The sequence below is a fragment of the Ruegeria sp. TM1040 genome, from assembly GCF_000014065.1.
GTDB lineage: Bacteria > Pseudomonadota > Alphaproteobacteria > Rhodobacterales > Rhodobacteraceae > Epibacterium.
Map to the genome: position 1 here is coordinate 1,902,026 of NC_008044.1, position 57,671 is coordinate 1,959,696.

Here is a 57,671-nt window from a genome sequence, read left to right on the forward strand (position 1 = left end):
GGGCCGAGCAACCGTCTGCTGGCGCCAAATCGGGCAAGTCCCGTGGTCGTGGACGCCGCGATGATCGTCGCGACGACAAAGTAGTGGGCATGGGCGACCATATGCCAAGCTTCATCGCGCTGAGCTTTGACGAGCGCCGCGCCAGCTGACCGCTGACCGCAGACCTGACGTGAATGGAAACCGCCCAGCCTCGGCTTGGGCGGTTTTTATATACGACAAGGCCGCCAATGCGCCCTACATCACAGCCTGCATCATAGCCTGCATCACAGTCACATGACGCGGCATTGCAGCAGCGGCATAGCGGCAATGCCAAGCTATGCGATGTCGCGCCCGCAGCGATGGTCTAGATCAGCCCCATCAATGAAACACCCCAAGGTGAAGCAATGGACCTGAATGAAACCACCCCGCTGGATATTGACGAGCTGAGAGCAATCGAACTGCGCGCGCGCAAACTGCGTGCCGAAATGATGAGCCTCATCCTCTCCAGCATTGGCACCGCGCTCCTTCGCGCGATCAAAGCCCCGGCTCTGCTGCTGTCGCGCCCGCGCACAGCCTGAGGCCGCGCCGCCAGCCAGACGTGGTGCCCGCGACGGCACCGCTAGGCGGCGCAGACACGCCGCTTGACGAAAACGCCCGGCCACACAGGCCCGGGCGTTTCTCTTTTTCCACGTCGCACGTCCCCCACCTTCTTCTAACGAAAAATATCCTGGGGTGAATGCGCATCCGCGCAGAGGGGCAAAGCCCCTGCCCTGCCAACGTAAAAGCGCCCGGAAGATCTCTCCTCCGGGCGCTTTTTGGGTTTCATGTCCAGTCAGATCAGTTGGTTATGATCTCAGGCCCCATGATCATATTGGGCAGGAAGGTCGAGATCGCCGGGATGTAGGTGACCATGATGAGGAACACAAAGAGCACCGCAAGGAAAGGCAGCGCAGCCTTCACGACCGCCATCATCGGCATCCCCGCAACCCCGGAGGTCACAAAGAGGTTGAGCCCCACCGGCGGTGTGATCATCCCGATCTCCATGTTCACAACCATGATGATCCCGAGGTGAATGGGGTCGATCCCCAGCTCGATTGCAATCGGGAACACCAGGGGCGCCACGATCACCAGGAGGCCCGAGGGCTCCATGAACTGACCGCCAATCAGCAGGATCACGTTCACCACGATCAGGAACATCACTGGGCCAAAACCTGCCGAGAGCATCGCGTTTGCAATATGCTGCGGCACCTGCTCGTCGGTCAGAACATGCTTCAGGATCAGCGCGTTGGCGATCACAAACAACAGCGTCACGGTGAGTTTGCCAGCCTCAAACAGCGTGTGTTTGGTGTCGCTGTGGAAAAACGCGGTGATCAGCGCATAGGGTTTCTTCAGAAGCGAGTCCTTGGGCTGCCCCTCTCCATTGGAAAGCGGCCCCATGTCCTTATAGACAAAACACGCGATGAAGAAGGCATAGACAGCCGCAACCGCTGCCGCTTCGGTCGGGGTGAAGATCCCGCCATAAATGCCGCCCAGGATGATCACGATCAGGAACAGACCCCAGCCAGCTTCACGCGCAGAGGCAAAGACCTCTCCCCAGCCGTTCCACTCGCCTTTGGGCAGGTTCTTGACCTTGGCCATCACATAAATCGTGACCATCAGCATGATGCCCGCCATCAGGCCCGGAATGACACCAGCAAGGAACATCCGCCCGACCGAGACCTCAACCGCTGCGGCGTAGACCACCATCACGATGGACGGCGGGATCAGGATACCGAGCGTGCCCGCGTTACAGATCACACCTGCGGCGAACTCCTTGGAATAGCCCACCTGGCGCATGCCCGCGATCACGATTGTCCCGATCGCAACCACGGTTGCTGGCGACGAGCCGGACAGCGCAGCAAAGAGCATACAGGCAAAGACCCCCGCAATCGCCAGACCACCCGGCAGGTGGCCCACACAGGCAATCGAGAAACGGATGATCCGGCGTGCAACACCACCCGTGGTCATAAAGCTCGACGCAAGGATGAAGAACGGGATCGCCAAGAGGGTGAAATGCCCTTCAAAGGCCTGAAACAACGTCCCTGCAACCGAGCCGAGCGAGCTGTCGGAATAGATCAGCAGGAAAATGGTGGACGACAGACCCAGAGAAACCGCAATCGGCACCCCGATCAGCAAAAGGCCAATGACCAGTGTAAAAAGAAGAACCACTTCCATCAGTCATGCTCTCCCCGTTGAGCGCGAACCGCTTCGAGTTCGTCTTCGACTTCGTGACTTGCAACCAGACGGTCCGTCTGCCCGCGCAGGATTTGAACAGCCGCCTGAACAAAGCGGATCACCAGCAACAGCATCGACAGCGGCAACACGAGATAGGGCACCACCTTGGGCATCTTCTCGTAGGAATCGCCGTAATTGATGAGATCCTCAAGGAAACGCAGCGCCCCGATCATGGGCACGTCCTGCACCTCATAAAAGCTCTGGCTGCGCGCCTTCACGTCGAAACCGGTGGGAAACCAGCGTCCCGAGGTGGGCGGCAGATCCGCAAAGACGGCCCAATAGTCATAGGCGCCCTTGAGCATCAGCAACGAGAAAATGATGCAGGCAGCCGCCGCAATGAGGCCGAGGATACGCCGCGCGCCCTGGGGCAGCATATTGATGATCGCATCAACGCCCAGATGTGCGTGTACCTTCACCGCATAAGCCGCGCCCAAAAGCACCAGCCATGCAAACAGGAACACCGTGACTTCGAGCGCCCAGAGGATGTTGGAATTGAAGACATAGCGCGCGATCACATTGGCAAAGGTGAGCAAGGTCATTGCTCCCAGGATCAGCGCGATCAGCGATTCCTCAAGTGTGTGGATGAACCCCGACGGGCCGGTTCTTGCCCCCGACATTATGATCTCCAGTTTTTTGGGAAATGGGTGCGGTGAGCGTATCTCGACCGCTTGGGTGTCAGAGCGCAGCGCGCCGCGCTCTGATCAATTTGGTGTCTGATGCGGCCAGAAGGCGACCGCAGGTTGGTCTTAGAAGCCGGCGTTGATCGACTGTGCAGCGTCGATCATGTCCTGACCCACGTCACCGGAGAACTGCTCCCAGACGGGCTTCATCACGTCGACCCAAGCCTGACGCTGCTCAGCGGTAAGCTGGCGCACTTCGCCACCTGCCGCAACGATGGCCTCTTTGGCTTCGTTGTTGACGCGGGTGGATTCGGCGTTCCGGGTTGCGGTCACTTCGGTCATGATGGTCATGAACTGGTCACGCACCTCAGGCTCAAGGCTGTCGAGCCAGTCCACCGAAGCCACAACCAGATAGTCGAGCACGCCGTGGTTGGTTTCTGTGATACCGTCCTGAACTTCAAAGAACTTCTTGCCGTAGATGTTGGACCAGGTGTTCTCCTGGCCATCCACAACGCCCTGCTGCAGCGCGCCATAGACTTCGGAGAAGGCCATTTTCTGCGGGCTGCCACCGATCGCTTCCATCTGCGCCACCAGCACGTCCGAAGACTGCACGCGGAACTTCAGGCCATTGGCGTCTTCGGGCATCACGAGCGGCTTGTTGGCAGACATCTGCTTCATGCCGTTGTGCCAGTAGCCAAGACCCTGCAGGCCGCGGCGCTGCATGCTGTCGAGCATGGCCTGACCATTTTCAGAAGCCTGGAATGCGTCCACGGCGTCGATGTTCTTGAACATGAACGGCAGGTCAAACAGGCGGAACTGCTTGGTGAACTTCTCGAATTTCGACAGCGAAGGCGCCGCCAGCTGCACGTCGCCCTGCAGCATCGCTTCGAGAACCTTGTTGTCGTCATACAGCGTGGAGTTCGGATAGACGACCATGCACATGGTGCCGTTCATCTCTTCGTTTACACGCTTTTCCAGCAAGGACGCCGCGATCCCCTTGGGGTGCTTGTCGGTGTTGGTAACGTGGCTGAACTTGACGACGATTTCGCCATCATCACAGGCATCGGCCTGCGCCACACCTGCGGTCACGCTCAGAGCCAGTGCGGTTGCGGCAGCGGTCAAAAACTTCATTGTGATCCTCCCTAGGATACGATGTCTTTCCTCCGACCCCGGATCACACCCGAGGCTTGGCGCCTAGAATTGGCAAAGGCGGAGTTTCGCTCAAGCCGCGATTCGAGAACCACCTGATTTTTGTGATTTTTTATAAAATTCAGAACCCTAGAGAGAGGACTTGTGCTGTCGGGGGCGGCTCTCCCCTGGCCCTGTGCGGGATTTCACACACGCACCCTGCGGCTTGTGCGAAAATCCGCACAGCCGTTAGCGCCGATAGTCCTCGGGGCGAATCCCATAGCGGGCCAGCTTGTCATAGAAGGTCTTGCGCGGCAGTTTCAGCGCTTCGGCGGCGGCTGCCGCCTTGCCGTTCTGCCGCCCGAGGGCCGCAATCAGCAGCGAGCGCTCGACCTGCGCCATCTGTTCCGCGAGCCCCAGATCGGTCGCCTGCGCGACTTCTTCGGGCATGCCAAGCACAAAGCGCATCGCCGCCGACATCAAGGAGCGCGCATTTCCGGGCCAGTCCTGCGCCATCAGGCTTGCCAGCGTATCGGGGCTGATCTCCGGGGCGTCGATCCCCGCCTGCTCGGCGGCCTGGCTCACATAATGGCGAAAGAGCACCGGAATATCCTCGCGCCGCTCGGCAAGCGAGGGCACCCGCACCCGCATCACGTCGAGGCGATAGTAAAGCTCGGCGTTGAAACTGCCGCCCGCCACACGTTCCGACAGATCCACGGTCGAACCGCCGATGATGCGCGCACCGCCCCCCTGCTCGAGCCGCGCAAGCACCGCATATTGCGTCTCTTGCGGCATGGCCGACAGCTCATCGAGGAACAGGGATCCGCCCTCGGCGGTCTGGCAAAGCTCCTCGAAGGTCTGAGGGGTCAGCCCCGCCGCCGGACGTTTGACAAACGCCCCCTGCCCGCGCCGCGACATCAGATGCACGACCTCGGCGATCTTGGGAATGCCACTGCCGGGCGCGCCACTCACCAGCACTTCGGCGTCGGTCGCCGCCGCAGCCCGCACCCGCGCGCGCAGCTCCTGGATCTGGGGCGAGACGCCAAAGATCATCCGCGCCGCCGGGTCCCCCCGCTCCAGCTGGCGTTGCAGGCGGCGGTTTTCCAGCACAAGCGCGCGCGTCTTCAGCGCACGTTCCAGCACCGTCATCAGCGTGGCCGCCTCGCAGGGTTTTTCGAGAAAATCAAAAGCCCCCTCGGACATCGCCCGCACCGCCATGGGAATGTCGCCCTCGCCCGTCAGCAGCACCACCGGCAGCTCCGCATCCACCTCTTGTGCGTAGGACAACAGATGGAACCCATCACGCCCCGGCATCCGCATATCCGACAGGATCACCCCCTCGAAATCCGGGGTGATGTGGTCCTTTGCGGCCACAAACGACCCCGCCGTCACCGCGTTGAGATCGGCAAGCTCGAGCGTCTGGCCCAGCGCCTCGCGAACGGCCGCATCATCATCAACCAACAGCACCTTGCGCGTCATGCGGCGGTTTCCTCTTTCCAGTAGTCCAGTTCGACCGTGAACAGGGCGCCGTGCTCTGTGTTGGTGCCCCGGATATTGCCGCCAAAGCTTTGCACCAGTCCGTAGGAAATGGACAGCCCCAGCCCCATGCCTTCCGAACTCCCCACCGCCTTGGTGGAGTAGAACGGCTCAAAGACCTTTTCGGGCTGTTTCAGACCGGGGCCAATGTCGCGCACGCCCACCGTGAGCCGCGCGCCATCGTTGATGACGATCCGCACGCGGCGCTCCTCCTGTCCCATCATCGCATCCACGGCGTTGTTGATGAGGTTCACAAACACCTGCGTCAGCCGCACCTCGCCACCGCGCACCCAGACGGACTGCGCCTCCGGGCGTTGCCAGTCCAGCGTCACGTCATGGTCGCGCAGGCGGGTCTCTGTCAGTTCCACCGCCGCCTCGATGACCTGCACCAGATCCACGCGCCCCACCGGCTCGCTCTCGTTGCGGGCAAAGGCGCGCAGATTCTTGATGATGCGCGCCATCCGGGCCGACATCTGCGCAATCCGGGTGAGGTTCTCGCCCGCGCGTTCCGATTTGCCACGCTCCAGAAAGGCCTGACCGTTCTCGGCAAACTGCTGGATCGCCATCAAGGGCTGGTTGAGCTCATGACTGATGCCAGCCGACATCTGCCCCAGCGCCGAGAGCTTGTCGGCCTGCACCAGTTCGGCCTGCGCCTGTTTCAATGCGGCCTCCGCCTCCTTGCGTTCGCGCACCTCGCGGCGCAGCTGCAGGTTGGTGTCCGACAGCGCCCGGGTGCGCGTCTCGACACGCTCTTCCAGTTCCGCATTGGCCTTTGCCAGCGTGCGGCGCCGCTCTGCCAGCCAGAACAGGATGGTGCCAAACGCAAGACAGACCGCAGCCATCGCCATGGTCTGCAGCGCCGCGATCCGCTGCGCTGGGGTCACATCCACGAGGATCTCTCCGCGCATCCCGATGGCGGGCAGACCGATCCCGAGATGAAGCGCCTCATCGGGCAAATACGGGCTCCAACGCTGTTGCCAGATCTCGTGTTCGCCCACTTTTTTCACCTCGAGCGGCAAATCGCCCCCATCTGCGGTCATCAGCCCGGTCTTGTCGTCATCCAGTCGCCAGAACAGCAGCTCAAACCGGTTGGAGATAAAGACGCGTCCGTCCTCGATGGTGAAATAGACCGGCGGCAGGGTGCCGCGCCACGTCTGCTCCACCAGCTCGATGTCCGCAACAACCACCAATGTGCCCCGCACGCGCCCATCCGGGCCGAAATCCGGCGCGGCAAAGAAATAGGCCCGTCGCTTGCTCTCGGGTAGCACCATGGGCTCCGTGCCCATCGCCCCCTGCATCGCGCGCCGAAAATACCGCCGACCCGAGACGTTTGAACCAGCCACGCCTTCGGCGGCGGCCAGCACGCGCCCCGAGTCATCGGCGTAAAACACATCAAGTGCGCCGGATTTATCCGCGATCCGGCGCAAGAGCGCTGTGGCGCGTGCCGGTCCCTCGCGGGTTTCGAGCGCCTGCAACGCCGGGTGCTCTACAACCAGAACCGCCTGCTCGCGGAAAATCTGCAACTGCGTGCTCACCCGATCCGAGGCCAGCGCGAGATCAGAGGCGCTGCGTTCGGCCAGCGCCGTCAGCGCCTGTCGATAGGCCGAAGACCAGACCACCGCAGAGAGCACGACAATGAAGAGCACAACACTGGCGACCAGCGCGAGACGGGGGTGTCGAGGATTTAACATTGCGCCACATTACAAAGCCCCCCTTGCCAAGACCAGAGACCTCGGCAAAAACCGATTTTATGAAAACACTGACCCAATCCCCGACCGACCCGGACTTTGTCCAGAACCCCTACCCGTTTTACGACGCGGCCCGCGCGGCCGGCAAACTTGGGTATTGGGAAGAGTACAAAATGATGGCGGCCTTTGGTCATGACGTGGTGCACATGCTGCTGCGCGACCGCCGCTTTGGGCGCGAAATCCCCGCCGAGATGGCCACCGAAGGCCCGGCGCATCTGGCGCCCTTCCTGCAAGTAGAGGCACATTCGCTTCTGGATGCGGAACCGCCCCGCCATACGCGGCTGCGCAAACTGGTGCTGCGCGCCTTCACCAGCCGCGAGATAAAGGCGCTTGCGCCGGGGCTAGAGACGCTCTGCCACGAATTGATCAATGCGTTCCCCAAGGATGCGCCCTTTGATCTGCTCAGCAGCTATTGCACGCAGGTGCCGGTGATCGCGATCTGTCGCCTGCTGGGCGTACCCGAGGCCATGGCGCCGCAACTTCTCGACTGGTCGCACAAGATGGTGGCGATGTATCAGGCCTCCAAGACCACCGAGACCGAACATGCCGCAGCACAGGCCAGCGCCGAGTTCATCGCCTTTTTGACCGACTACGTAGACGAGCGCCGCAAGACCCCGGGCGAGGATCTCATCACCCGGCTCATTCAGGCCGAGGAAGATGGCGAAAGCCTCTCGACGGACGAGCTCATCGGCACCTGCATCCTGCTCCTAAATGCTGGTCACGAGGCCACGGTGCATTCGCTCGGCAACGGGGTGAAAACCATGCTCGAACAGGGCTGGTCTTCCGAGTGGCTTCAGCCCGATGGCATCAGCGGGCTCGTCGAGGAAATCCTGCGCTATGACCCACCGCTCCATATGTTCACACGCTACGCCTATGAGGAGATCGAGATCATGGGCCACCGTTTCCGGCGGGGCGATCAGGTGGCTCTGATGCTGGCGGCTGCCAACCGAGATCCGGAGGCGCTGGAGCGCGCCGATCAGTTTGATCCCACGCGCCCGCCCAAGGTGAACAAGAGCTTTGGCGGCGGGCTGCATTTCTGTGTCGGCGCACCGCTTGCGCGGATGGAGATGGAGATCGCGCTGCCGATCCTTTTTGAGCGCTGCCCGGAGTTGAAACTGGCCGAGCCGCCCCAGTATTCCAACACCTACCATTTCCATGGGCTGACCCGGCTTTGGGTGCAAACCCGCTAAGGCGCTCTGACCAGGGGTCGTCTCCTTTGGGGGCGGCCCGCGTTGCTCTCTCTTCTGGCTGAGTTTGCGGGGAAACTGCGCGTCTCCTCTGCAAAAACGCGCCTTTGGGCGGGCTGCCTCTGGTTTCGGCCCCGGTGGGTTGCTACATCTTGCAAAACAGCCGTGGGAGGGCACAGCTTGGGCATTTTTGATTTTCTCAAAGGCGAATTCATCGACGTCATCCATTGGACCGATGATACCCGCGACACCATGGTCATGCGTTTCGAGCGCGAGGGCCATGCGATCAAATACGGGGCCAAGCTGACGGTCCGCGAGGGTCAGGCGGCCGTGTTTGTGCATGAAGGCCAGCTGGCGGATGTGTTCACGCCCGGGCTTTATATGCTTGAAACCAACAACATGCCGGTGCTGACCACGCTTCAGCATTGGGATCACGGGTTTCAGTCGCCGTTCAAATCCGAGATCTATTTTGTCGCCACCACGCGGTTCAATGACCTCAAATGGGGCACCAAGAACCCGATCATGTGTCGCGACCCGGAGTTCGGCCCGGTGCGCCTGCGCGCCTTTGGCACCTATTCGGTGCGGGTGGTGGACCCGGCCCGCTTCCTGACGGAAATCGTCGGCACCGATGGTGAGTTCACCATGGATGAGATCTCTTACCAGATCCGCAATATCATTGTGCAGGAGTTCTCGCGCGCGATTGCCGCTTCTGGCATCCCGGTGCTTGATATGGCCGCCAATACCGCCGATCTGGGCAAGCTGGTCGCCGCCGAGATCGGCCCCGTGGTGGCTGAATACGGCCTCGCGATCCCCGAGCTTTATGTCGAGAATATCTCCCTGCCGCCCGCGGTCGAGCAGGCGATGGACAAGCGCACCCAGATGGGCATCATCGGCGATCTCGGCCGCTATACGCAATTCAAGGCTGCCGAAGCCATGGAAGCGGCTGCCAAAACGCCCAACAGCGGCATGGGCGCCGGGCTTGGGATGGGAATGGGCATGGCAATGGCACAGCAGATGGGCCACGCGATGCAAGGAGGCGCGACACCTCAGGCAGCGGGTCAACCGACCGGGCCATGGGGCGCACGGCCCGCACCCGCTGCGCCGCAACCTGCGGCTCAGGCCGCACCGATGGCACCGCCGCCCCCGCCGGTGGAGCATGTCTGGCACATCGCGGAAAACGGTCAGACCTCGGGTCCATACTCCAAGGCGCGCATGGGGCGCATGGCGCAAGAAGGCCAGCTGACGCGCGACACCCATGTATGGACCCCCGGTCAGGACGGCTGGATGCGCGCGGGCGATGTGACCGAGCTGGCACAGCTCTTCACCATCCTGCCGCCGCCCCCACCGCCGCCCCCGCCCGCAGGCGGCTAACGCCCGCAGGATAGATCAATGGCAGCCGGGCGCCGTGAGTGTGCCCGGCCCTCTTATGGGGGCAAGCACAGATTGCCCCCGTGCTGCCGCCCCTGACTGCACCATCGCCCTCTCGCACTGCAAAGAGCCCGATCGCCGTGACCCAGACACCGCCGCCCCCGCCCGCTCCGGATATGACCCCGAAAGATGCCGAGGAAACCCACCGTTTTCCGTGCGAGCAATGTGGCGCGGACTATCGTTTTGCCCCGGCGGAGGGCGGGCTTGTCTGTGATCATTGCGGCCACAAGAAAGAGCTGATCGAAAGCCCATGGGGCGGTGGGGCGCTGAAGGAACTCGACTTCCTGCAAGCGCTGCGTGAACAGCTTCCCGCTGCCGAAATGGAAGTCACGCGCGTCTCCTCCTGCCCCAACTGCGCCGCCCAGGTCGAATTCGACCCGGCGGTGCATGCGCTGGAATGTCCCTTCTGCGCGACCCCCGTGGTGGCCGACACCGGCGAGAATCGCCACATCAAACCCAAGGGCGTGCTGCCCTTTCAGTTTGACGAACGCGCCGCACATCAGGCGATGGAAGACTGGCTCGGCAAGCTGTGGTTCGCGCCCAACGGGCTAAAGGAATACGCCCGCAAAGGGCGCAAGATGGATGGGATCTATGTCCCCTACTGGACCTATGACGCCCAGACCCACAGCCAATACACCGGCCAGCGCGGCACCGAATATACCGTAAGCCGTACCGTCATGGTGGATGGCAAACCCCAGGTGCGCAGCGAAATCCGCGTGCGCTGGTCCAATGTGCGTGGACGGGTGCAGCGATTCTTTGACGATGTGCTGGTGCTCGCCTCCAAAAGCCTGCCGCGCAAATACACCGAAGGCCTCGAGCCCTGGGACCTGTCGCAGCTTGCGCCTTATCAGCCCAAGTATCTCGCAGGGTTTCGCGCGGAGGCCTATACCATCGACCTTGAAGCCGGCTTTGCCGATGCGCGGCAAAAAATGGACCGCATCATCGAGCGTGACATCAAATTCGACATTGGCGGCGACCGCCAGCGGATCAGTTCGGTCGATACGGACGTCAGCGCGGTCACATTCAAACATGTGCTGCTGCCGGTGTGGATGGCCGCTTATAAATATCGCGGGCAGAGCTATCGCTTTGTGGTCAACGGGCAGTCGGGGCGCGTGCAGGGCGAACGCCCCTTTTCCGCCTGGAAGATCGCAGGCGCGGTTGTCGTCGGCCTGATCCTGGCGGCAGGCGTGGCCTACCTGGCGTCACAGAGTTAAATTCCGACATCGACTTGCCTTTTCGCGACACCCCCGGCATGTTCGCGCCAAATCCGGGGGAGACAGCACATTGTCCAACAGCGCTTTGAGCGGGTTCGACCAAGGACCTTGCCGCCATTCCATCCACCCGCAACGGGTGCCAGATGTCCCGGCCTCTGCACGAGGGGCGACCCCTCCTCATGGGACTGGCCCGAGGGATCACGGCCGCGACAATGCCCGTCGCGCGCTGGCCCGCTGTGCCCACCCCGCCCATGATTCTAGTCTGAGAGGATAGGCATGCGTGCCCTCCTGCAACGTGTCAGCGCCGCCAGTGTCACCGTCGACAATGCGGTTATTGGCGAAATCGGCCCCGGTCTTTTGGTCTTTGTCTGTGCCATGCGCGGAGATTCTGAGGCCGAGGCCACCCAACTGGTGCAAAAAATTGCGCGTCTGCGGATTTTTCGAGACGACGCGGGCAAAATGAACCGCTCGGTCAGCGATACCAGCGGCGCCGTTCTTGTGGTCAGCCAGTTCACCCTGGGCGCCGACACGCGCAGCGGTACCCGTCCGGGCTTTTCCAAAGCAGCTGCACCGGATGAGGGAATGCGGCTTTATCATTGTTTTTGCGCGAAAATGCGTGAGACTGGGCTTACAGTGCAAACAGGAGAATTCGGCGCTGACATGAAAGTTTCACTTGTGAACGATGGTCCTGTTACGCTCTGGCTGGACACAGATGACCGTCGCAACACGTCAGCCGGATCGGGGTAGAAACCCCGCATGAGCCGGAAAATTGCGGGCCAAGCGTCAGAGCATTCCCCCTGTTTTGGGCGCCTGACACAGATGCGCGCGCAATTTTCTATCATTATTCCTTGCCCCGATGTGCCAAATCGGCAAATCTTGTATCACCATTCAAGAAAATCCGGGGCCAACCCGTAACCTCGACAGGGAGACAACGAATGAACGACTATCTTAAACACCTCGCACAGGAAGCCGCATTGGGCCGCATGGGCCGCCGCGAGTTCCTCGGCCGCGCTGCTGCGCTGGGTGTGACCGCATTGGGCGCGAACTCGCTGCTGGCCTCTGCGGCCAAAGCGGCAGGCGCGCAAAAAGGCGGCACCCTGCGTGTGGGTCTGCAAGGGGGCTCCACCACCGACAGCCTCGACCCGGCTCTGGCGACAAACCAGGTGGCCCTCTCGGTGATCCGTCTCTGGGGTGAGCCGCTGGTGGAACTGGGCGAAGAAGGCGGCCTCGTGGGTGCCGTCGCCGAAAGCTTTGAAGCCTCGGCAGACGCAAAAACCTGGACCTTCAAGCTGCGCTCCGGCCTGACCTTCTCCAACGGCCAGCCGGTGACGGCGGCGGATGTTGTCGCCACCATGGAGCGTCACTCCGGTGAGGACACAAAATCCGGTGCGCTTGGCATCATGCGCTCCATTTCCAACGTCAAGGCCGATGGCGATACGGTGGTCTTTGAGCTCGAAGACGCAAACGCCGACCTGCCCTACCTGCTGACCGACTACCACCTGGTGATCCAGCCCAACGGCGGCAAGGACGATCCGGCGGCCGCGATCGGCACCGGTCCTTATGTTCTGAAAGCCGTGGACATGGGCGTGCGCTTTGTGGCCGAGAAGAACCCCAACTACTGGGGCGATCTGGGCAATGCGCAGACCATCGAGTACGTGGTCATCAACGACAATACCGCCCGTGTGGCTGCACTGCAGGCCGGTCAGGTGGACATGATCGACCGCGTGCCGCCGCGCACCGCGAAACTGGTGGATCGCGCGCCGAACATCTCCGTGCACTCCACTGCGGGTCCGGGCCACTATGTGTTCATCGCCCATTGCGACACCGATCCCTTTGCCAACAACGACGTGCGCCTCGCACTGAAATACGGCATCAACCGTCAGGAAATGGTCGACAAGATCCTGAACGGCTTTGGCTCCGTGGGCAACGACTCGCCGATCAACGCCTCCTACCCGCTGTTCACCCAGCTGGAGCAGCGCGAGTACGATCCCGAGAAGGCCAAGTTCCACATGGAAAAATCGGGCTATGACGGTCCGATCCTGCTGCGCACCTCCGACAACTCCTTCCCCGGAGCCCCGGATGCGGCGGCGCTGTTCCAGCAGTCGCTGGCAGCGGCAGGCATCAACCTCGAGATCAAGCGTGAGCCCAACGATGGCTACTGGTCCGAGGTCTGGAACAAGCAGCCCTTCTGCACCTCCTACTGGGGTGGCCGTCCGACGCAGGACTCCATGTTCTCCACCGCCTATCTGTCGACCGCAGACTGGAACGACACCCGTTTCAAGAACGAGCAGTTCGACCAGACACTGCTGGCGGCCCGTGGCGAGCTCGACGAAGCCAAGCGCACCCAGATGTATGCAGATATGTCGACCATGGTGCGCGACGAAGGCGGCCTGATCTGCCCGATGTTCAACGACTTTGTCGATGCAACGTCGGATCGTCTGGACGGCTGGAAAGACGGCGTCAAAGGTCACGCTCTCATGAACGGTTACGCGCCCCTGAAAATGTGGGTCAAAGCCTGATATGAATCCGGTGATCAAACTATTGGCTCAGCGCATTGCGCTGAGTCTCTTCCTGCTGTTGATGATCTCGGCGCTGATCTTTGCGGGCACCATGATCCTGCCCGGCGACGTCGCCCAGTCCATCCTCGGCCAATCCGCAACCCCCGAGGCGCTCGCCAACCTGCGCGCCGAGCTTGGACTGAACGAACCCGCCCTCACGCGCTATTTCGACTGGCTTTTTGGTGCCTTGCAAGGCGATCTTGGCACCGCTCTGACCTCTGGTCAGGACATCACTTCCGCCATTGGATCGCGCCTCTCGAACACGCTGTTCCTTGCGTTCTGGGCCGCTGTGATCGCCGTGCCGCTGGCGATTTTCCTCGGTCTTCTGGCCGTGCGCTACAAAGATCGCTGGCCGGACAAGCTGATTTCCGGCGTCACATTGGCGTCGATCTCCATTCCTGAATTCCTGATCGGTTACGTTCTGATGTATCTGATCGCCGTAAAACTGCGCTGGTTTCCCTCTGTCGCCATGATCAACGACGGCATGAACCTGTGGCAGAAGCTCAATTCCATCGCCCTGCCCGTCGCGGTGCTGACGCTTGTGGTGCTTGCCCACATGATGCGCATGACCCGTGCGGCGATCCTCAACGTGATGCAGTCCGCCTATATCGAGACTGCGGAACTCAAGGGGCTTTCGACCTTCAAGGTGATCTGGCGTCATGCCTTCCCCAACTCGATCGCGCCGATCGTGAATGTGGTGATGCTGAACCTCGCCTATCTTGTGGTTGGTGTCGTGGTGATCGAAGTGGTCTTCGTCTATCCCGGCATGGGGCAATATCTGGTGGATCATGTCTCCAAACGTGACGTGCCGGTGGTGCAGGCCTGTGGTCTGATCTTTGCCACCGTCTATATCGGCCTCAACATGGTTGCCGATATCGTGTCGATCCTGTCGAACCCGCGTCTGAGGCATCCGAAATGAAGAATATCCCCGTATCCGCTCTGATCGGGCTGTTTTTCACGGCCCTCTACTTTCTCGGCGCACTTTTTGCGCCGCTCCTGGCCCCCTATGGCATGGCCGAAGTGGTCGGCGACGTTTGGGAACCCTCCAGCGCCGACTACTGGCTGGGCACCGACAATATCGGACGCGATCTGTTGTCGCGGATGATCTATGGCGGGCGCACCACCATCTTCATCGCCACCATGGCGACGCTGATCTCCTTCACCACCGGATCCATCCTCGGGATCTTTGCAGCCGTCTCCGGCGGGTGGATCGACCAGACACTGTCGCGCTTTGTCGATCTCATCATGTCGATCCCGACACTGATCTTTGCGCTTGTTGTGCTCTCGGTGACGCCTGTGACCGTGCCGATGCTGATCCTCGTGATGGGTCTTTTGGACTCCACACGCGTGTTCCGCCTCGCCCGCGCCGTTGCTGTCGACATCGAGGTGATGGACTTTGTGGAAGCCGCACGCCTGCGCGGTGAGAAGACCGCGTGGATCATCTTCCGCGAGATCCTGCCCAATGCGCTGTCGCCACTGGTGGCAGAGATGGGGCTGCGCTTCATCTTTATGGTGCTCTTTGTGTCCACCCTCTCCTTCCTGGGTCTGGGCGTGCAGCCCCCCGAGGCTGATTGGGGCGGCATCGTGAAGGAAAACAAGGACGGTATCGTCTATGGCGTGCCCGCCGCGCTGATCCCCGCCTTTGCCATCGCAACCCTTGCGATCTCGGTGAACCTGGTGGCGGACTGGATCCTGAACCGTACCACATCGCTGAAAGGAGGCCGGGGATGAGCGAACCACTCCTCAAGGTCCGCGACCTGAAAATCGGCGCCACGGTTTATCCGCCGGGCGAGAAACCCCATGACATCGAAATCGTGCATGGCGTCAGCTTTGACCTCATGCCAGGCAAGGTGCTGGGTCTCATCGGGGAATCCGGTGCAGGTAAATCCACCATCGGTCTGTCGTCCATGGCCTATGGCCGGGGCGGTGTGAAAATCACCGGTGGCGAAGTCTGGGTCAACGGGCGCGACATCCTCAAATCCAAGCTGAGCGACATCCGCAAGCTGCGTGGGGGTGAGGTGACCTATGTGTCGCAATCTGCCGCCGCGTCGTTCAACCCGGCCAAGACCATCATGGAACAGGTGATCGAAGCCTCGGTCGAGCAGGGCAAATTCTCCCGCAGAGTGGCCGAAGACCGCGCCCGCGCGCTCTTTGCCAAGCTGGGCCTGCCCGACCCCGACAACATCGGCGCCCGCTATCCGCATCAGGTGTCCGGTGGTCAGCTGCAGCGCTGCATGACCGCACTTGCGCTCTGTCCGGAACCCGATCTCGTGGTCTTTGACGAGCCCACCACGGCGCTTGATGTGACCACGCAGATCGACGTTCTGATGGCGATCAAGGAAGCGATCCGCGACACCGGTGTGGCCGCGCTTTATATCACCCACGATCTTGCGGTTGTGGCACAGGTCTCTGATGACATCATGGTGCTGCGCCACGGCAATACCGTGGAATACGGCTCGGTCGATCAGATCATCAACAACCCGCAAGAAGAGTACACGCAGGCGCTGGTCTCCGTGCGCTCGATCGAGCACGAGGAAAAGGCCCCCACCGAGGAGCCGATCCTGTCGGTGCGCAACATCACTGCGCGCTACAAGGGCACCAAGTTCGACGTGCTGCACAACGTGAACGTCGATCTCTACCCCGGTCAGACCCTGGCCGTGGTGGGCGAGTCCGGTTCGGGCAAATCGACGCTGGCGCGGGTGATCACCGGCCTTCTGCCCCCGCGCGAAGGCGAGATCTACTTCAACGGGCGCACGCTCACGCCGGACTTCAACAACCGCAGCCGCGAGGATCTGCGCGAGTTGCAGATGATCTACCAGATGGCGGATGTGGCGATGAACCCGCGTCAGACCGTAGGCACCATCATCGGCCGGCCGCTAGAGTTCTATTTCGGCCTGAAGGGCGCGGAAAAGCGCAAGCGGATCATCGAGTTGCTCGACGAGATTGAACTCGGGGAAGGCTTTATCGACCGCTACCCGGCAGAGCTGTCGGGCGGGCAGAAACAGCGTGTCTGTATCGCCCGGGCGCTGGCGGCCAAGCCCAAGATGATCATCTGTGACGAGGTCACCTCGGCGCTCGATCCACTGGTGGCGGACGGCATCCTGAAACTGTTGCTGAACCTGCAAAAGATCGAGGATGTGGCGTTTCTCTTCATCACCCACGATCTCGCGACGGTGCGCGCGATCTCTGACAACATCGCGGTGATGTACAAGGGCAAGGTGCAGCGCTACGGCGGCAAGACGCAGGTGCTGAGCCCGCCCTTTGACGACTACACCGACCTTCTGCTGAGCTCGGTGCCGGAGATGAAGCTCGGCTGGCTCGAAGAGGTGATCGCCAACCGCAAGATGGAGAGCGCGGGCAACTGATGCCCGGCTCCTGCCAACCGGCAGCGCTCGCACGGTGCGGGCGAAAGACGATAGAAGCCCTGTTCGGCCGCAAGGCCGGACAGCGCCCGACCCTCCCCCCAGGGAGGGCGCTTCACGCCCACCCTAGGCTCGGGCGCTGACCTGAGCGCCCATAAATCCACCCCCAGCCCAGGACCTCCCCCATGGACCGCAAACTCCTGCTCATCATCCTTGATGGCGTGCCCCATCGCAATTTTCGCCGCCTGTTTGGCAACCTCGAGGGCTGGGTCGCCTCTGGTGATGCCCGCGTCTGGAAGCACCGCGCGGTGCTGCCCTCGATCTCCGCAAGCTGCTATGCCTCAATCCACACGGGCGTCACCCCGCAGGAGCATGGCTGCACCGGCAATGGCAATGTCTTCCGCCTGAGCCACGACGATGTGTTTTCCCAAGTGCGCAAGGCCGGCGGCACCACCGGGGCGGTCGCGCATAGTTTCTGGTCGGAGTTCTTCAATCGCTCCCCCTTCGATTATGTGCGCGACATCGAATATGACGAGCCCGAAAGCAAGACCATCAACCATGGGCGCTTTCACTCGATGACGGGCTATGGCCACGACAACCAGATGACGCCCTCGGATGTGGATCTCTTTGCCACGCTCACCAACCTCTGCGGGCGCTTTGATCTCGACTACGGCATGTTGCACACCTGCACGCTCGACAGCATGGGGCATCGCTTCTTTCACGAAAGTGCCGAGATGGACAAAGCCTGCTTTGTGATGGACGAGATGCTGGCGCCGTTCATCCCGCGCTGGCGTGCCATGGGCTATGAGGTGATCGTGACCGCCGACCATGGTCAGGACGAGCGTGGCCACCACGGCGGGCGCCACCCGCTGCAACAGGAAACCGCGCTGTATTACTTTGGCGATGCGGATGGCCCGGCAGAGAATGACGTGATCGACCAGTTGCAACTGGCCCCCACAATCCTGAGCCGCCTTGGCGCGCCCCTTGCAGAGACCATGAAAGCCGAGGCATTCTTGCGCTGAGGTCATTCATTCCGGCCTCGGATCCAATTTTGACGAGGCTGTTATGAAATATTTCCTTGCTCTGCTGGCAATGGCCGCTGCCACGCCGGCCCTTGCCGACTCCTATTGCGACGATCTGTGGTTCACCCGAAATGCCATCATGGACCGGGCGGGCTATTGCTTTGGCTCTTCTCTTGGAAAACATGTCTTTGACAATGGCGATTGCATCGGGACCTCTGTCACCCTCTCAGAGATGGATGCGACCCGGGTGGCCAAGCTCAAAGCGCAGGAACGCGAAGCCGGATGCCGGGTCGATACCAGCCGCAGCAGGCTCGATGTCTTGGACCTGCGCTACCGGCAGCGGCTGGTGGACCTTCCGGTGACAGATGGGCTGGAAAGCACCTGCATCGGCTGGCGCGGCGATCCCCTGCCCCTGCGCGCAGGCCATGGCCTCAATACGGATGTGATAGGGCAGGTCCTGCCCGGAGACACGCTCAACTACGGCCATTATCCAGTGGGCGGCTGGAGCTATGTGACGGTGCATGACAGCGACTGGCACCTCAAGAGCGCAGGTTGGTATCGCGTTGATGCCTATCCGCAGCGGTGCGCCCAGTTCGCCGGGTGAACAGGGCGCTGACAGCGCTTCGTCACGCGCACCCCTTCCTGCAGGCGCCTCAGTCGTCGTAGGGCCAGATCTCCTGTCCGAGACCTTCGATTGCCAGCACGATACGTTCAAAACCGTCGCGCGCCCGGCCGACGCTGTGACGGGCGCGCAGATAGCCATGCACCAGCCCCGCCTCATTGATCCACTCCGCCAGACCGCCAGCCGCGTGGATCGCATCGCGATAAACGAGGCAATCGTCCCGCAGCGGATCGCAATCGGCAGAGAACATCACCGTGGGCGGCAGCCCTGCAAAATCATCGTCCTGAAGCGGCGCATAGGTCGGATCATTCTCGACCGGCGTGCCATCCGCGCGCACATCGGCGTAGTATTTCACATCCTCAAGCGTCAGCATCGGCGCCTGCGCATGTTCGCGATAAGAGGGCAAGGCGTGGTCGCCCCCGAGCCCCGGATAGATCAGCACCTGCCCCAGCACGCCCTCGTGACGTCCCCGCGCGTGATGCGCCACACAGGCAGAGAGCATCGCCCCCGCGCTGTCTCCCGCCAGCACCACGCCCCCCGGATAGGTCTCGCAGATCCAGTCCAGCACCGTCCAGGCGTCCTCGAACTGGGCGGGATGCTTGTGCTCGGGCGCCAGCCGGTAATCCACCGACACCACGCGATAGCCGGTCTGCTCGCAAATCTCGGAACAGACGTCATCATGGCTGTTGAGATCGCCCACCACAAAGCCGCCCCCGTGGCAATACATCACCGTGCGGGTCGGATCGCCCGCCTCATAGATCCGCACCAAAACGCGCCCGACGCTGCGCTCGGTGACATCCACCACCTCGGCGCGGGGTTTGCGAAAGGCAGCGGCCATCTTGTTATAGACCGCGCGCTGATCGTCGATCGTCAAATCCACCGTGTCGTCGGGGTAGTGGCGCCCCGTCTCCCGGATGAAATTCCACGTCTCTTCGTCGATCAGTTTTTCATAGTCCATCACATTCACCGTCTCTGACATCTTCGCAGGCGTCGTCTCTCTCCTTCGAGCCTAGGACCGCGCAGCCCCGTTGAAAACGGCAAAATGAAAAAAGCACGCCAGACGCGGCGTGCTTTTCTGTGTCTCGATCGGGGGGGGATCAGCCTTTGGCCTCTTCCCACGGGCGGGTGTAGACCGAGAGCACCTCGCCCACCGCCGCTGTGTCACTGCCGTTCAGGCTGACCTGAGCGACAAGACCGCGCTTCTTGTCATCGCTGACCGAGGTCACACGCGCCGCAAGACCTGCGTCCTTGAGTGCGCCGTCATAGATGCGCGTGATCGCATGGCGGCGCAGATCCGGTTTGAAGATCTTGCCGACAGCAGTCTTGGGCAGTTCCGGCAGGATGGTCATGTGCTTCGGGATCGCGGCGCGCTCGCGCACATGGCGCTTGCAGTAATCCAAAAGCTCCTGCTCTGTGGCAGAGGCGCCATCCACCAGTTCCACAAAGGCGCAGGGCAGCTCGCCCGAATGCGCATCCGGCTGGCCGATCGCCCCGGCAAAGGCCACCGCATCATGGCCCAGAAGCGCCTCTTCGATGTCGGCAGGGTCGATATTGTGGCCGCCGCGAATGATCAGATCCTTGGCCCGTCCGGTGATCCAGAGATAGCCGTCGGGATCGACCCGCCCCAGATCGCCGGTGCGCAGATGGGTGTCCTGATAATAGAGGTCGATGTTCTTGTCGGTCTCGGTATAGGTATTGCCGGCAAAAACGCCCGGCGTCTGGACGCAGATCTCGCCGATCTCATCCGCGCCACATTCTTGCAGCCCCTCCGGTGTGCCTTTGACGATTTTGATATCGCAATAGGGGAAGGGAATGCCGATGGAGCCGACTTTCTTTTCGCCTTCAACCGGGTTGCAGGACACAAGACAGGTCGCCTCCGTGAGACCATAGCCCTCGACAATGGTGATGCCTGTCGCTTCTTCAAAGCGCCGGAAGAGCTCGAGCGGCAGCGGTGCTGAGCCCGAAAACGCGGTCTTCACCGTCGAGACATCAGCGTTCACCGGGCGCTGCATCTTGGCCGAGATGGCCGTGGGCACAGTGATGATAAAGGTGATCTTCCAGCGCTCGCAGAGCTTCCAGAAATTGTCGAACACCCCCTCGCCGCGATAGCCCTGCGGGGTCGGGAACACCACATGCGCGCCAGAGGACACCGCCGCCATCACGATCACATGGCAGGCAAAGACATGGAACAGCGGCAGCGGACACATGATGTTGTCCTCTTCCGAGAACAGCAGCGTATGTCCGAGCCAGCCGTTGTAGATCAGCCCCTCATAGGTATGCTGCGCCACCTTGGGCATGCCGGTGGTGCCGCCGGTGTGGAAATAGCAGGCCACCCGGTCGCCTTCGCTGTCGGCAAAGGCCAGCTCTGTCGGCTGCTTTGCCAACTCGCGGTTGAAATTCTTGTAGTCCGCATGGGCATGGGCCTTGTTCACCTTGGGGCGAATGAGCGGGACGATCCAGGATTTCGGCGGCGTCAAATAACGGTTGAGATCCACCTCCAGCACGGTTTTGACATTGGGCGCATGGGCCACCGCCTCGGCCACTTTTTGCGGCACGTCGGTCTTGGGAAACCCTTTGAGCGTCACCACCACCTTGGCGCCGGTCTCGCGCAGGATCGACGCGATCTGTTCGGGTTCAAGAAGCGGGTTGATCGGGTTCACGATCCCCGCCACCGCACCGCCCAACAGCGTGATCAGCGTCTCGTTGGAATTGGGCAGCACATAGGCCACCACGTCCTTTTCTCCGATCCCGAGCGAGCGAAACAGGTTGGCCGCCTGACAGGTCTTGGCCTTGAGCTCGCGCCAGGTCAGCGTCTCCGCCTTGTCCGTGGGACCGGAAAAGATCTGGTAGCTGACGGCGGGATTGTTCGGGAACCGCTCCGCCGTGCGTGACAACAGACCATAAAGCGTGCGCGGGATGTCGCGCTCCTGCCAGGTGCATTCCTGCTCGATCGCCGCGACATCTGCCACAGTTGCAAAAGCCATTCGATTTCCTCCCCTGAAGCGTCTCGCGCGATGCAAGGCGCCCCCAATCTTCAAATTTTATGGCCCCGGCGCAGCTCAGCCCCCTCCGACATCGTGGTCGAGAGGCCCCAGACCATGCGCCAAGGCCTTGTGATCGTCCTCTGGACCAAGATGATTGGAATTTAAAGACCACGCAAGCGAGACGGCAAATTCACCTAAGGTAAGGCGCAATGTGACGCTGCGCCATTTTGATCCGCCCGGCGGATGCCCCCGCGCGACACCGCTCTCGCAGTCTCTCTGCCGGGGGCAAAGCGCCGGGTTGCCTGCGGGTTACCCCTGCGCCTGCCCGTCGGTGAACTGCAGCCGCGCGAGGCGCGCATAAAGCCCGCCCTCGGCCACCAGGCTCTCATGGGTGCCCACCGCAACAATGCGGCCCTGATCCATCACCACGATCCGGTCGGCCTTTTTGACCGTCGCCAGACGGTGCGCCACCACAATGGTGGTGCGATCCCGGCTCAGGTCCTCAAACGCGGCCTGCACCAGACGCTCGCTCTCGGCATCCAGCGCCGAGGTCGCCTCATCCAGAAGCAGCACAGGCGCGTCGCGCAGGATCGCCCGCGCAATCGCAATGCGCTGTTTCTGCCCGCCCGACAGCATCACCCCGCGCTCGCCCACATAGGCATCATAGCCTTCGGGCAGCTTCATGATGAAGTCATGCGCGGCAGCGGCCTTGGCGGCGGCCTCGACCTCGGCGTCGCTCGCATCGGGACGGCCAAAACGGATATTGTCGCGCGCGGTGGCAGCAAAGATCACCGGATCTTGCGGCACCAGCGCGATGTGGCGGCGGAAATCATCGCGCGCCAGCGCCTGCAGCGGCACACCGTCCAGACGCACCTCGCCCGATTGCGGATCGTAGAACCGCTGGATCATCTGAATGATCGTGGTCTTGCCCGCCCCCGACGGGCCGACAAAGGCCACGGTCTCGCCCGGCGCGATGGTGAGGCTCACCTGATCCAGCGCCGAGACGTCCGGCCGCGAGGGATAGGTGAAGGACACGGTGTCAAAAGTCAGCTCACCGCGCACAGGCTCTGGCAGCACCTGCGCCACCTCAGGGTCGCGCACGCTGTCCTCGGCCTGCAACAGCTCCACCAGCCGCTCCGTCGCGCCTGCGGCACGCTGCAACTCGCTCCAGATCTCCGAGAGCGCCGCCACGGAGCCCGCCACCATCACGGCATAGATCACGAACTGCACCAGAGCGCCTTCGCTCATGGAGCCAAAGCGCACGTCGTTGGCCCCGATCCACAAGACGCCAACAACGCCCGAAAACACCAGAAAGATCACGATCACCGTCAGCAATGCGCGGGTCTGGATGCGCCGCTTGGAGACCTCATAGGAGGTTTCTGTCATCTCGGAAAAATGCGCCCGGCTCAGGTCCTCATGGGTAAAGGCCTGCACGGTCTGCACCGCGCCCAGCGACTCGCCCGCATTCCCCGACGAGGCCGCGATCCAGTCCTGGTTCTCCCGCGAGATCACCCGCAGACGCCGCCCCAGAAACAGGATCGGCACGATCACCGCCGGCACGATCAGCAGAACCATCGCCGTGAGCTTGGCCGAGGTGAGCAGCATCAGCACCAGACCACCGAGGAAAATCAACAGGTTGCGCAGCGCAATGGATGCAGAAGACCCAAGCACCGACTGAATGAGCGTGGTATCGGTGGTGATCCGGCTCAGCACCTCGCCCGTCATGATACGCTCGAAAAACGCGGGGCTCATGCCGATGATGCGGTCAAACACCGCCTTGCGGATATCGGCCACCACCCGCTCGCCCAGCTTGGTCACCAGCGCATAGCGTATCCCCGTGCCCAGCGCGAGCAGCGCCGCCATGATCATCGCAGCCGTAAAATACTGGTTCAGCAATGCGGCATCGGTGATGCGGAAGTTGTCCACCACCCGGCGCACCGCCAGCGGCAGCGACAGCGACACGCCTGCCGTCAGGGTGAGCGCAGCCAGCGCGGCAAAGATCAAGCCACGATACGGACGCATGAACGGCCAAAGCGCCTTCAGGACTCCGATCCTGCGCGAGGTCTCGCGTTCCTCGTTGCTGGCCGTATTCTGCACTGCACCTCGTGCCATGAGCGCTCCTTTGCTCGTCCTCCGCGTCCGGCACGCAGAGCGCGCCCGTCAACTGCGTGTCATGGCCCCGCACCAAGGGCAGGTCAAGGCTGCATTGCGGCAAGACCCGAGAACAATCGCCGCAGCTTGACCGTACAAGCGCATGAAAGATCGGGCCTTTTGACTGCCCAGAGCAGTTCCTGCCCCACCCGCCCGCAAGCGCCCTGAGCCAACGATCAGTTATTGCGCCCTGTGGCGAGAAGAGTGTCTGAATAAATTCAATAGCTTACATGAAACATCCCGCCACAGATGTCCCAAGGCGGCATGGGCAAGTGATTTTGCGGATCGGTAAAAGCTGATCGACGCGGGCCTGCCACGCCTGTATTCACCACCGCTTAATGTGTTTGCGCTAACGAAGCGCCACATACCTAGTGGAGGACACACACGTGTTTCGTTCTGTTGCAATCAAAGCTATCTTCTCAATCGCGGCCTTCGCCAGCAGTGTTTCGGCGCTGGAGTTCAGGATCACCGCATCCGGACTTGATAAAGACCGTCACTCCTACGAGCTCGAGCTGATGGAGCTGGCGCTCTCCAAGGCGGATGGAGATCATACGCTTACCCTCGTTGACCCGGGCAATTCCAACCAGACCCGCCTGCTGGCGCAGCTGGCTGCCGGCTCCGAGGAGTTCGACGTCATCTTCTCTGGCGTCAGCAAGGAACGCTACGAAAGCCTGACGATCGTCCCGATCCCATTGCAGCGCGGCCTCCTTGGCCATCGCATCCTGATCTCGAACGAAGACAGCCTGCCCGCATTGCAGACTGTCGAAACATTTGAGGATCTGAAGAAAATTCGCATCGGCTCCGGCACCGGATGGCCGGATACCGAAATCCTCGAAAGCGCGGGTCTGAACGTCAGCGCCGCAGCCTATGAAAACCTCTTCACCATGACGGACAAGGGCCGGGTTCAGGGCTACGCGCGCGGCGTGGCAGAGCCCTTTGCGGAGGTGACAAAGCGGTCCGAGAGCCACCCGAACCTGCGCGTGGATAGCAGCCTGATGATCGTCTATCCCTTCGATACGTTCTTTTTTACAGGGCCCGAGGATCAGGAACGCGCGGACATCATTCTGCAGGGGCTGGAGCGCGCTTATGAAGACGGCAGCTTCATGGCGCACTTCAACAGCCACCCCAATATCCAGTCGGTGTTTGAGCAGGCACAGATCGACAACCGCCTTCGCTTCGACATCCCCAATCCGCTGCTGCCCGAAGAGATCTCGAACCTGCCGGATCATCTCTGGCATGGGCGCTGATCCCAACGGGACCAACAGCGCCCGGGGCGAGGACCCTGCGCCTGTCGTATGCGGCGGCGGTAGGGTTCAAACATCATCGGTCATGGCACGGAAAGCTGACTAACTGCAGGAAAAGGCGGGGGCAGATGCCTCCGCCTTTGGTTTGGAAGGGCTGGAAACCCGGTGGCCCGATCATGGCCGATCGTGCAATGCTTGCTCATAGCGCGGAGGCGCACGAGGAGGACAGATCATGAGCGACGGGACAACCAGTGGCTGGCAGCGCTTCGACAAGGCGGCATTTGGCATCATCTACGGTGCGATCATGGTGCTGAGCATCATGCTGGCACAGGGCGGTCACCCGACCCCGCCGCTGGAAACCGCCATCGTGTTGTTCGGCTCGGTCCTGGCCATCACGCTGGCAAAGGCGTTTGCCGAACTTCTCTCGCACGCGCTGGACACACGAGAGCGCATGACGCGCGGCAGCTGGCGCGCCGCCTGGCACCACAGCACGCCGACACTTGCCGTCGCCAATGTGCCGACCGCGCTGTTTCTGGCGGCCTGGCAGGGCTGGATCGGCGAGGAAACGGCCCTGTTTCTGTCTCAGGTCATGTGCGTGACACTGCTGGCGCTTCTTGGTGGGCGCGCCGGTTGGGTTCTGGATCGGCGCCTGCTCCCGGCACTGCTTGGGGCGGGATTTGCCGGCGGGGTCGGCCTGCTGCTCGCCAATCTCAAGCACATCATCCACTGAGGCGCTGGCCTCTTGAGGCCCTGTTGGCGCTGGCCCCGCGGGGATTGCGCAACTACTCGCGTTTTTCAGGCCTGAGGCGCCATAGGTTTTTGCTCTGAGCCACAAGGCCCGGACGCTCGGACGCCCCCTCGCCGCTGCGCAAAAGCCGGCTCAGATCCGCGCCCACGATCTGGCTGTAGATATGATAGAGGTGCCCCGTCGGGCCTTCGCTGGGCAAGTCGCTCAGATCGATCACCTCGACGCCCGTGAGACGCGACACCGGGTTTCCCGCCTCCCCGAGCCGCGGGTAGCCATGCACTTGCGCCGAAAGCGCAAGCGGTCGGTCACCGCTGGTGACATAGATGGTCAGGTTTTCTGCGATTGGGCGAATGCGTGGCAGGATGCGTTCAAAGATCCCAAAGTCCATATCCGGCGCCAGCAGCACGACCTGACCCAGCTGCATATCGGGGCGCCGATTGGCCACCTCGGCCAGCGCCAGCACGACCCCGCGCGCCCCGAGGCTGTGCCCCATGACCGCAACCTCGCCGGGGCCAAAGCGCTCGTGTAATTCGATAATCGTGTCCGCGAGGTCCGGCAGGCTCCAATAGAGATCGACCTCATCGTGCGTGTAATAGGCGGCGGCCCCATCCGAGGGCCAGCTGAACCACAAAAGCCGCCCCTCAAGGTCCGCGTTCTGCTGCAACAGCGCAGCCCGGCGGCAGCCTTTTTCAAAACTGATGTAGTAGCCATGGACATAGAGCGCAGGCCCCTGTGCCCCGGCGGTCGCTTCGAGCTGGTCCAGAATGGCGCCGGTGGGGGCCTCCTCTATGGCCTGAACGCGCAACAGCTCCTCGCGCAGGAAATTCGGAGCGACACCGGCAAGGGGCGCAAGCACGCCAAGGTCGAGTTCTTCGACGCGACAGCGGCCGGCTTTGGGATCACTGCGCTCACCTGCGTAGAACTCCGCCGGATCATCAGATCCGGTCCGGTTCCGGAGCGTGACATAGGGAAACTCTGCAACCTCAATCTCCGACTGGGTTTCAGATTGGGCCTCCGATTGAGCCTCAGACTGGGCCGCCAGTGGCGCGGGGATCACGCCAAATGGACCGCCAAGGCAGAGGATCACAGATATCGAACGGGCAACGGCTGGCAGAAATGTCTTCATGCTCCGCTTATACGTCAGACTGATCCAACCTAGAAAGTTCTTTCGCAGCTTAGGGTTGTTCTCAGCCAACAGCGCCTGCCCGCGCAGCCAAGCTATGCCAACGGGCCCCGCACCAGACGCGCAGCCTGAAAACGCAGTGGCCTGAAAAATGAAAGCCCTCTGCGAAAGGCTTTTGCGCCTTCGGCGTGGCTGTGACACCCTCACGCCGAGGGCAGCAAATCGGGGTTTTGAGGCACAACATGTACAACACTCGGATCGCGAGGATCACCGGCAAGGTCTCCATCCCCTGCGTCCTTTTGGGGCTTTTGTGCTTTGCAGCCTCGCTGACCCCCTCCTTGATCCCGCGCGGACCAATGGCGCAGGGCATCCTTGGGGGGCTGGTGATGGCCATCGGCTATCTGATCGGTCACATCGTTGGCCTCCTGTGGCGCGCGGCCGATCTCCCCCGGTTGCCCCGGCGGGCAGAAAGAGGCCTCACACAGGTGATCGCCATTGTGCTTGCGGGGGTCTTTCTCTGGGTGCTGGGGTCCAGCCTCAGATGGCAAAACGACATTCGCGCAAAGATGGGCATGGAAGAAGCAGACGCGCTTCAGCTTGCCACGATCCTCGTGATCGCGCTTGCGACGTTTACACTCGCCTTTGCGCTCGGGCGTCTCGTCGCCGCGCTGTTTCGCCTGATCCGGTCGTGGTTTTATCGCATCATGCCGCCTCGGCGCGCCAATGTGCTGGGGGTCGTCGCAGTGGTGCTGATCCTGTTTTTGGGCACGCGCGATGGCATTATCGACCGGCTCGTCACCGGGCTCGACGAAAGCTACGAGGCCGCTCAAGAGCTGTTCGACAAAGCCCCACCACCCCCGGCTGCGCCACACCTGACCGGCAGCGCCGCCTCGCTGGTAGACTGGGCATCCATCGGCAAGCCGGGGCGCGATTTCATCAGCTCCGGTCCAACCGCCGAGGACATCTCGGCCTTCACCGGCCAGCCCGCGCGCGACCCGATCCGGGTCTATGTCGGCCGCGCCAGCGCAGAGACGCCAGAGGCGCGCGCCGAACTGGCGCTGGCCGAATTGATCCGGCAGGACGCCTTTGCCCGCGACGTTCTGATCATGACAAGCCCCACCGGCACGGGCTGGATGGATCCCGGATCCCACGACCCTGTCGAATACATGCATGGTGGCAATATCGCGACGGTGGCCGTGCAGTATTCCTACCTGCAGTCGCCGCTCGCCCTGATCCTCGAGACACGCACGGGTCTTGAACAGGCCACCGCGCTGCAGGATGCCGTGCACGGATACTGGAAGACTCTCCCCGCCGACGCACGCCCCCGTCTCTATGCCCACGGGCTGAGCCTTGGGGCCTGGTCCTCCATGCATGCCACAAACATGTTCCGGCTGCTCAACGATCCGATCGACGGCGCCTTCTGGGCCGGTCCCCCCTTTCCGTCGACCTTTTGGAATTATGTCCAGAACCGGCGCAATCCGGGCACGCCCTGGGTGCTGCCGGAAATCGGCGACGGGTCGCTGGTCCGCTATGCCTCACACACGGCAGATGCGTCCGAGGCCGCGGCAGAGTGGGGCGAGATGCGCATCGTTTTCCTGCAGTATTCCAGCGATCCCGTTGTGTTTTATGATCCGCGCTCGCTCTGGCGCGCACCGCCATGGATGCGGGATCCGCCCGCCGCAGACATGACGGAACATTTCATCTTCATGCCCGTCGTGACCCAGTTCCAGCTCGCGCTCGACATCGCGCTGTCTTTTGGTGCCCCACCCGGCCACGGGCACGCCTATTATGCGCGCGACTATATCGGACCGTGGTTGCAAGTCACCGCGCCGCGAGACTGGTCCCCCGAGGACACCGCGCGCCTGATCGCGCATTGCAATACCGGCTTCCAACAAGGCTGCGCCAACGCCCGCCGCTAGCCTCCTTGTCGCCCCTCAGGCGCAGCCCCCCGCGCGGTCGCGTTCTGACGAAACAGCAGGTGGCGGCACTCCTGCTCTCTCGCCTCAGGTCTCGACGCAAGGCGCCCCGCTCGGGGCAAACGCGCAGACACACTGCACGCGTGGCAACGTGACAAACAAAAAGCCCCCTCCCATTGCGGGAGGGGGCATCTCTGGTATGCGCCATCAGCTCTGCGCCGTGGCCCAGCCGGGGGCGTTACCCTTGGTTGTAGGACTGGCCTTCAGCCGTGTTCCCGATCCCCGGCTCCAGAACATCAGAGAGCTCGGCCTCATCGATTTCCGCCATATCCGCGACGCCGTCTTTGTTCGCGTCGACTTCTTCAAAGACTTTCTTGGTGAGCGACGGATAGGCGTCCTTCAGCTCAGCGAAGGTCAGCGCACCGGCTTCCTCCACACCATATGGCGAGGGGTCGTAGGTGCCTGTGGCCTCTGCTGCGCTCATGTCATCGTTCAGCACGCCCGACTGCTCGGCCGCATCAACCTCTGCCATATCGGCGACACCGTCCTTGTTCACGTCGACCTGCTCAAAGATCTTGCGGTCGATCGCGGGATAGGCCTCTTTCATCTCAGTGAACGTCTGCGCAGCCGCAGTGTTCAGATCGGCCATTGCCGGGGCAGCCATCAGGGCAGAGATTGCGGCGGTGGTCAGTGCAAAACGTTTCATTGTGTTGTCCTCCTTTTCAGGATCGCAGTGTGTTTATAAAGGCTTGCGCCTTCGTCACACCCCACCAACACGCAACATCCAATGTTGTTCCTGAGGCTCTCAATTCCGTGATCAAGACGTGATCTCATCTCCGGACATCGCTCTTCCACCGCATCGCGCGGCCCCCGGGCGCAGCGTCGGCAGTCCTGCGTGGCAGCCCAGGAGAACGGCTACCGCTGCGGCGCATTCTGCGCAGACAGCACCGCGGCACCGCCCCGCCAACTTTGGTGCACGAATTTTGTGCAGCGGCCCATTTCTGCGAGAAATTCAGAACAATTTGGTATATTCAGGATTCCGATTTTACCGGTTGTGAGTGGCCCATGCCTACGATTTACGATTCTTTTGCCGACACCCCAGGCAGCGCCGTGCGCCTGGACGTAGGCAGCCCGTATGAAGTCAGACTGACCCAGGCCGAGCTTGATGCGGCGGCCACGTTCGGCAACCCCGAATACGACTACTTCGAGTTTTACGCGGACCCCTTCACGACCTACACGGTCCAAGTGATCGCGGCAAATGACGCCATCGATCAATCCCTCTGGCTGCCCTCCCCGACTTGGCCGGGCTATAATACCGAGTTCGGATTCTCCGCCCCCGACGGTACGATGGTGACGCTCGAGGACGGGTATTCGGTGCGCAACTGGGATCCTGGCGACAGGCTCATCACCACTCTTTATGATGGCGGGCTGGTCCGCATGGCGGTGCGATTTGACGGCTGGTTGCAGGAATATCGGACCGGCGAGGACCTGTCCGACCTGCCCGGCTCTGACCGCAGTTTCTTTATCCGCATCGTCGAAGGCGATGTCGCCGGAACGCAGCCGCAGATCGACACCGTCGGCACGGGACCAGACGCCCTGGAGGTTTCGCCAGAAGACGCCTCCGGGATCATCACCGGAGAGCTGGAGGATCTCGAAGGTACGCCGGACGTCGACGAGTATCTGTTCACCCTGCGCGCAGGTTTCCATTACGATGTGGTGGTGCGTGGCGCCACCGGCGCACAATCCGGCGAAAGCCCGGGGGTGTTCAGGGTCACCGTCAGCGAGGAAAATGGCGCAAGCTCCTGGACGCTTGAATCGGATGTCGACCGCATGTCGACCGGCGATGTGGAGCAGACGATCACCTCTGTGCGCATCGGAGATGGGTTTGGCAGCCTTCTCCTCGAGCCGGGCGAAGAGATCGACGTGCGCGTTTCAATCCAAAGCATCTATGACCCCAATCGCGAAGTCAGCCCCTACCAAACCGGTGGATATTCCGTCGGCGGATATGAGATCGAGATCCTTCCGACCGATGACGATCACGGCAACAACCGTCTCACGCCAAGCACGATCTCCGTTGGGGGCTGGCAGTCGGGCACTCTGAACCCCTATTACGAGATCAGCGCCGCCGAACCCTTTGGCGATCGCGACTGGATGGAAATCGTCGGCGGTGTCGAAGAGGGGCGCTACTATGTTGCCAGCTTCGACTACAGCGATGGCCGCCCCTTCTCGATGTTCGCTAGCTTTCATAACTCGGTGTCCACCGAGACCGTGCGGGCCCCCGATTATGCGATCTGGCAGCCGAACTACACCGGCGCAGCCTGGCTCGAAGTGGACTCGAACTTCATCGGGTCGGCGGACTGGCGGGTCAGTCTCGGTAGCTATGAAACCCTGGAACTCGGCAACCGCTCAGACGAGAGACTGACCGGCACCGCAGGCGAAAACTTCCTTGATGGGCGCGGCGGCGCAGATCTCATTGTGGGACGGGGGGGCGCGGACCAGCTCATTGGCAATGGTGGCAATGATACCATCAAAGGCGGCGGCGGGCATGACATCCTGAGCGGTGGCGCCGGCAAGGATGTGCTCAAAGGCAATGGCGGCAACGACGCGCTGAACGGCGGCGGCGGGCGTGACAAGCTCATCGGCGGACGCGGAAATGATACCATGTCCGGGGGCGATGTCAGAGACGTGCTCAAAGGCGGCGGCGGCAATGACGTCCTGGACGGTGGTGAAGGCCGCGACAAACTGATCGGCGGCAGTGGCAACGATACGATCACCACGGGCTTTGATGGCGATGTGGTCAGGGCCGGAAGCGGCATCGACACGATCATCATCGCAGGCCCCGAGGGTGACCGGGATCTGCGCATCCGCGGCACGATGGACGACGGGGATATCCTCGATCTCTCCGCGCTGAATATCGACAGCTATTTCGTCGAGGACAGTTTTGCGGGCGGTGGCGCATCCTCCGTCCGCACGCGCGGGGATGGCTTGGGCTATGACATCGACTTTGACGGGGACGGCATCGGCGATCGCTCGATCTTCTTTGACAGCAGCGAAGATGCGGATCTCGTCGATCTCGAAGGTGTCGCAGTCCGGACCCCCGCAACCTACTACGAATACCTCGCCGAGACCCTGACGCCGCTGGAGTGGACGCCGACACGGGAACGCTACGTTTTGGATTCCTACGGCACATTCCAGTACGATCTGATCTCTGGCACCTCCGGCGCCGACCTCATCAGCAACGACGGACGTGCGGACAACTACTTGTACAGGGGACAGGTCCGCGCCGGTGCCGGTGATGACATCATCGACATGCAACTGCATTCCAGCCTCACCTACTACGGAGGGACCGGAGACGACTATTTCGTGTGGCAGCCTCCCGTCGACCCGAATTATGCGCTCTGGATCCGGCTCAATGATTTCAGGCAATACGGCGAAGAGGATTATATCGTCGTGCGGTCGGACATCTGGGGCGAAGGTGTGAGCATCGACAATATCACCTTTGACCGCATGCGCAGCGATGGCGACTACCTCGAGGCCCATATCGTCGGGACCAACGGTCTGGAAGGCACGATCTCCGTGACACAGCCTTTTCGGTCTTCGGACCCGCTGCGCAACAATGATGCAACCTCCGCCGATTTCCTCAATGTGGACGCCTTCATCTTTGTCTGACCCGCGCCAACAGGCGCATCCCGTCTGGCGCATCAGACAAGGCGAAAACGCCCTCTGACAGCATCAAACGCAGACGGTTTCAAATGCGGGTGTGGGGCAAATGGCAGAGGCCGTTTGCCCCGGGCATCAGGCGGCTCGCCCCTTCCCCCCGGGTGCCCCTCGGTGCAGCACCACGCCCAAACGCGGCACGCGCAGAGTTCCCATCAGCGGCCTCATGGGGCATGCCCACGTGGACCACACTGCGCATCGCTGCTTGGCCCCTGCTATCGTGTTAGCGGTATAGCCATTTCAGAGAGAATTTGGAGCGGGTAGCGGGAATCGAACCCGCACCTTAAGCTTGGAAGGCTCTTATGATACCATTTCACCATACCCGCTTCGTAGCCCGTGATTTATGTGAAGGTTTTTGGGGCGTCAACCACATATCCGGGATTTTTCATCCCCAATCGGCAATGAACACTCAAGAGCACATATCGCGCAGACGCAGGCGCTGCGCGGCGCTCGTAGCGTCGGTCGCATCTACGGTCACGGGCCAGCAGACGCGGCAGGGATCTCGGGCAGGCCAACCCGCGCAGACACAGGCCTGCCAGAAACGCGCAGACAGGCCCCCGCGAAGTATTTGTGCCCCTGCCCTTTCCCGTCCTGCGGTTGCACCCTAGGTTCAGGGAACACGCGACCCCGCCCGATTTCTCAGCCACCGGACCCCAGCAGCCAGCCATGACCGCACACTCCGCGCGCCCGCGCATCGCCATCCTCACGTCCCATGGTCAGCCGTCCGCGCCACCCCCGCCCGAGATCCATCTTGCCGCGGTGGCCGCTGCCGTGCAGGACCACCTGCCCGATTGGGAGGTGCGCTCGGCCACCCTGTCCTCCAAAGGATTTCTGGAGGCCGCCATGCGCGAGGATGGGGCGGTGATTTACCCGTTTTTCATGGCGCGCGGCTGGTTCACCGGCAAGGTGCTGCCCGGCAGGCTCAAGGGCTGGCGCTACCGCATGGCAACACCCTTCGGGCTTGACCCCGCGCTGCCGGCGCTCACCGTGGCCGCAATCCGCAGCGCCTTGCACGCGCGCGGCTGGAAAGTGGCGGAGTCTGAGGTGCTGCTGGCCGCCCATGGGTCTGCCCGTGGCCCCAAGGCGGCTGAGGCCGCCGAGGCCTTTGCCAGCACCCTGCGCGCGCAGATGCCAGAGCTGCGCCTGACCACCGGATTTGTCGAAGAGACGCCCTTTGTGGCCGAGGCCGCGCGCAACTGCGGCGCGCAATCCCTGTGCCTGCCGTTCTTTGCACAGACCGGCGCGCATGTGCGTGAAGACATTCCCGCGGCCCTTGCTGAGGCGGGCTTTGAAGGTGACCTGCTCCCGGTCCTCGGTGCGTTGCCGGGGGTGGCGAAACTGATGGCAGATGCGATTGAACGGGCCGCGGAAACGGAGCTCTCTTCGCCACCTGCTGCCTGAGCCCTGCCGAGCGCAATATTTGCGCAGGGCGCAGTCTTGCGAATAATTTTTGATCAAATTCTCTTGCCAGCGCCCGCTGCTCACGCCAATGTGTCTCCAGCAAGACAAGGAGCACGCGCATGGATCTCTCTGCGCTCAAGACAATTCGCATCGCCGCCTGTGATCTCAACGGGCAGATGCGCGGCAAACGACTGCCTGCGGGCATGGCGGCAAAGCTGGGCGAAGGCTCGGCGCGGATGCCGTTCTCGGTTCTGAACGTCGACATCTGGGGGCGTGACATCGAAGACAGCCCGCTGGTGTTTGAAACCGGCGATGCCGATGGCATCCTTCTGCCCACCAAACGCGGCGCGGTGCCGATGCCGTGGCTTGCGACCCCCTCGGCGCTGGTGCCGATGAAGATGGTGCATGAAGATGGCCGCCCTTTCCTTGGCGATCCGCGTCAGGTGCTGGCGCATGTGCTGGACCGCTACGCCGAAAAAGGCTGGCAGGTCGCCGCCGCAACCGAACTTGAGTTCATCCTTGTCGATGACGCGGGCACCGAACCCCTGCCCCCGATCGACCCCCTCACAGGGCGCGCGCTCGATCAGCAATCGGTGCTCTCGATTGCCGAACTGGACGCCTATGACGACTTTTTTACCGATCTCTATGACGGCGCTGAGGCAATGGGCATCCCGGCGCAGGATGCAATTTCCGAGGCCGGTCTGGGCCAGTTCGAGATCAACCTGACCCATCAGGACGCGATGCGCGCCGCCGATGATACCTGGCTCTTTAAGGCGCTGGTGAAAGGCGTTGCACGCAAGCACGGCTTTGCCGCGACCTTTATGGCCAAGCCCTATGCCGAGGAATCCGGCAATGGGATGCACGTGCATTTCTCGGTGGTGGACAAAGACGGCGTCAATATCTTTGACAATGGCGGCCCCGAGGGCACGCCTGCCCTGCACGCCGCCGTGGCGGGCTGCATCAACGCGATGCGCGACAGCTCGCTTGTTTTTGCCCCGCATGGCAATTCCTACGACCGTCTGGTGCCGGGTGCCCATGCGCCGACCTCGGCGGCCTGGGCCTATGAGAACCGCACTGCGGCCATCCGCATTCCCGGCGGCAGCCCGAAGGCGCGGCGGATTGAGCACCGGGTTTCCGGCGGCGACATCAACCCCTATTTGATGCTGGCCACCGTGCTGGGCGCAGCCCTCATCGGCATGGAGGATGGCGCCACGCCGCCGCCGCCCTCTGAGGGCAATATCTATGACATCGACGGCCTGCCGCAGCTTGCGGGCAGCTGGGCCGAGGCGATCGACCTCTTTGAAAACAGCCCCCTCATCGCCCGCATCCTGCCGCCGATGGCGATCCGCAATCTGGTGATGACAAAGCGCCAAGAGCTCAAGGGCTTTGCCGAGCGCCCCCCCGAGAGCCATTGGCTCTCGTGGCTGGAGGCCGTATGACGCGGGGAGCGCCCCTTGCGTCTCACGTCCATGTTTTGATCATATTTGGTGACTTATGAAGATCGGCATCCTGCAAACCGGCCACGCGCCCGACGAACTGAAGCCCACCTCCGGCAATTACGATGCGATGTTTCGCAAGCTGCTTGCGGGGCATGGCTTCAGCTTTGACACCTATCCCGTACTGGATGGTGTCTTTCCCGAGGGCGCCGAGGCCGCGGATGGCTGGCTCATCACCGGCTCCAAACACGGTGCCTATGAAGACCACGACTGGATCCCGCCGCTTGAGGATCTGATCCGCCAGATCCACGCGCGGAAGATGCCCCTTGTTGGCATCTGTTTTGGTCATCAGATCATCGCGCAGGCACTTGGCGGCAAGGTCGAAAAATTCAGCGGCGGCTGGAGCGTGGGCCACACGCAATACCGCCTGCATGGCGCGCCGGTTGAACTCAATGCCTGGCACCAGGACCAGGTGGTGACACGCCCCGCCGAGGCCCGCGTGATCGGCGAGAGCGATTTTTGCGCCAATGCCTTTCTCGCCTATGGCGACCACATCTGGACCTCGCAGCCGCATCCCGAATTTGAAAACACCTTTGTCGACGGGCTCTTGCGCACGCGCGGCAAAGGCGTGGTCCCCGACGCACAGCTGAACGCGGCCGAGGCCTCCCTCGACCGCCCCACCGACTCCACCCAAATTGCACAAGAGATTGCCGACTTCTTCAAGAAAGTGAGGACCTGATGCCGACCCCGACGCGCTGGCAGGAAAAACTGCCCGAAGCTGCCACGACCTATCTGGAGGGCCGTCGTCTCGACGAGGTTGAATGCGTTATCTCGGACTTGCCGGGCATCGCCCGGGGCAAGGCGGTGCCAGCGTCGAAATTTGCCAAGCAGGACTATTTTTACCTGCCCGACAGCATCTTTTATCAGACCATCACCGGGGATTGGGCCGAAGCCGCCGACGAGGACGGCTGGATCGAAAAGGACATGCTGCTGCGCCCGGACATGAGCACCGCAACCGCCGCCCCCTGGACCGGCGACTGGACTCTGCAGGTCATCCACGATGCCTATGACCGCGACGGCAACCCGATCCCCTTCAGCCCGCGCAACGTGCTGAAACATGTGGTGAGCCTCTATGAGGCGCAGGGCTGGAAACCCGTGGTGGCGCCGGAGATGGAATTCTATCTCGTGGCCCGCAACGTCGACCCCGCGCGCGACATCCAGCCCATGATGGGCCGCTCTGGCCGTCCGGCGGCGGCGCGTCAGGCCTATTCGATGACAGCGGTGGACGAATTTGGCCCCGTCATCGACGACATCTATGATTTTGCCGAGGCGCAAGGCTTTGAAATCGACGGCATCACCCAGGAAGGCGGTGCCGGGCAGCTGGAAATCAACCTGCGCCATGGCTCGCCGGTGAAGCTAGCCGATGAGGTGTTTTACTTCAAACGCCTGATCCGCGAGGCCGCGCTGCGCCATGATTGCTTTGCCACCTTCATGGCAAAACCGATCGCTGATGAGCCGGGCTCTGCCATGCATATCCACCACTCGGTGATCGACATCGAGAGCGGCGAGAACATCTTTTCCGGTCCCCAAGGTGGTGAAACGGATGCGTTTTATCACTTTATCGGCGGGCTGCAGAACCACCTTCCTGCCGGTCTCGCGGTGATGGCGCCCTATGTGAATTCCTATCGCCGCTATGTGAAGAACCACGCCGCGCCGATCAATCTGGAATGGGCGCGCGACAACCGCACCACCGGCATTCGGGTGCCGCTCTCCAGTTCCGCCTCGCGCCGGGTTGAAAACCGCATCGCCGGGATGGATTGCAACCCCTATCTCGGTATCGCGGTATCGCTGGCCTGCGGCTACCTCGGCCTGATGGAAGAGCGCCGCCCCACCCGCCAGTTCAAAGGCGATGCCTATGAGGGCGAAGGTGACTTTCCGCAGGTCATGGGTCAGGCGCTCGATCTCTTTGACGAGTCCAAGGCGCTTCACGAGGTGCTCGGCCCCGAATTCGCCCGGGTCTACAGCACGGTGAAGCGCGCAGAATACGAAGAGTTCCTGCAAGTGATCTCGCCGTGGGAGCGTGAGCACCTGTTGCTCAACGTCTGATCCATCAGCGCTGCGCCCGGTCAAAGGCGCAGCGCTTTAGGTATTTATCAAAAGATGAAGTCCCCGGTCGGCCTGTGCCGCCTGCCGGGGCGAAAGACGAGGCCGACCCGATGACGCTGAACCTGCTGCATGCAAACGACCGACCCGGAAAATACCCCCAAAGCTGGTACGCCGCCACCGCAACGCCGGGGGTGCATTACCCGTCTTTGACGGGTGGGGTCAGGGCGGATGTCTGCATTGTGGGCGCGGGCTACACCGGGCTCTCGGCGGCGCTGCATCTGGCCGAGGCGGGCCGCTCCGTAGTGCTGTTGGATGCGCAGCGTGTGGGCTTTGGGGCGTCCGGGCGCAATGGTGGGCAGCTCGGGTCCGGCCAGCGCCAGGACCAGGAGGTGCTGGAGAAAATGGTGGGCGCCGAGGATGCCGCCCACCTGTGGCGCCTCGGCGAAGAGGCCAAGGACCTCGTCAAAGACCTGATCTCCAAGCACCAGATCGACTGCCACCTGAAGCCGGGCGTGGCCTGGACTGCGGAACGTTCGGGCGATGTGACGCATCTTCATGACTACGGTCGCCACCTTGAAGACCGCTATGGCTATGATCAGATTGAGTTTCTGGATCAGGACGCCTGCCACGCCATGTGCCCCTCCCCGGCCTACAAGGGCGGTATTCTGGATCATGGCGCGGGGCATCTGCACCCGTTGAATTTTGCGCTGGGTCTGGCGCGGGCCGCTGCAGAGGCCGGTGCGCAGATCTATGAGCGCAGCGAAGTCTTTGCCATCGAGGACGGACCGCAGGTGGAAGTGCGCACGGGCGAGGGCACCGTGCGGGCCGATCACGTTATACTGGCCTGCAACGGCTATCTCGGCGGGCTCAACGAGCAGGTCGCCACACGCGTGATGCCGATCAACAATTTTGTCGCCGCCACCGAGCCTCTGGGCGATGACGCCGCGCAGGTTCTGGCGCGCGATGTGGCCGTGGCGGACAGCAAATTCGTGGTGAACTATTTTCGCCTGAGCCATGACAAGCGGCTGCTGTTTGGCGGCGGAGAAAGCTATGGTTATCGCTTCCCGAGCGACATTGCCGCCAAGGTGCGCAAACCCATGACGGAGATCTTTCCGCATCTTCATGATGTAAAGATCGACTACGCCTGGGGCGGCACCCTGGGGATCACCATGAAGCGTCTGCCCTATCTGGCGCGGGTGTCGCCGCGGATCCTCTCGGCCTCAGGGTATAGCGGTCATGGGGTCGGCACCGCCACCCATGCGGGGCGGCTGCTGGCAGAGGCCATCGCAGGCCAGAGCGAGGGGTTCAACACGATGGCGCGCATTCCCACGACGCCCTTCCCGGGTGGCCCCAGGATGCGCTCTCCGCTTCTGGTGCTGGCGATGACGTGGTTCTCCTTGCGCGACCGGTTGGGGATCTGATCCGGCCTGACGTCGGGGGCCTTGCCCGCAGTTTGAGATGCCCGGGGGCTCTGCCCACAGTCTAAAAGTTCGGGGGCTCTGCCCAAGGTTGTTGTCTGTTGGGGGGCTCCGCCCCCGGGACCCCCGAGATATTTTTGAAAAGATGAAGCAGAGCGAAATCCAGCGAATCTGCTTTTTTGCGCGGCGGGTCGCCCGGCGCTTTCTGAGGGTAAAATCCCCCGTCTGAAGGCAACAGTTTCGTGAAATTCCTGTCAACCAAACCCCGGAACGCGGGGGACTCCTTGGCATTGTTGCGCCGTTGTTTTATAATTTTGAAAAGGTAAATTCAGGATTTTGAAATATGAAGCAGGCATCCTCTCCACAGGTCCCGAACACCGAGGTTCCAAACGTGCACCAGGGCGAACCGATCCCTGAGGCGGCGCGTGACGCGATCGAGGCCTTGATGCAATCAGGCGATCTGTTTCGCTATACCGCGCCGCAGGATGCGCCGGTCTCGCTCCTTGAGACAGAGTTTGCCGAGCTGTTGGGGTCGAAATATGCGCTGGCGGTGTCGTCCTGTTCGGCGGCGCTGTTCTTGTCGCTGAAGGCGCTGGATCTGCCCCGGGATGCGCGGGTCTTGATCCCCGGCTTTACCTTTGCGGCGGTGCCGTCATCGGTGGTCCATGCGGACTGTGTGCCGGTGCTTTGCGAGGTCGGAGAGAACTACCGCATCAACATGGCCGATTTCGAGGCCAAGCTCGATCAGGACATCGCGGCGGTGATCATCTCACACATGCGCGGGCACACCTCGGACATGGACGCGATCATGGCGCTCTGCGAGGCGCGCGACATTCCCGTAGTCGAGGATGCGGCCCATTCGCTTGGTACCACCTGGCACGGTCGCAACATCGGCACGATCGGCAAAGTGGGCTGTTTCTCGTTTCAGTCCTACAAGATGCTGAACGCCGGCGAAGGCGGGATCCTCGTGACCAATGACGCCGATGTGGTGGCGCGCGCGGTGATCATGTCCGGCGCCTACGAGCACAACTGGCAGAAACACAAACCCGCCCGTGGCGACAATGGCACCGCGCTGGCAGAGGCTTTTGGCCGCTGGCAGAACCTGCTGCCGCTTTATAACCTGCGGATGAGCAACCTTTCGGCCGCGGTCATTCGCCCCCAGATCCCCGAGCTCGCGCGCCGGGTCGCGGACGGGCTGAAGAACCACGACTATGTGGCGGCAAAACTGAATGCGCATGCCAATTTCCACGTCCCCGCGCCGCTGGCGCCGGAGCGGCGCGCCCCGGACTCGATCCAGTTCAACCTGGTGGGCATGGATGATGCGCAGATCGAGGCCTTTGCAAAGGCCACCGCCGACAAAGGTGTGAAGGTTCAGATCTTTGGCCGCTCGACGGACAACGCGCGCGCGTTCTGGAACTGGCAGTTCCTCAAGGATCTGCCAGAGTTGCCTGAAACCCGCGCCATGCTGATGCGCGCCTGCGATGTGCGCCTGCCGGTCCGGTTGACGCAAGACGAGTTGGACGTGATCGCCCAAATCCTGCTGTCCTCGGTCGAGGAAACCATGGCCCGCGCCGCCGCCTGAGGCAGCCCCCCCTTGCACCATCCCAATAGGGCCGCGTCAGAGCGCGGCCCTATCTTGTTGAGACCCTACATCAGCGCCCGATCCCCCGCCGCGCGACAGCGCGGCGCCCGGCCCAACGGGCGGCGCCACATCTTGATGTGGCGCAGGCGGGCGGGAGCGCTCCCGCGCAGCATGTCCACGCGCACCCCCAAACGCAAAAAAGCCCCGGATTATCCGGGGCTTTCTTATCACGGGTGGCACTCTGCCGTCTCAGCTCAGCTTGGAGAGCTTCTCTTGCAACTCGGCTAGTTGGCGTTTGATGTCGCCCAGATCTTCTTCGCCCTCTGCCGCAGGGCTGCCGTCCTCGCCACCGCCGCCGGTCCAGCCGCCGCCAAAGCCGCCGGTCATGGCCTTCAGAAACGCTTCCTGCTGGGCTTTCATTGCCTCGAACCCGGGCATCTGCGCCATCGGGTTCATCGCATTCATGTTCTCCATCATCTTCGACTGGCTGTCGCGAAACATGTCAAAAGAAGCCTGCAGAAACTGCGGCATCACCCCGCCTCCGGGCACCATGTAGCTGCGCACCAGATCATTCAGCACATTGACCGGCAGCACATTTTCGCCCCGGCTCTCATGCTCGGCAATGATCTGAAGCAGATACTGTCGGGTCAGGTCATCCCCGGTCTTGAGATCAATGATCTGCACTTCCCGCCCATCGCGGATAAAACCGGCGATGTCTTCCAGTGTCACGTAATCGCTGGTCTCCGTATTGTAGAGCCTGCGACTGGCATAGCGTTTGATCAGCAGAGGCTTATCCTGTTCCGCCATTCTTTTCTCTCCCGAACATCTGCGCGTTGCAGAAAACCCTAGGCGAGCCTGTCTCAAAAAGAAAGTGCTGAAAGCAAAAGGAGATGCCGCCGATGCCGTCGCAGGACAGCACAGGATTATGCCGGGGAACACGGGCGTCGCTGCAGCTGCACGCTCTGCCCTGCCGCGCTTTGCCCCCATCGCGCGCCATGGCCCAAGGCCCAAGACCCGCGCAACCTCACAAAATCAGCCATACAAAAAGGGCAGGCGCTGGGCCTGCCCTTCTTCTTCGGGGGATTGTCTCTAGGGAGGAGAGCTAAACAAGCCCCCGGACTTTCCGGGCAGCGCTTACTTTGCAGCAGCTGCTTTCTTGGCTGCGGTGGAGACCTCTTCGGTGGCCTTCTTCACAACAGCGCTTGCTTCTTCGGACATGTCCTTGCCAGCCGCCATCAGCAGCTCAACGGTGTCCATCTGGACCTTTTTTGCAACTTCGGCAAAGGCGGCCATGTTTTCGGCAGCAACTTCAGCGGAAGCAGATGCAAAGTCGGTGGCCGCTTTGGCGTAATCCGCAGGCTCGGTCTTTGCTTTGGAGATTTCACCCATCTTGGTCAGGGTGTCTTTGGTCCACTTGGAGGAAATCTCGGCGTTTTTCTCAGCCGCATCCAGAGCAACTGCAGAGAGTTTCTCGTTGAGGGCTGCGGAGCTTTTGAAGAAGCCTTCCATTGCGGAGGTGTCCACAGGGAAGGATGCCATCATGTCTTTCATCATCGCGGAAAAATCTTGGGTCTTAGCCATCGTACTCATTCCTTATTTACGTGTCCCCGGCGACGCGCCGGTGGGGTCCTGGCAGGACATCCCCGCCGTTGACCCCAATATGCATGCCGCACCGCAGCATTTCAAGTAATTTTTGCTGCGTTGCAGAAATTTCATCCTGATTTTATGAAATCGCCGCGCGCCCAAAGGGCGGCAACCTGATGCGGTGCAAACGTTTGGCACGGGCGTCACAGCCCCAGCCTGACGCCTTGCACCCCTTATTTGCAAGGGCTTCACCGAGATCGAGCGCGCACAGAGCCCCTTGCGCCGCCAGCGCACGCTGTCCTGAACAGAAATTAAGCAGCCTCTGTCATTGTGAAGGGATCGCGATACCGGGCCGTGGCCTGACACCCCACAGCCCAAGGAGAACAGGCCCCAGAGACCACCCCCTCATTGGGTGCAGGGGATCAGGACCAGATGCGGGCCTCGCCCGCACCATCTCTCCGCCTCCCCGGGGATTGCATCTCTGGTGGCGGCGCCGCCATTTCGCTCTTTATGCCTTCCGGGCTGATCTCAGCCACCAAACGCCCCCGCCACAGAGATCCGGCACTTCGACGGGGCACCCAGACAACCGACCGGCAGACCACCAGCGGATCGATCACATCAACCGGGCAGAAGAGGCGCGTCTGTCTCGACGGGCCTCATTGGCGCAGCCGTGGCGCGCGCGCCAGTGGTTTCAGCATGCGCGCTGTGCGCCATGGCCGCTTCGCCGCGCCCGGGCTTTGGTCGCCCCGTGACGCGCGCCCGCGCAATTGAGCACGCAAGCTAGGCGCAGGTTGCGCTCCGTTCTGTTGCGCCGCATTCTGGTCGCTCTCGCTCTTCCCAAGCCGCATTTGCCAAACCGGATCCTCATGCCCCCTGCGCCTGCATCAAAATGCTCTCTCCTTCTCGCACGGTTTCAGCCGCGCCGCGTCTCAAGGGGCGCTTCATGGCTCGGACTGAGCCTCACATTTTGCCTCCTCGCCCTACTTCTGTCGGCCTGTGGACGCAGCCCGACAGAGCGCGAACAGATGTTTCTCGGCAAGATCCACGGTGAGAGTCTCGACTACAGCCGCCTGCGCCTCGTCGAGGGGGCGCCCCTGCGCGCGGTGACCTTTCGCCGCCCTCAGCGCCCACGCGTGACCTGCCGCGAACGCATCCTGCCGCCGCGCCCGGCTGGCGAGCTGGTCACCGCCTCTCCCGCCGCATTGGCGCTGTTCAACCACATCTTCTTCACGCGGGACTGGTTCCTCCCAGACTACACCCCCGAATACCCGGAGGCGCTCCACCTCGTCGAAGCAATGCTCCTCGCGCATGAGGCCACCCATGTCTGGCAATGGCAAAACCGCGCAGTTACCGGCTATACCCCGCTCAAGGCGCTTGGCGAGCACAGCCGCTCCAGCGATCCCTATCTCTTTGATCTGGACGGGCCCGCGGATTTCCTCGCCTACGGCTACGAGCAGCAAGGCACCATTGTCGAAGAATACGTCTGCTGCCGCGCCCTCGCCCCTGACGCTGCCCGCACCCAGCGCCTGCACGCGATGCTCGCAAGGGTGATGCCGGTCTCTGACCTCCCGCAAAGCCGCGAAAGCGATGTGTATCTGCCGTGGAAAGATGCCAAAGTGGCCGGCATCTGCGATTGAGGCAAAGCGTCTGTCTTGGAGGGGCTCTGCCCCCGGCCCTGCGGGCCTCCCCCGGGATATTTTCCGTTAGAAGAAGTGGGGCGCGCGCCGGCCTTCTTCTGACCACAAATATCCCGGAGCGCGAGGCAGAGCCTCGCATCCTGCCACACGCCAGAGAGCACCGCGTTCAGCGCTCGACCAGAACGCCGTCCTCAAGATGCAACACCCGGTCCATTCTTGCGGCCAGCTCAAGATTATGCGTGGCGATCAGCGCCGAAAGACCCGTCTCGGACACCAATTGCATCAGCACTTCGAACACTTGATCCGACGTCGCCGGGTCCAGGTTTCCGGTTGGCTCATCCGCGAGCAACAGCCGCGGGCGATTGGCCAGGGCGCGACAGAACGCCACCCGTTGCTGCTCGCCGCCGGAAAGCGCCGCGGGGCGATGCGCGGCGCGGGTTTCGAGCCCCACAAGCGCCAGGAGCTCGGCGCCGCGCGCTTCGGCGTCCCGCTGCGAGATGCCATTGGCGAGTTGCGGCAGCACGATATTCTCCAGCGCCGAGAACTCCGGCAGCAGATGGTGGAACTGATAGACAAAACCCACATCCTGCCGCCGCACCCGCGTGCGTTTGCGATCGCGCGCGCCCGCCATGTCCTGCCCGGCAATCTCCACCCGGCCTGCGTCGGCCACATCCAGAAGCCCGGCAATCTGCAGAAGCGTCGATTTACCCGCCCCCGAGGGCGCCACCAGCGCCACAACCTCGCCCGCATGCAGGGTCAGATCCACGCCGCGCAGAACCGCAACCTCACCAGGGGTGCCAGCCAGATAGGTCTTCCTCAGGCCTTCGATTTTCAGCGTCACCTCACTCATAGCGCAGCGCCTCCACCGGGTTGAGCCGTGCCGCACGTCGGGCCGGGAAGATGGTCACGACAAACGACAAGCCCAGCGACAGACTCACGGCCGAGATCACATCGCCTGCGCGCAGTTCCGCAGGCAGTGCATAGATGCCCCGGATCGACGGATCCCAGACCCCGCCGCCCATCACATAGTTCACAAAAGAAAAGATCGGGTCGATATATATCGCAAAAAGGCAGCCGAGGATCACGCCCAGCACGGTGCCGATCACGCCGGTGATCGACCCGCAGATGAAGAACACCCGCATCACCGACCCTTCGCTGAGGCCGATGGTACGCAGGATGCCGATGTCCCGGCCCTTGTTTTTCACCAGCATGATGAGGCCAGAGACGATGTTCATCGTCGCGATCAGCACCAGGATCGACAGGATCACGAACATCACGTTGTCCTCGACCTCCAGGGCGCGCAGAAACCCGCCGGAGCTGTCGCGCCAGCTCCAGACGCCATATCCCTGCCCTGCGGCCTGCAGCAAAGGCAGCACATATTGATCGACAGCTTCGGGATCGGCCACCATGACCTCGATCTCGTCGGCAACACCTTCGCGGTTGAAATAGCTCTGCGCCTCGGCAAAGGGCAGATAGGCGCGGGTGTTGTCGATGTCATAGCGCCCTGCGGTAAAGACATAGACCACCTCATAGGCATTCACGCGCGGGCTGGTGCCAAAGGCGGTCTTGACCCCGTTGGGTGAGATCAGCTTGACCTTGTCCCCGATCCCAAGGCCCAGCGTGCGGGCCACACCGGAGCCAAGCGCGATGCCGTCGTCAAAGCGGCCAAGATCGCCATAGGCCACGTCGCTTTGGGCAACACCCGGAATTTTGGCCAGGTCTTCGGCGTGGATGCCATAGACCTGCACGCCGGCGTTGCGATCCCCCCGGCTGGCCATCACCTGCCCCTTGATCAAGGGCGCGGCCTGCAACACGCCGGGCACCTGCCCCACTGCCTCAGCCAATGCCGCATAATCGGTGATGCGTCGATCCAGCGTGCCAGCCGCCGTGACCGTGCCATGAGCATAGACCGTGGCATGGGCATTGGCGCCCAGAATGGTGCCCACGAATTCCGACCGAAAGCCCGAGCGCACCGCAAGGGTGGCGATCAGCGCAAAGACCGCCAGTGTGATCCCAATAAGGGAAATCCAGGTCATCACCGAGACACCGCCTTCGCTGCGGCGGGCGCGCAGATAGCGCCAGGCAATCATCCATTCGAAACGGGAAAAAGGCGCAGTCGCAGCCATTTAGGAGGTGTTCCTCTCGCGGTGAACATAGGGCATCGCAGCCGCGATGCAGATCTCGCGCAGACCCTAGGGGCGTGCAGAGACCGGGTCAAGCAAGCCTGTCGCGCCCAGCCGGTCGCCGCGCAAGGACACGCCGCCCGCCTGCCATCATCCCCCAGATCAGACCGCCCCCCACGAGCGCACCAATGGCCGCCAGCAGCAGCGCATCCAACGAGACCGCAACCGCAGGTTCAAAGGCGCTGAGGGTGGCAGAGGCGATCTCGGCCTCGGCAAAGCGGCCCAGATGCAGCGCGCGTTCCACCGGCGCCATGGCGCTCAACTCGTGCAGATCGGACGAGAGCCTGCCATAGCGGTCGATGGTGGCCGCCATGGTTTCGGCCCGTGCGGCGCCCATCTCTCCGCCCTGCGCAAGCTGCACAAGGGCCGCGTGCCGCTCAAGCCCAAGCGCGGCGGCATCGGCGTCAAACTCGGCCACGGTGCGTCGCAGCGCATCCACATGGCCCCCGAGACGTTGCAGATAGGCCTGCGCATAGGCCGGGAATTGCGACAGGCCCAAGCCCGCGCCCGCGCCGCCCAAGAGTGTCACCATCCGCGTGATCATCGTCGCCGTCCCTCGTTGTTCTTGCCGCCCCAAGCACCGCTTAGCGTTCTTGCTGCTCCGCCTTGGGGCAGAGGCCGCCATGAAACGCGCGCCCCGCGCCATTGTGAAGGGGGAAAGGGGATAAAACAGGCCCATTTCTGGCTGGGGCTGGTCTGGCTGGGGCTGGTTGCGAAGGGTCAGAAACACCGCGCCACCGCCCGACCCAAGGCCACGCGGCCCCGGCAAAGCGGCCTCTCATCATGGCCGATCCGGGTCAGCGGCATCGGCGAACAGGGCCTGATGCGGCCTTCAGGCCTCCTCGAGAAATTGTGACGCTCGGGCACGCACCTCGTCCGGGATGTCTCTGGAGATCCGCGCCTCAAGGTCAAACATCACGCATTTGAAGACCGTCTCAAAGGCGAGCAGATTTTCATCGGCGCGGAACATACGGTGGCGAAATGTCATCGATTTTGTTCCCACATCGATGATGCTTGTTTCCAGCCGGATCGCATCCCCTGCCGCCAGCTCTGCCCGGAAGTTGCTTTGCACGTTCACCACGGCAAACGAGAGCCGCCGCCCCTCGCGCATATCGGAGGCGGTCAGACCCATCTCCGACTGTATGGCAAACACCCCATCAGAGCAGGCCGCGAAATAGCGTGAGACGTTCATATGCCCGAGAAAATCGCAATCGGCAGGATCAACGACGGAGCGAAAAGACAGAAAGGCTGGCATGGTTTCTCCTCTGAAAAGATCGGGGACTAGCGCGTGAGGCGGTCGGTGGATGTGGAGAACATAACCACCGATTTGCCTTCAACCTGCCTCAGGCCGCAGCTTTCGAGCATGGCCCGTGAGGGGGCATTGTCCGGCGCAACAAACTCCATCGTGGCGGCCGCGCCAAGTTCAGTCACGGCCACGAGGTTGCATATCGCATCCACATGTTTCCCAAGCCCGAGCCCCCGCAGTTCGGGATCAACCGCAATCAGTCCCACCCAAGCCGAGTTGAAGAACGGGCTATGGCGATTGTGCGTCATGGCTGCAAATCCAGCGGCGGCGATCCTGTCGCTTGCGTTTTGCAGCGCGATTAATCTGGCGGGAAACAACCTCCCCAAAAGCGCATCTGTCGAGAAAGGCGAGACCCCCTGCTGGGTCAAAAAGACCTGAACCTCCCTGGCTTTTTCTGGGGTCATTTCAGCCTCGGAGATTTGTCTCATGCCGGCAGGAAGGCTGTTTTGAACGATGGGGTCACAGACCCTGCGAATGGTTTCGGCATCGGCCATAAACAGGTCCCAGACGTGAAGCCTGGGGTCAAAGTCGCTCAGCTCGGATTTGGCCGCCGCAATCGTCGCCTGATCTGCCCCGCGCAAGGTGACCATGCCTTCATCGGCCATCACCTTTTTCAGATAGTCCCATCCCAGCGCAGCCGGGTCATCGCTCGAGAAGGTGCGCGCATGGATCACGGCACCCGCAAGATCGGCAAAGTCAGCGACCTGCGCGTCACGTGCGCGTTGCAGCGCCATGATCTTGTCGGTGCCATAGTATGGGGACCTGTCCATGTTGATACCTTTCGCTCCTGGCCCTCTGATGATCAGTGGGCGAGGCCGAAGGGGTAAGCCCCCGCGGTTCATGCCAAGCAAAGCATACCAGAAATGATGCCATTGCGCACCGTCGCTCAGGCCGAGCGCGGTTCGGCATCCCGCCCCATGCCCCGCCCAGCGCATACGCCGGACGGGATCGGTGTTGCAAAACCTGCGCCGGGCTTAGCGCAACAAGAACCGCTCCAGGAGGTAGCCGTTCTGGTATGGGGTCGTCGCGGTGCGCTCCATTGTCACCGCCGGGGCATCTGCGCCAAAGAGCGGCACGCCTTGACCCAAGACACAGGGCGCGCGTTTGAGGATGAGCCTGTCGATCAGCTGATGCTTGAGCATCCAACCCGCAAAGGCGCCGCCCCCGCAGAGATAGACAGGCCCCTCGGCGCGCGCGATCTCGGCGCGGAGGCCCTCGGCGCCGGGGCGTTTCAGGACAGTAACCTCGGAGGTCTCGGGCAATTGCAGACTGTCGGAAACCACAATCGACCGCATGTGCGGATAGGGGTTTTGACCGGGCTCCATACCGAATTCATATCCGAACTCGTAGGTCTTGCGCCCCATGAGCGCCAGTTTATAGCCACCGAGCCGGTTGTAGTAGTCTTCGACGACCGGGCCTTCATGGGCGAATTTCGAAATGTCTCCGGCCGGACCGGAGATAAAGCCGTCGAGCGAGACGGCGACATCATAGATGACGGGATGCATGCTGTGCTCCTGCGTGAGAGTTCCAGTAAAGCCCGTGGGCTTTGATTGTCGTGGAACTTACTTGGTCACTGTCAGGGCACTCCTCTTGCGTGGAAGGACGCTAGCAGGCGCGTAGGTCAGGCGCAACGGGCGCGCACCGCTGTGAAGGGTAAAGGGGAAATACCGGCCCATTTCTGCGTTGAGCTGGGGACCGGCGGGGAAACTGGGGACCGGAGGGGAAACTGGGGACCGGAGGGGAAAAGGGGATCTGTGCGGATACTTTCAACGAGCGCTGCCTGCAAATGGCGAACGGCCTTCCACGCCACGCAAAGTTGGCGCAAGAAGTTTCATGAGCCCACTTTCCGAAAGCTCCGTAGATCCTCGAGTTTTGTGAGATTTGGACTGCAACCGCCTTCAGAATTGATCGAGCAAAGCGCGTGCTGATTTCACGTTGATTGCGTTTGAGGAACACAGACCAGAGACGCGCTTGCTCACGGCTCCGTCGTCTCGGTTTGACTGGGCGCTTGTGCTGGTCGTAGCCTCTTACAATCTGAGATCAAAGCGGGCGCACAATGACATGGCACCAGCTTTTGCAACGCGCAAGAGAGCGTGCTGTTGCAAGCCATACCCTAAAACAAAAGACACCCTCTCCTTTGATGCAACGTCGCGGCTAGCTACCTGAACAAGGACTTCTGATCCGGGTGCGGCTGCGTGGGTGTCTCGGGACGGTCCGTCGACACAGCATCAACCAGCGCACGGATATCTGTGGCCAAATCAGGGCACAGTCCTTGCAAACGCGCGGCCTCCTGCGCTGCAAAACTGATGTCGCGCGCGCTCATGTGAAACGGCACGTCCTCGTCTGCCTCCAAGGTTTCGAGCATCTCTTCGATTGACCAGCCATCGGCCAGAAACCCGAGCGCCCGCTCAAAACTCTCGTGCTCGGGATGCTCCCAAGCGGTAACTCCGCGCAAGTAGTGAGCAGCCTGCGCGCGATCTGCGCCCTCGATCAACGTGTTCAACGCACGACAGACCTGCACGGCCCATGGTTCGATCCAAACCACCAGCGCCTCAAACAGCGCATCCGCAGGCGGGATCATCGCGGGTGGGGCCGAGACATGCCAGTGACCCAGATCCGCCCCCGAGAGCGGCAATCCTTCGTAGGCGCAGTAGCTTGCAGGCGTGCGTTTGGCCAGAGCGAGAAGATGGGCGAAAAAATCAAAGAGCGGTGCCACCGCATCCGCGTGGCGACCTGCGATCTGCCAGAGCCACGGCAATGCCGCCCAAGTGGCCGGGTAGAGCGATTCCTGATGATAAAGGCGGTCCCACAGCAACATGTTGCACAGCTCCGGGTCCCATTCCGCTAGGAGGCTGGAAAGAGGTCCCCGCACATCCTCCACGCCGTGAGCGCCGGGCAAATGGTCCCAAAGCGGATCATCAAGTGAAAGTTGCATCGTGGGAATATCCGAACTGTAATATGCTCGGACTGTTACATAACATGCGGCACAGAAAAACCCCGCCCGACGGACCTGTCGGGCGGGGCCTCAATTCTGTATGTGCCGGTGGCTTCAGAAGCCGCGCGGCGTGGGGTGGTTGGCGTAGATCGCGGCGATTTTCTTTACCGCGTCTTCCGGGCTCATTTCTTCGCTTTCGCCGGTACGGCGGCTGGTCACTTCGACGACGCCGTTCTTCAGACCGCGCGGGCCGACGGTGATGCGCCATGGCAGGCCAATGAGATCCATGCTGGCGAATTTGCCGCCCGCACGTTCCTTGCGATCATCATAAAGCGGCTCCAGACCGATGGCGGTGAGCGCCGCATAGAGCTGCTCGCAGGCGGCATCCGCTTCATCGTCGCCCTGCTTGAGGTTCACGATGCCGCAGTGGAAGGGGGTCACACCTTCGGGCCAGATGATGCCCTTGTCGTCGTGGCTGGCCTCGATGATGGCGCCGAGAAGACGCGACACACCAATCCCGTGCGAGCCCATGTGGACCGGCACGCTCTGGCCATCGGCGGTCTGCACGGTGGCGCCCAGCGCCTCGGAGTATTTGGTGCCGAAGTAGAAGATCTGGCCGACCTCGATCCCGCGCGCGACGCGGCGGCGCTCTTCTGGGACCGCGTTGAACAGCGCCTCGTCGTGGGTCTCGTCGGTGCGGGCGTAACGTGAGGTGAACTCTTCGAGCACCGCCTGACACTGTTCAACATTGTCATAGTCGATCTCGCGGGCGCCGAACGTCAGATCGGTGATCTCGCTGTCATAAAAGACCTCCGATTCGCCGGTTTCAGCCAGCACGAGGAATTCGTGGGTGTAGTCGCCACCAATCGGGCCACCATCGGCGCGCATCGGGATCGCCTGTAGCCCCATGCGCTCATAGGTGCGCAGGTAGGTGACCAGATGGCGGTTGTAGGCGTGCAGCGCGTCCTCTTTGGTGAGGTCGAAGTTGTAACCGTCCTTCATGTAGAATTCGCGCCCCCGCATCACGCCAAAGCGCGGGCGGATCTCGTCGCGGAACTTCCACTGGATCTGATACATCGTCAGCGGCAGGTCTTTGTAGCTTGAGACATTGGCGCGGAAGATGTCGGTGATGAGTTCCTCGGCGGTTGGCGTAAAGAGCATGTCGCGGTCATGGCGGTCGCGGATGCGCAGCATCTCCTCGCCGTAGGCGTCATAGCGCCCGGACTCGCGCCACAGGTCAGCCGACTGGATGGTGGGCATCAGCATCGGGATGTGACCGGCGCGCATCTGCTCTTCGTGAACGATGCCTTCGATCTTTTTCAGCACGCGGTAGCCCAGAGGCAGCCAGGAATAGATCCCGGCGGCGGACTGTTTGATCATGCCGGCGCGCAGCATGTAACGGTGGCTGACGACCTGCGCCTCGGAGGGGGTCTCCTTGAGGACGGGCAGAAAATAGCGAGACAGGCGCATAATGGCTCCATGCGGTGAAAGATGTTTTGCCCGGTTTAGTGGCTGCAGCAGGTGCGGACAAGGGTTGAGATCAAGCCAAACAGCCAGAGCCCGCATCGCGCAGGCCCCGCACCTGAGCCTGCGCCTGCCTCGCCGGGGCAGACGCCGCGCGGTTCTGTGAATTGAGCAGCGATTGCGCAAAAATATCGCAACTCAAATCTTGAGATGAAATAATTCGCTAAATGCAAAAAGCAGAAATCTGTTTTCATTTTCTGAAATACGCTCCACCCAGCACAAATTCAGGGCAGATTGCATTTTTGTGTCGCAAATTATCAAAGCCGCATTCAATTCATCGGCGCAAATTTCGACGTCGCGATGAGAATCTCGCCATAATTTTTCAGAAAAGGCAGAGATTAACGCAGGCGTGTTTCTCTGCGCTCCACAAGCGGACCGGGTCATCCAGTCGCCCCCGTCGCAGACATCACTGCGCTTGACTTGAGCCGGGGCTTTGCGCGCTTGAACCGGGTGAATGCGCGCCAGTTGCAAACTAAACCAAACAGTCGATTCTGGTTAACACGGCAAATTTTTCCCCGTGTCTTTGATCTCGATACTGGATAACGGGGGCCGCGACCGCGATTGAGCCCCCACAAGCGGACACTGATAAGAAACCGTATAAACGCTTGTGCCCTCGCGCTTTTTGGTGAGGCCCTCCATCCAGATCCCAGCTTGCTGAAATTCCCGAGAGCAAAAATACTTTCAATTCAATATAGTTTTTTGGCACATTCAGTAGAAATTTGCGTATTCAAGGAATGGAATTTACACTCCCTCGCCGGGCGTCCTGCCCGTTTTTGTCCGATGCCCTGATGTTAAAGATGCTTTGTCATGACCCGAGCCGCCAAATTGACACCTGATCCCTATGATGTGCAGCTGCGCGAACTTGGCCTCGTTCAACGACAACCCGACTCCGACATCGACAATCTGACCCGGCTCGCTGCCCAAGTGCTGGATGCGCCAACGGCGCTGGTCTCTGTGGTGCAGCGCAGCCTTGATCGTCAATTCTTCAAAAGCTGCGTGGGCCTGCCCGAGCTGTCGAGCGTGCTGCGTCAGACACCGCTCTCTCATTCGTTTTGCCAATTTGTGCAGGACGCCAACCAGCCTCTGATCGTGCCCGATAGCCGCAATGACGCCCAGCTGCGTGACAATGCGGCGGTGATCGACCTCAAGATGGTTGCCTATCTGGGGGTGCCGATTCATTTGCCGGATGGAACGCCCATTGGTGCGCTCTGCGTCATTGATCGCGTGCCGCGTCAGTGGAGCTCGGACAATCTCAAGACCCTGCAACACCTTGCGGTGGCCGTCGACAATGTCATCGCCCTGAAACATGCGCGCGAACTCGCCGCCGAGGCAGAGCGCACTGCCAAACGCGAAGCCGAGGCGCGTAAGACCTACCTTGCCCACATGAGCCACGAGATCCGCACGCCGCTCAATGGCATCATCGGCTCGGTCGATCTGTTGCTGCGCGAAGCCTCCCGCGTCAATCTGGACCCGCGCGAGCAGAACGATCTGTTGCGCACCATCAACCGCTCTGCGCGCAACCTTCAGCATCTGCTGAATGATGCGCTCGACATTGCCAAGATCGATGCCGGCAAGCTCGAACTGGCCCCAGCGGCCTTTGACCTGCATGAAACGGTTGATGACGTGATGAAGCTGTTCTCGGCCCAGGCCTGCGAGAAAGGCGTTGAGCTGAACCACAGCTTTCGCGGCATCGAGGCGCAGGAACAGCGCTATGGCGACCGGTTCCGGCTCGCGCAGATCCTTGGCAACCTTTTGAGCAACGCCATCAAATTCACCGATGACGGAAGCGTATCGCTGCAGATCAATGGCACCCCGGATGCGCTGCATCTCACGCTGCGCGACAGCGGCTGCGGGATTGCGCCGGACCGTCTCGACAAACTGTTCCTGCCCTACACCCAAGCCAGTGCCGATGTGGCGCAGACCAAGGGAGGCACGGGCCTTGGTCTGACGATCGTGCACCAGATGGTCGAGCTGATGCAGGGGCGGATCCGCGCCGAGAGCGTGCCCGGTCGGGGCACCGTCTTTCACCTCTATCTGCCGTTGCCGTTGACCACATCTGCCCCCGAAGCCGAAAAAGTGCATGACCCGGCAAGGGATGGGATCGGCGACACCGCGCCTGTTGCATCTCCCCCGCCTGCCCCATCCAATGCGCCCTTGTCCGGCAAACGGGTGCTCATCGCCGATGACAGCCCGGCCAACCGGCTGGTGCTGCAAAAGATGCTCGAGAACCTCGGCGCGACGGTGGACAAGGCCTTTGACGGTGGCGATGCCTTCGGTCGGGCGGTGGCGCGGGCCTATGATGTGTTGCTGCTGGACATCCACATGCCGGGCCAGACCGGCACCGAGGTGGTCAAGAAGCTGCGCGCGGATCCGCGCCATCAGGCGCATGACGCGCTGTGTATCGCGGTGACAGGCAGCACCGAAAAGCAAGAGGTCGAGCATTACCTGGACTCGGGTTTTGATGCCTGGATCGGCAAACCGCTGCGCCAATCCGACCTGATGCGGGTGCTGTCGCCGCTGCTTCTCGAACCCCCGTCCCGCGCGTGAGAGCCAAGCCGCCCAGCGGCCAACTCTCTCTTGCAACTGCACAGCGCATGGGCGATCACTGACGCATCCGTATCTTGCCATCGCGAGGATGCCGCATCATGGCTCTGCCCGCCCGCAAACAACTGAAATACTGGGGCATTGCCGCAGTTCTGTTCGCTGTCGTCATGTGGGCGCTCGGCAATGTGCTGATGCCCTTCATCCTGGGCGGCGCCATCGCCTATATCATCGACCCGCTGGCCGACCGGCTGGAACGTGCGGGCCTCAGCCGTGAGGGCGCAACCGCGGTGATCACGGTGGGGGCCGTGCTGATCTTTTTGATCCTGCTGCTGCTGATCGTGCCGGCGCTGATCAACCAGATGATTGATCTGGTGCAGACGCTGCCGCAGGCGCTCTCCAACCTGCGCGCCTTTGCGCAGGAGCGCTTTCCGTCGCTGTTTGAAGACAACAGCCAGCTGCGCGAGGCCCTTGCCGGGTTGTGGCAGATCATTCAGGACAAGAGCGTCACCCTGCTGCAGACCTTTGTCGGCTCGGCGATGTCGCTGCTGAACATCGTGGTTCTGTTGGTGATCGTGCCGGTGGTGGCCGTCTACCTGCTGGTGGACTGGGACCGGATGGTGGCGCGCATTGACGAGCTCTTGCCACGCGATCACGCGCCGGTGGTGCGTCATCTGGCCAGCGAGATCGACAGGGTGCTATCGTCCTTTATCCGTGGCATGGGGTTGGTCTGCGTCATTCTTGGCACCTATTACGCGGTGGCCCTGATGCTGGTGGGGCTGAATTTTGGCCTTGCGGTGGGCTTTGTCGCGGGGCTTGTGACCTTCATTCCCTACCTCGGCGCCATCATCGGCGGCGTGCTCGCCATTGGTCTGGCGCTGTTCCAGTTCTGGGGCGCGCTTGAGGGCGCGGACGGCGAGATGATCCGCCAGGGCACCGACTGGCTGCGCATTGCGCTGGTGGCGGGGATCTTTGCCATCGGCCAGATGGTCGAAGGCAACTTCCTGACCCCAAAGCTCGTGGGCAACTCGGTCGGGCTGCACCCGGTCTGGCTCCTGCTGGCGCTGTCGGTCTTTGGCGCGCTCTTTGGGTTTGTCGGCATGTTGGTCGCGGTGCCGGTGGCGGCAGTGATCGGGGTGGTTGCACGTTTCGCAGTAGAGCAGTATCTGCACAGTCGGCTCTATCAGGGGCTGTCACACCGGGATGCGAATGTCCGCACCTCCGAGGATACACCGACCGACATCTGAACCGCGCCCCGCAAGCCACAGCCCCTCTCCCGCATGTAACAAGCAGACTGCCCATGTCCGAACAGCTGAGCTTTGATCTCCCGGCGAAACCCGCGCTGGGGCGCGATGATTTCTTTGTCGCCCCTTCCAACGCAATGGCAGTGGCGCTGATTGACCCGGCCTTTGCCTGGCCGTCGGGCAAGCTGGTGCTGACGGGACCAAAGGGGTCGGGCAAGACGCACCTGGCGCATGTCTGGGCCAAGGAAAGCGGTGCCAGGGTGGTTCCGGCCCATGCGCTCACCGAGGCAGATGTGCCAGAGCTTGCAAGCGGCCCTGTCGCGATCGAGGACGTGCCCGATATTGCCGAGGATGCGCTTGCCCAAAAGGCGCTCTTTCACCTGCACAACATGGTTCTGACCCATGGCCATCGGCTGATGCTGACGGGCCGTCCGGCGCCGAACCTCTGGGGGCTTGGGCTCGCGGATCTGCAAAGCCGGGTGCAGGCGGCGACTCATGCCGCGCTCGAAGCGCCCGATGATGCGCTGCTGGCGGTGGTGCTCGCCAAACTCTTCAATGACCGCCAGATCACGCCGAAACCGGATGTGATTCCCTATCTGGTGGGACGCATGGATCGCAGCTTTGCCGCGGCCGCCGCGGTGGTGGAACAGCTGGACCGGCTGGCGCTTGCAGAGCAGCGCACCCTCAGCCGCGCGCTGGCAATCCGCCTGATGTCCAGCGACCAGAAGGGCTGACGCCGATGCTTGGACGGACAGCACCTCTGCCCTGCCAAGCAATGACCGTGATTGGCGAAAGTGCCACGCCATGCCCGCAGCATCTCCCGATTTTCGGCGCCTTTCGCTGCGCACGAATTGACCTGATCGCCCCGATAGACCATCCTCACCCCAGCAAAAACGCCCCGGAGTCTGCATGACCATTCAGCCCGATGCCCCGCACCGCGACCTCGACACGACGCCCCCTGTGGCGGATGCCCCGGAGGCCGCAGCGCCTGATGCGGCGGCAGAGGATTGGGGGCCGTTTGGTCGCCCGCTTTTTGACGATCCCGATGCCCGCGCCCTGAGCCGGGTGGGTGTGGTCGATGTGGGGTCGAACTCTGTGCGCCTGGTGGTTTTTGACGGCGCCGCCCGCAGCCCCGCCTATTTCTACAACGAGAAAATCATGTGCGGCCTGGGCGCGGGCCTCTCTGAGACCGGCAAGCTCAACCCCAAGGGGCGCGCGCGCGCGCTCGAGGCGCTGAAACGGTTCCAGATGCTGGCCAAGGGGCTCTTGAGCGACCCGCTGACGGTGGTGGCCACCGCGGCGGTGCGCGATGCCAGCGACGGGCCGGAGTTCTGCGCCGAGGTCGAGGCCGCCACGGGCCTGCGCATCCGCGTCATCACCGGCGAGGAAGAGGCGCGGCTCTCGGCGCAAGGCGTGCTCTTGGGCTGGCCCGGCGCCTATGGGCTGATCTGCGATATCGGCGGATCCTCGATGGAGCTTGCGGAAATTCAGGACGGCGAGGTCGGCCGATGCGTGACCTCCAATCTCGGGCCCCTGAAGCTCAAGGATATCAAGGGCGGGCGCAAGGGACGCAAGGCGCATATCGACGAGGTGATGGCCTCTTTGCGCGACCAGTTGGGCGATCAGCGGGATCGCCTGTTCCTCGTGGGGGGGAGCTGGCGTGCGATTGCGCGGCTCGACATGCTGCGGCGCAACTATCCGCTGACGGTGCAGCACGAATACCGCATGACCGCCAAGGACGTGCGCGAGACGATCAAGTTCATCGAACAGAACGACCTTGAGAAACTGCGCTCTGACTGCGGGGTCTCCTCGGCGCGGATGGCGCTTGTGCCCTATGCAATCGACGTGTTGGCGCGTCTCATCAAGACGTTCCGCCCCAAGGACATTGCGATTTCCAGCTATGGCATCCGCGAGGGGCTTTTGTATGAGCAGATGCCGGATCGGCTGCGCCAACGCGATCCGCTCATTGAAGCGGCGCGTTTTGCCGAGGCCAAGGACGCGCGAGTTCCGGGCTTTGGGAAGACGCTCTACACCTTTGTAAAACCGCTGTTTTCCGGCGCGCCCTACGCCAAGATGCGGCTCGTCAAAGCGGCCTGCGTGCTGCATGACGTAAGCTGGCGCGCGCATCCCGATTATCGCGCGGAGGTCTGTTTTGACAACGCCACCCGCGCCAACCTTGGTGGGCTCAAACATTCCGAGCGGATCTTTCTGGG

Annotated in this window: 48 protein-coding genes and 1 tRNA gene (2 of these 49 running past the window's edge); 27 read left to right on the forward strand and 22 right to left on the reverse strand. The window is 62.0% G+C overall.

What is annotated here, in order from left to right; translation table 11 throughout:
* Both TM1040_RS13470 and TM1040_RS20345 read left to right on the forward strand, forming a co-directional pair.
* Window positions 1-149, forward strand: partial view of a DEAD/DEAH box helicase gene (locus tag TM1040_RS13470; RefSeq protein WP_011539137.1) — the final stretch only. It extends 1,333 nt beyond the left edge of the window; 149 of the gene's 1,482 nt are visible here — the last part of the coding sequence; the start codon falls outside the window, past its left edge; the stop codon is at window positions 147-149.
* A gap of 234 nt (window positions 150-383) precedes the next feature.
* On the forward strand, window positions 384-557 hold the full coding sequence (locus TM1040_RS20345) for an RSP_7527 family protein (RefSeq protein ID WP_166485558.1): 174 nt from the start codon (window positions 384-386) through the stop codon (window positions 555-557).
* 259 nt (window positions 558-816) lie between these two features.
* Here the strand turns inward: TM1040_RS20345 and TM1040_RS13475 are convergent, their stop codons facing one another.
* From TM1040_RS13475 to TM1040_RS13495, 5 genes are all read right to left on the reverse strand, one after another.
* Window positions 817-2,193: a TRAP transporter large permease gene (locus tag TM1040_RS13475; protein ID WP_011539139.1), complete on the reverse strand. Its 1,377-nt coding sequence runs from the start codon at window positions 2,191-2,193 to the stop codon at window positions 817-819.
* A complete protein-coding gene (locus tag TM1040_RS13480) occupies window positions 2,193-2,870 on the reverse strand; it encodes a TRAP transporter small permease (RefSeq protein ID WP_011539140.1) in 678 nt (225 codons plus the stop codon). Before TM1040_RS13480 ends, TM1040_RS13475 begins: the two co-directional genes overlap by 1 nt.
* Before the next feature lie 129 nt (window positions 2,871-2,999).
* Complete coding sequence (locus tag TM1040_RS13485) at window positions 3,000-4,004, reverse strand: DctP family TRAP transporter solute-binding subunit (protein WP_011539141.1); 1,005 nt, start codon at window positions 4,002-4,004, stop codon at window positions 3,000-3,002.
* Window positions 4,005-4,250: 246 nt separating this feature from the next.
* Window positions 4,251-5,480, reverse strand: a complete 1,230-nt coding sequence (locus TM1040_RS13490) for a sigma-54-dependent transcriptional regulator (RefSeq protein ID WP_011539142.1) — start codon at window positions 5,478-5,480, stop codon at window positions 4,251-4,253.
* Window positions 5,477-7,228 (reverse strand): ATP-binding protein, encoded by a 1,752-nt coding sequence (locus tag TM1040_RS13495; RefSeq protein ID WP_011539143.1) that lies wholly within the window; start codon window positions 7,226-7,228, stop codon window positions 5,477-5,479. Before TM1040_RS13495 ends, TM1040_RS13490 begins: the two co-directional genes overlap by 4 nt.
* Window positions 7,229-7,287: 59 nt before the next feature.
* Between TM1040_RS13495 and TM1040_RS13500 the strand changes: the two genes are divergently transcribed.
* The 10 genes from TM1040_RS13500 (at window position 7,288) to TM1040_RS13545 (ending at window position 18,660) form a co-directional block, all read left to right on the forward strand.
* A complete protein-coding gene (locus TM1040_RS13500; RefSeq protein WP_044026811.1) occupies window positions 7,288-8,475 on the forward strand; it encodes a cytochrome P450 in 1,188 nt (395 codons plus the stop codon).
* A gap of 177 nt (window positions 8,476-8,652) precedes the next feature.
* Window positions 8,653-9,843 carry an SPFH domain-containing protein gene (locus TM1040_RS13505; protein ID WP_011539145.1) on the forward strand — a complete coding sequence of 397 codons (1,191 nt, stop codon included), beginning with the start codon at window positions 8,653-8,655 and terminating at the stop codon, window positions 9,841-9,843.
* Window positions 9,844-10,016: 173 nt separating this feature from the next.
* Window positions 10,017-11,114: a TFIIB-type zinc finger domain-containing protein gene (locus tag TM1040_RS13510; protein WP_011539146.1), complete on the forward strand. Its 1,098-nt coding sequence runs from the start codon at window positions 10,017-10,019 to the stop codon at window positions 11,112-11,114.
* A 276-nt stretch (window positions 11,115-11,390) separates the two neighbouring features.
* Window positions 11,391-11,861, forward strand: a complete 471-nt coding sequence (gene dtd / locus TM1040_RS13515; RefSeq protein WP_011539147.1) for a D-aminoacyl-tRNA deacylase — start codon at window positions 11,391-11,393, stop codon at window positions 11,859-11,861.
* 188 nt (window positions 11,862-12,049) lie between these two features.
* Window positions 12,050-13,633 carry an ABC transporter substrate-binding protein gene (locus TM1040_RS13520; RefSeq protein ID WP_011539148.1) on the forward strand — a complete coding sequence of 528 codons (1,584 nt, stop codon included), beginning with the start codon at window positions 12,050-12,052 and terminating at the stop codon, window positions 13,631-13,633.
* Between the two features lies 1 nt (window position 13,634).
* A complete protein-coding gene (locus TM1040_RS13525; RefSeq protein ID WP_011539149.1) occupies window positions 13,635-14,591 on the forward strand; it encodes an ABC transporter permease in 957 nt (318 codons plus the stop codon).
* Complete coding sequence (locus tag TM1040_RS13530) at window positions 14,588-15,403, forward strand: ABC transporter permease (protein ID WP_011539150.1); 816 nt, start codon at window positions 14,588-14,590, stop codon at window positions 15,401-15,403. Before TM1040_RS13525 ends, TM1040_RS13530 begins: the two co-directional genes overlap by 4 nt.
* Entirely contained in the window at window positions 15,400-17,037 is a 1,638-nt protein-coding gene (locus TM1040_RS13535) for an ABC transporter ATP-binding protein (RefSeq protein ID WP_011539151.1), read from the forward strand. Before TM1040_RS13530 ends, TM1040_RS13535 begins: the two co-directional genes overlap by 4 nt.
* A gap of 182 nt (window positions 17,038-17,219) precedes the next feature.
* Window positions 17,220-18,056, forward strand: coding sequence for an alkaline phosphatase family protein (locus TM1040_RS13540; RefSeq protein WP_011539152.1), 837 nt, complete (start codon window positions 17,220-17,222; stop codon window positions 18,054-18,056).
* Window positions 18,057-18,099: 43 nt separating this feature from the next.
* Complete coding sequence (locus TM1040_RS13545) at window positions 18,100-18,660, forward strand: DUF4453 domain-containing protein (RefSeq protein ID WP_011539153.1); 561 nt, start codon at window positions 18,100-18,102, stop codon at window positions 18,658-18,660.
* A gap of 49 nt (window positions 18,661-18,709) precedes the next feature.
* Here TM1040_RS13545 and TM1040_RS13550 read toward each other — a convergent pair whose 3' ends face one another.
* The 3 genes from TM1040_RS13550 to TM1040_RS13560 all read right to left on the reverse strand — a co-directional run bounded on the left by TM1040_RS13550 (window position 18,710) and on the right by TM1040_RS13560 (window position 23,774).
* Window positions 18,710-19,636 carry an alpha/beta hydrolase gene (locus tag TM1040_RS13550; protein ID WP_044027187.1) on the reverse strand — a complete coding sequence of 309 codons (927 nt, stop codon included), beginning with the start codon at window positions 19,634-19,636 and terminating at the stop codon, window positions 18,710-18,712.
* Between the two features lie 139 nt (window positions 19,637-19,775).
* A complete protein-coding gene (locus TM1040_RS13555; RefSeq protein ID WP_011539155.1) occupies window positions 19,776-21,662 on the reverse strand; it encodes an acyl-CoA synthetase in 1,887 nt (628 codons plus the stop codon).
* A 309-nt stretch (window positions 21,663-21,971) separates the two neighbouring features.
* Window positions 21,972-23,774 carry an ABC transporter transmembrane domain-containing protein gene (locus TM1040_RS13560; RefSeq protein ID WP_011539156.1) on the reverse strand — a complete coding sequence of 601 codons (1,803 nt, stop codon included), beginning with the start codon at window positions 23,772-23,774 and terminating at the stop codon, window positions 21,972-21,974.
* A 425-nt stretch (window positions 23,775-24,199) separates the two neighbouring features.
* On the opposite strand from TM1040_RS13560, the gene TM1040_RS13565 reads away from it, so the two are divergent.
* Together TM1040_RS13565 and TM1040_RS13570 are read left to right on the forward strand one after the other, a co-directional pair.
* A complete protein-coding gene (locus TM1040_RS13565; protein WP_011539157.1) occupies window positions 24,200-25,060 on the forward strand; it encodes an ABC transporter substrate-binding protein in 861 nt (286 codons plus the stop codon).
* A 229-nt stretch (window positions 25,061-25,289) separates the two neighbouring features.
* Window positions 25,290-25,787 (forward strand): hypothetical protein, encoded by a 498-nt coding sequence (locus TM1040_RS13570; protein WP_011539158.1) that lies wholly within the window; start codon window positions 25,290-25,292, stop codon window positions 25,785-25,787.
* A gap of 52 nt (window positions 25,788-25,839) precedes the next feature.
* Here the strand turns inward: TM1040_RS13570 and TM1040_RS13575 are convergent, their stop codons facing one another.
* Complete coding sequence (locus tag TM1040_RS13575; RefSeq protein WP_011539159.1) at window positions 25,840-26,931, reverse strand: alpha/beta hydrolase; 1,092 nt, start codon at window positions 26,929-26,931, stop codon at window positions 25,840-25,842.
* A gap of 239 nt (window positions 26,932-27,170) precedes the next feature.
* Here TM1040_RS13575 and TM1040_RS13580 point away from each other — a divergent pair, with 239 nt between their 5' ends.
* Window positions 27,171-28,847, forward strand: a complete 1,677-nt coding sequence (locus TM1040_RS13580; RefSeq protein WP_011539160.1) for an alpha/beta hydrolase — start codon at window positions 27,171-27,173, stop codon at window positions 28,845-28,847.
* A gap of 235 nt (window positions 28,848-29,082) precedes the next feature.
* On the opposite strand, the gene TM1040_RS20525 is transcribed toward TM1040_RS13580, so the two are convergent.
* Window positions 29,083-29,550, reverse strand: a complete 468-nt coding sequence (locus tag TM1040_RS20525; protein ID WP_011539161.1) for a hypothetical protein — start codon at window positions 29,548-29,550, stop codon at window positions 29,083-29,085.
* Window positions 29,551-29,909: 359 nt separating this feature from the next.
* On the opposite strand from TM1040_RS20525, the gene TM1040_RS19785 reads away from it, so the two are divergent.
* On the forward strand, window positions 29,910-32,513 hold the full coding sequence (locus TM1040_RS19785) for a calcium-binding protein (protein WP_011539162.1): 2,604 nt from the start codon (window positions 29,910-29,912) through the stop codon (window positions 32,511-32,513).
* A 300-nt stretch (window positions 32,514-32,813) separates the two neighbouring features.
* Here the strand turns inward: TM1040_RS19785 and TM1040_RS13600 are convergent.
* Window positions 32,814-32,887 (reverse strand) — tRNA-Gly (locus tag TM1040_RS13600).
* Window positions 32,888-33,227: 340 nt separating this feature from the next.
* Between TM1040_RS13600 and TM1040_RS13605 the strand changes: the two genes are divergently transcribed.
* From TM1040_RS13605 to TM1040_RS13630, 6 genes are all read left to right on the forward strand, one after another.
* Window positions 33,228-33,962, forward strand: coding sequence for a CbiX/SirB N-terminal domain-containing protein (locus tag TM1040_RS13605; RefSeq protein WP_011539163.1), 735 nt, complete (start codon window positions 33,228-33,230; stop codon window positions 33,960-33,962).
* A 119-nt stretch (window positions 33,963-34,081) separates the two neighbouring features.
* Window positions 34,082-35,401: a glutamine synthetase family protein gene (locus tag TM1040_RS13610; RefSeq protein ID WP_011539164.1), complete on the forward strand. Its 1,320-nt coding sequence runs from the start codon at window positions 34,082-34,084 to the stop codon at window positions 35,399-35,401.
* A gap of 55 nt (window positions 35,402-35,456) precedes the next feature.
* Window positions 35,457-36,137, forward strand: a complete 681-nt coding sequence (locus TM1040_RS13615; RefSeq protein WP_011539165.1) for a type 1 glutamine amidotransferase — start codon at window positions 35,457-35,459, stop codon at window positions 36,135-36,137.
* A complete protein-coding gene (locus TM1040_RS13620) occupies window positions 36,137-37,504 on the forward strand; it encodes a glutamine synthetase family protein (RefSeq protein WP_011539166.1) in 1,368 nt (455 codons plus the stop codon). Before TM1040_RS13615 ends, TM1040_RS13620 begins: the two co-directional genes overlap by 1 nt.
* A gap of 110 nt (window positions 37,505-37,614) precedes the next feature.
* Window positions 37,615-38,925 (forward strand): NAD(P)/FAD-dependent oxidoreductase, encoded by a 1,311-nt coding sequence (locus TM1040_RS13625; RefSeq protein ID WP_011539167.1) that lies wholly within the window; start codon window positions 37,615-37,617, stop codon window positions 38,923-38,925.
* Between the two features lie 340 nt (window positions 38,926-39,265).
* Window positions 39,266-40,504 carry a DegT/DnrJ/EryC1/StrS family aminotransferase gene (locus TM1040_RS13630; protein ID WP_011539168.1) on the forward strand — a complete coding sequence of 413 codons (1,239 nt, stop codon included), beginning with the start codon at window positions 39,266-39,268 and terminating at the stop codon, window positions 40,502-40,504.
* A 249-nt stretch (window positions 40,505-40,753) separates the two neighbouring features.
* On the opposite strand, the gene phaR is transcribed toward TM1040_RS13630, so the two are convergent.
* Entirely contained in the window at window positions 40,754-41,311 is a 558-nt protein-coding gene (gene phaR, locus TM1040_RS13635) for a polyhydroxyalkanoate synthesis repressor PhaR (RefSeq protein WP_011539169.1), read from the reverse strand.
* A 327-nt stretch (window positions 41,312-41,638) separates the two neighbouring features.
* Entirely contained in the window at window positions 41,639-42,085 is a 447-nt protein-coding gene (locus TM1040_RS13640) for a phasin family protein (RefSeq protein ID WP_011539170.1), read from the reverse strand.
* Window positions 42,086-42,954: 869 nt separating this feature from the next.
* Between TM1040_RS13640 and TM1040_RS13650 the strand changes: the two genes are divergently transcribed.
* Window positions 42,955-43,725: a hypothetical protein gene (locus TM1040_RS13650; RefSeq protein WP_011539172.1), complete on the forward strand. Its 771-nt coding sequence runs from the start codon at window positions 42,955-42,957 to the stop codon at window positions 43,723-43,725.
* 166 nt (window positions 43,726-43,891) lie between these two features.
* Here TM1040_RS13650 and TM1040_RS13655 read toward each other — a convergent pair whose 3' ends face one another.
* The 9 genes from TM1040_RS13655 to TM1040_RS20360 all read right to left on the reverse strand — a co-directional run bounded on the left by TM1040_RS13655 (window position 43,892) and on the right by TM1040_RS20360 (window position 52,144).
* Window positions 43,892-44,575: an ABC transporter ATP-binding protein gene (locus TM1040_RS13655; protein ID WP_011539173.1), complete on the reverse strand. Its 684-nt coding sequence runs from the start codon at window positions 44,573-44,575 to the stop codon at window positions 43,892-43,894.
* Window positions 44,568-45,851 carry a lipoprotein-releasing ABC transporter permease subunit gene (locus TM1040_RS13660; RefSeq protein WP_011539174.1) on the reverse strand — a complete coding sequence of 428 codons (1,284 nt, stop codon included), beginning with the start codon at window positions 45,849-45,851 and terminating at the stop codon, window positions 44,568-44,570. The genes TM1040_RS13655 and TM1040_RS13660 overlap by 8 nt, the downstream gene beginning before the upstream one ends.
* An 88-nt stretch (window positions 45,852-45,939) precedes the next feature.
* A complete protein-coding gene (locus tag TM1040_RS13665; protein WP_011539175.1) occupies window positions 45,940-46,452 on the reverse strand; it encodes a DUF2937 family protein in 513 nt (170 codons plus the stop codon).
* Window positions 46,453-46,740: 288 nt separating this feature from the next.
* The gene (locus TM1040_RS13670; RefSeq protein WP_011539176.1) at window positions 46,741-47,163 is read right to left on the reverse strand and encodes an acyl-CoA thioesterase; all 423 of its coding nucleotides are present in this window, start codon (window positions 47,161-47,163) and stop codon (window positions 46,741-46,743) included.
* A 26-nt stretch (window positions 47,164-47,189) separates the two neighbouring features.
* Window positions 47,190-47,984, reverse strand: coding sequence for a GNAT family N-acetyltransferase (locus TM1040_RS13675; protein WP_011539177.1), 795 nt, complete (start codon window positions 47,982-47,984; stop codon window positions 47,190-47,192).
* 204 nt (window positions 47,985-48,188) lie between these two features.
* Window positions 48,189-48,719: a dihydrofolate reductase family protein gene (locus TM1040_RS13680; protein ID WP_011539178.1), complete on the reverse strand. Its 531-nt coding sequence runs from the start codon at window positions 48,717-48,719 to the stop codon at window positions 48,189-48,191.
* A gap of 653 nt (window positions 48,720-49,372) precedes the next feature.
* Window positions 49,373-50,149 carry a hypothetical protein gene (locus TM1040_RS13685; RefSeq protein ID WP_011539179.1) on the reverse strand — a complete coding sequence of 259 codons (777 nt, stop codon included), beginning with the start codon at window positions 50,147-50,149 and terminating at the stop codon, window positions 49,373-49,375.
* 114 nt (window positions 50,150-50,263) lie between these two features.
* Window positions 50,264-51,619, reverse strand: a complete 1,356-nt coding sequence (proS, locus tag TM1040_RS13690; RefSeq protein ID WP_011539180.1) for a proline--tRNA ligase — start codon at window positions 51,617-51,619, stop codon at window positions 50,264-50,266.
* A 192-nt stretch (window positions 51,620-51,811) separates the two neighbouring features.
* Window positions 51,812-52,144, reverse strand: coding sequence for a hypothetical protein (locus TM1040_RS20360; RefSeq protein ID WP_011539181.1), 333 nt, complete (start codon window positions 52,142-52,144; stop codon window positions 51,812-51,814).
* Between the two features lie 336 nt (window positions 52,145-52,480).
* On the opposite strand from TM1040_RS20360, the gene TM1040_RS13700 reads away from it, so the two are divergent.
* The 4 genes from TM1040_RS13700 to TM1040_RS13715 all read left to right on the forward strand — a co-directional run.
* Window positions 52,481-54,220 carry a GAF domain-containing hybrid sensor histidine kinase/response regulator gene (locus TM1040_RS13700; protein WP_011539182.1) on the forward strand — a complete coding sequence of 580 codons (1,740 nt, stop codon included), beginning with the start codon at window positions 52,481-52,483 and terminating at the stop codon, window positions 54,218-54,220.
* A 98-nt stretch (window positions 54,221-54,318) separates the two neighbouring features.
* On the forward strand, window positions 54,319-55,461 hold the full coding sequence (locus TM1040_RS13705; protein WP_011539183.1) for an AI-2E family transporter: 1,143 nt from the start codon (window positions 54,319-54,321) through the stop codon (window positions 55,459-55,461).
* A gap of 53 nt (window positions 55,462-55,514) precedes the next feature.
* Window positions 55,515-56,192, forward strand: a complete 678-nt coding sequence (locus TM1040_RS13710) for a DnaA ATPase domain-containing protein (RefSeq protein ID WP_011539184.1) — start codon at window positions 55,515-55,517, stop codon at window positions 56,190-56,192.
* A gap of 175 nt (window positions 56,193-56,367) precedes the next feature.
* On the forward strand, window positions 56,368-57,671 hold the 5' portion of the coding sequence (locus tag TM1040_RS13715; RefSeq protein WP_011539185.1) for a Ppx/GppA family phosphatase. The gene runs 343 nt beyond the window's last position; 1,304 of the gene's 1,647 nt are visible here — the first part of the coding sequence; the start codon lies at window positions 56,368-56,370; the stop codon falls past the right edge of the window.

Bases quoted from the DNA above. Each gene is read 5' to 3' on its own strand.
- TM1040_RS20345 (WP_166485558.1), top strand. From the start codon at position 384: ATGGACCTGAATGAAACCACCCCGCTGGATATTGACGAGCTGAGAGCA.
- TM1040_RS13475 (WP_011539139.1), bottom strand. From the start codon at position 2,193: ATGGAAGTGGTTCTTCTTTTTACACTGGTCATTGGCCTTTTGCTGATC.
- TM1040_RS13480 (WP_011539140.1), bottom strand. From the start codon at position 2,870: ATGTCGGGGGCAAGAACCGGCCCGTCGGGGTTCATCCACACACTTGAG.
- TM1040_RS13485 (WP_011539141.1), bottom strand. From the start codon at position 4,004: ATGAAGTTTTTGACCGCTGCCGCAACCGCACTGGCTCTGAGCGTGACC.
- TM1040_RS13490 (WP_011539142.1), bottom strand. From the start codon at position 5,480: ATGACGCGCAAGGTGCTGTTGGTTGATGATGATGCGGCCGTTCGCGAG.
- TM1040_RS13495 (WP_011539143.1), bottom strand. From the start codon at position 7,228: ATGTTAAATCCTCGACACCCCCGTCTCGCGCTGGTCGCCAGTGTTGTG.
- TM1040_RS13500 (WP_044026811.1), top strand. From the start codon at position 7,288: ATGAAAACACTGACCCAATCCCCGACCGACCCGGACTTTGTCCAGAAC.
- TM1040_RS13510 (WP_011539146.1), top strand. From the start codon at position 10,017: ATGACCCCGAAAGATGCCGAGGAAACCCACCGTTTTCCGTGCGAGCAA.
- dtd (WP_011539147.1), top strand. From the start codon at position 11,391: ATGCGTGCCCTCCTGCAACGTGTCAGCGCCGCCAGTGTCACCGTCGAC.
- TM1040_RS13520 (WP_011539148.1), top strand. From the start codon at position 12,050: ATGAACGACTATCTTAAACACCTCGCACAGGAAGCCGCATTGGGCCGC.
- TM1040_RS13525 (WP_011539149.1), top strand. From the start codon at position 13,635: ATGAATCCGGTGATCAAACTATTGGCTCAGCGCATTGCGCTGAGTCTC.
- TM1040_RS13530 (WP_011539150.1), top strand. From the start codon at position 14,588: ATGAAGAATATCCCCGTATCCGCTCTGATCGGGCTGTTTTTCACGGCC.
- TM1040_RS13535 (WP_011539151.1), top strand. From the start codon at position 15,400: ATGAGCGAACCACTCCTCAAGGTCCGCGACCTGAAAATCGGCGCCACG.
- TM1040_RS13540 (WP_011539152.1), top strand. From the start codon at position 17,220: ATGGACCGCAAACTCCTGCTCATCATCCTTGATGGCGTGCCCCATCGC.
- TM1040_RS13545 (WP_011539153.1), top strand. From the start codon at position 18,100: ATGAAATATTTCCTTGCTCTGCTGGCAATGGCCGCTGCCACGCCGGCC.
- TM1040_RS13550 (WP_044027187.1), bottom strand. From the start codon at position 19,636: ATGGACTATGAAAAACTGATCGACGAAGAGACGTGGAATTTCATCCGG.
- TM1040_RS13555 (WP_011539155.1), bottom strand. From the start codon at position 21,662: ATGGCTTTTGCAACTGTGGCAGATGTCGCGGCGATCGAGCAGGAATGC.
- TM1040_RS13560 (WP_011539156.1), bottom strand. From the start codon at position 23,774: ATGGCACGAGGTGCAGTGCAGAATACGGCCAGCAACGAGGAACGCGAG.
- TM1040_RS13570 (WP_011539158.1), top strand. From the start codon at position 25,290: ATGAGCGACGGGACAACCAGTGGCTGGCAGCGCTTCGACAAGGCGGCA.
- TM1040_RS13575 (WP_011539159.1), bottom strand. From the start codon at position 26,931: ATGAAGACATTTCTGCCAGCCGTTGCCCGTTCGATATCTGTGATCCTC.
- TM1040_RS13580 (WP_011539160.1), top strand. From the start codon at position 27,171: ATGTACAACACTCGGATCGCGAGGATCACCGGCAAGGTCTCCATCCCC.
- TM1040_RS20525 (WP_011539161.1), bottom strand. From the start codon at position 29,550: ATGAAACGTTTTGCACTGACCACCGCCGCAATCTCTGCCCTGATGGCT.
- TM1040_RS19785 (WP_011539162.1), top strand. From the start codon at position 29,910: ATGCCTACGATTTACGATTCTTTTGCCGACACCCCAGGCAGCGCCGTG.
- TM1040_RS13605 (WP_011539163.1), top strand. From the start codon at position 33,228: ATGACCGCACACTCCGCGCGCCCGCGCATCGCCATCCTCACGTCCCAT.
- TM1040_RS13610 (WP_011539164.1), top strand. From the start codon at position 34,082: ATGGATCTCTCTGCGCTCAAGACAATTCGCATCGCCGCCTGTGATCTC.
- TM1040_RS13615 (WP_011539165.1), top strand. From the start codon at position 35,457: ATGAAGATCGGCATCCTGCAAACCGGCCACGCGCCCGACGAACTGAAG.
- TM1040_RS13620 (WP_011539166.1), top strand. From the start codon at position 36,137: ATGCCGACCCCGACGCGCTGGCAGGAAAAACTGCCCGAAGCTGCCACG.
- TM1040_RS13625 (WP_011539167.1), top strand. From the start codon at position 37,615: ATGACGCTGAACCTGCTGCATGCAAACGACCGACCCGGAAAATACCCC.
- TM1040_RS13630 (WP_011539168.1), top strand. From the start codon at position 39,266: ATGAAGCAGGCATCCTCTCCACAGGTCCCGAACACCGAGGTTCCAAAC.
- phaR (WP_011539169.1), bottom strand. From the start codon at position 41,311: ATGGCGGAACAGGATAAGCCTCTGCTGATCAAACGCTATGCCAGTCGC.
- TM1040_RS13640 (WP_011539170.1), bottom strand. From the start codon at position 42,085: ATGGCTAAGACCCAAGATTTTTCCGCGATGATGAAAGACATGATGGCA.
- TM1040_RS13650 (WP_011539172.1), top strand. From the start codon at position 42,955: ATGCCCCCTGCGCCTGCATCAAAATGCTCTCTCCTTCTCGCACGGTTT.
- TM1040_RS13655 (WP_011539173.1), bottom strand. From the start codon at position 44,575: ATGAGTGAGGTGACGCTGAAAATCGAAGGCCTGAGGAAGACCTATCTG.
- TM1040_RS13660 (WP_011539174.1), bottom strand. From the start codon at position 45,851: ATGGCTGCGACTGCGCCTTTTTCCCGTTTCGAATGGATGATTGCCTGG.
- TM1040_RS13665 (WP_011539175.1), bottom strand. From the start codon at position 46,452: ATGATCACGCGGATGGTGACACTCTTGGGCGGCGCGGGCGCGGGCTTG.
- TM1040_RS13670 (WP_011539176.1), bottom strand. From the start codon at position 47,163: ATGCCAGCCTTTCTGTCTTTTCGCTCCGTCGTTGATCCTGCCGATTGC.
- TM1040_RS13675 (WP_011539177.1), bottom strand. From the start codon at position 47,984: ATGGACAGGTCCCCATACTATGGCACCGACAAGATCATGGCGCTGCAA.
- TM1040_RS13680 (WP_011539178.1), bottom strand. From the start codon at position 48,719: ATGCATCCCGTCATCTATGATGTCGCCGTCTCGCTCGACGGCTTTATC.
- TM1040_RS13685 (WP_011539179.1), bottom strand. From the start codon at position 50,149: ATGCAACTTTCACTTGATGATCCGCTTTGGGACCATTTGCCCGGCGCT.
- proS (WP_011539180.1), bottom strand. From the start codon at position 51,619: ATGCGCCTGTCTCGCTATTTTCTGCCCGTCCTCAAGGAGACCCCCTCC.
- TM1040_RS13700 (WP_011539182.1), top strand. From the start codon at position 52,481: ATGACCCGAGCCGCCAAATTGACACCTGATCCCTATGATGTGCAGCTG.
- TM1040_RS13705 (WP_011539183.1), top strand. From the start codon at position 54,319: ATGGCTCTGCCCGCCCGCAAACAACTGAAATACTGGGGCATTGCCGCA.
- TM1040_RS13710 (WP_011539184.1), top strand. From the start codon at position 55,515: ATGTCCGAACAGCTGAGCTTTGATCTCCCGGCGAAACCCGCGCTGGGG.